The sequence below is a fragment of the Streptomyces sp. NPDC006332 genome, assembly GCF_040612855.1.
GTDB lineage: Bacteria > Actinomycetota > Actinomycetes > Streptomycetales > Streptomycetaceae > Streptomyces.
This window is the reverse complement of sequence record NZ_JBEXRA010000032.1, coordinates 1-57671: the sequence shown is the minus strand read 5'-3', so window position 1 is coordinate 57671 and position 57671 is coordinate 1. Positions and strand designations below refer to the sequence as shown.

The following is a 57671-nucleotide window of genomic DNA, read 5'->3' as shown; positions in this document are numbered from 1 at the left end:
GTCCGACCGCGCTGAACAGCAGGAACAGGGTGAGTTCCTTGGTGCGCCCGCTCTTGTCGCGGTCCCGGTAGGTGAAGTACCGGAAACCGACGTAGTTGAAGACGATGGCGACGACGGTCGCTATGACACTCGCCCGCACCACCTGGAGGTCGGTCGAGTGCCGCACCAGGTTGAAGACGAGCAGGTTGACCAGTACTCCGGCCCCGCCCACGGCGCCGAACTTGACGGCCTCACGCATCAGCCGGTCGACCCGCAGGCGCGCCGCGCTGCGAGGCGCCGGAGGAGCCGCAGGAAGCCCCGAGGAACCACGTTCCATGGCTGTCCAGGCCCCCATCCCGTTAGATTCGTCAACTCAGCCATGCTAACCATCCCCCCTTAGTGATCGCCTATGGGCGAGCTCACAGGACGGCAAAGACGGGCCCGGAGGGTGGGAAACCAGCCACCGCGGCTTGGCCGATACCCTAGGACCGTGACGTTCCCGGTAGTCGGCATGGTCGGCGGAGGTCAGCTCGCTCGTATGACACACGAGGCGGGCATCCCGCTCGGCATCAAATTCAAACTTCTCAGTGACACCCCGCAGGATTCCGCGGCGCAGGTCGTGAGCGATGTCGTCATCGGCGACTACCGCGATCTCGACACTCTGCGTGACTTCGCGCGCGGGTGCGATGTGATCACCTTCGATCATGAACACGTGCCCACCGAGCACCTCCGGGCGCTGGAGGCGGACGGCATTCCCGTCCGCCCCGGCCCGGACGCGCTGGTGCACGCCCAGGACAAGGGCGTGATGCGAGCGCGGCTGGACGCGATCGGGGTGCCCTGCCCGCGGCACCGGATCGTGAGCGATCCGGCCGACGTGGCCGCCTTCGCGGCGGAGGGCGACGGCTTCCCGGTGGTCCTCAAGACCGTCCGCGGCGGCTACGACGGCAAGGGCGTGTGGGTGGTGGACTCCGCCGAGGAGGCCGCGGACCCCTTCCGTGCCGGTGTCCCCGTGCTCGCCGAGGAGAAGGTCGACTTCCTCCGCGAGCTCGCCGCCAACGTCGTCCGCTCCCCGCACGGTCAGGCCGTGGCCTACCCGGTCGTCGAGTCGCGGCAGGTCAACGGCGTCTGCGACACGGTGATAGCGCCCGCACCCGACCTCGACGAGGGCCTCGCCCTGCGCGCCGAGGAGTTGGCGCTGCGGATCGCCCAGGACCTCGGCGTCGTCGGTCACCTCGCCGTCGAGCTGTTCCAGACCCGCGACGGACGCATCCTCGTCAACGAGCTCGCCATGCGCCCGCACAACTCCGGCCACTGGTCGATGGACGGCGCGATCACGTCCCAGTTCGCCAACCACGTCCGCGCGGTCCTCGACCTCCCGCTCGGCGACCCCCGCCCGCGCGCCCCGTGGACGGTCATGGTCAACGTGCTCGGCGGCGACTACCCCGACATGTACGCCGCGTACCTGCACTGCATGGCCCGCGACCCCCAGCTGAAGATCCACATGTACGGCAAGGACGTGAAGCCCGGCCGTAAGGTCGGCCACGTCAACACCTACGGCGACGACCTGGACGACGTCCTCGAGCGCGCACGTCACGCAGCCGGCTACCTGAGAGGCACGATCACCGAATGAGCCCTGTTGTTGGCATCGTGATGGGTTCGGACTCCGACTGGCCCGTCATGGAGGCCGCCGCCAAGGCCCTCGACGAGTTCGAGATCCCCTACGAGGTGGACGTCGTCTCCGCGCACCGGATGCCCCGCGAGATGGTCACGTACGGCGAGCAGGCCGCCGAGCGCGGGCTGAAGGTCATCATCGCCGGTGCGGGCGGCGCGGCCCATCTGCCCGGGATGCTCGCGTCCGTGACCCCGCTGCCGGTGATCGGCGTTCCCGTCCCGCTGAAGTACCTCGACGGCATGGACTCGTTGCTGTCCATCGTGCAGATGCCGGCCGGTGTCCCGGTCGCCACGGTCTCCGTCGCCGGAGCGCGCAACGCGGGCCTGCTCGCGGCCCGGATCCTGGCGACCCACGACGAGGAACTCCTCGGCCGCATGCGGGAGTTCCAGCAGGAGCTGAACGACCAGGCCACCGAGAAGGGCAAGCGGCTGCGCGCCAAGGTCGAGGGCCTCGGCGACGGCTTCGGATTCGGGAAGTGACCCGATGACCCCGACGACCTCGACGGCCTCGACGGCCTCGACGAGCTCGGTGGACCAGGCCCGGGAGCTGCTGCGGGAGTTCCCCGTGGTCGACGGGCACAACGACCTCCCCTGGGCGCTGCGCGAACAGGTCCGCTACGACCTCGACGCCCGCGACATCGCCACCCACCAGGGCCCCCACCTGCACACCGACATCCCCCGCCTGCGGGCGGGCGGCGTCGGCGCGCAGTACTGGTCGGTGTTCGTGCGCTCGGACCTGCCCGACCCGGTCCCGGCGACGCTGGAACAGATCGACTGCGTACGGCAGTTGCTGGCTCGCTACCCGCGGGACCTGCGCCCCGCGCTGACGGCAGCGGACATGACGGCGGCGCGGGAGGAGGGCCGTATCGCCTCGCTCATGGGCGCGGAGGGCGGCCACTCGATCGCCAACTCCCTCGCCACGCTGCGCGGGTTGTACGCCCTCGGCGTCCGCTACCTGACCCTCACCCACAACGACAACGTGGCCTGGGCGGACTCCGCGACCGACCGGCCCGGCGTCGGCGGGCTGTCGGCCTTCGGCCGTGAGGTCGTGCGGGAGATGAACCGCGAGGGCATGCTCGTCGACCTCTCGCACGTGGCGGCCACGACGATGCGGGACGCGCTGGACGCCTCGTCCGCGCCGGTGGTGTTCTCGCACTCCTCGTCCCGGGCGGTGTGCGACCATCCGCGCAACATCCCGGACGACGTGCTGGAACGACTGCCGGTCAACGGCGGCGTGGCGATGGTGACGTTCGTCCCCAAGTTCGTGCTCCAGGCGGCCGTGGACTGGACCGCGGCGGCCGACGAGAACATGCGCGCGCACGGCTTCCACCATCTCGCCACCACCCCGGAGGCGATGAAGGTGCACCGCGCCTTCGAGGAGAGCAACCCGCGTCCGGTCGCGACGGTGGCGACGGTCGCGGACCACCTCGACCACATGCGCGAGGTCGCCGGCATCGACCACCTCGGCATCGGCGGCGACTACGACGGCACCGCGTTCACCCCGGACGGCCTCAAAGATGTCTCCGGCTACCCCAACCTGATCGCCGAACTCCTGGACCGCGGCTGGTCGAAGCCCGACCTGGCCAAGCTGACCTGGCAGAACGCGGTACGGGTACTGGGTGCGGCGGAGGACGTGGCCCGCGATCTGCAGGCGACGCGGGGGCCGTCCAACGCGACGATCGAGTCACTGGACGGCTGATCCGGGGGGCAGTTGTCCGGGCGGTTGGTCCGGGCATCTGGTCCGGTCTGGGGCGTGGGACAGGGTGGCGGTTCGTCAGTCGCGCGTCATCGTGTAGCCGAGGCCCCGGACCGTCCTGATCAGCGACTGGTCGTCGTCGCCCAGCTTGCGGCGCAGGTAGTAGACGTACGTCTCGACGGTCCCGGAGCGGAAGGGTGTCCCCCAGACCCGCTCCAGGATCTGCTTCTTCGTGACGACCTGGCCGACGTTGTCCATCAGGCAGCTCAGCAGGTCGAACTCGCGGGCCGACAGCTCGACCCGGGTGCCGTCCCGCCAGACCGCGCGGCGATCCACGTCCACCGTGAGGCCGCCGTTGCGCAGCAGCCGGCTCTCGTCGGCCAGGTCGCGTGCCAGCAGCTCCTTTAGGCGTGCGACCGCCTCGGCCGGCACGAAGGGCTTGGTGAGGTGACCGTCGGTGTCCGTCATCACGCGGCGCACCGCGGCCCGGGCCTCCGGCTCCCCGCCGGAGAGGAACAGCACCGGCGCGTTCACGCCGGCGGCGCGCAGCTCCTCGTACGTCTCGATGCCGTCGTCGTCCGGCAGCGCCAGGTCCAGGACGACGAGGTCGGGCCGCGCGGAGCGGACGACCGGTATCGCGAACCGGCCGCGGCTGGCCGCGTACACCTCGAAGCCCAGCGTGCTGAGCTCCGTGATCAGGGGCCGGGTGCGAGGGTCGGCGTCGATCACGAGGGCACGGAGCGGGGTGGGTCTTTGAAGGTTCACGCACTGAAGACGAAGGTCCCCGCACAAAGGTGCCCGATCGGCCCCCGGACTCCCGCCCGAGGGGACGACGGGGGTTCGGGGGCGAGGGATCAGACGGGGTCGATCCGGCAGAGGCAGAAGGGATGCCCGGCCGGATCGGCGTAGACCCGGAAGTCCTTCTTCTCGTAGTCCTCACGGTCCAGGACGCTCGCGCCCAGCGCCAGCACCTTCTCCTCGGCCGCGTCGATCTCCTCCCAGGTGGACCCGGCGTCGAAGTCGAGGTGGAACTGCTGCGCGTTGCGGTCCGCGCGCGGCCACTCCGGCGGGGTGAGGCCGGGCGCCCGCTGGAAGGCCAGCCGCGGTCCGTCCGGAACGCGGAGCACGACCCAGTCGTCGTCCGTGCCCTCGGGGGTGCCGCCGCCGACCTGTGCGTAGAACTCGGCGAGCAGGCGCGGTTCGGGGCAGTCGACGACCACGGAACGGATGCGTGCCACGGGTGCCATGAAGCCCTCCCTGGTCAATGGAGACAGAGGCAGAACGGGTGCCCCGCCGGATCCGCGTAAACCCGGAAGGTCCGGGAGCGGTCCTCGACCTCCAGTGGCTTCGCGCCCAGCGCCAGCGCCTTCTTCTCGGCCTCGTCCAGGTCTGCCACGACGAGGTCCAGGTGGAACTGCTGCGACCCGTCGGACGAGGGCCACGTCGGCGGTACGTGCCCCGGGGCGGCCTGGAAGGACAGGGTCTGTCCGTCGGGCAGCCTGAGGTCCACCCACTCTCCCTCGTCGTCTTCCTCGTCCTTCGCGGTGCCGCCGAGCACATCGGCGTAGAACCCGGCGAGGGCTCGAGGGTCGGGGCAGTCCAGGACGACGCATCCCAGCTTGGCGAACGACATGACTTCCTCCTTGAAGCCGCGGTTACCTGTAGAGGAGAGTAACCAGTAACGGTTACCGCATGCATCCCTTTTGGCAGTAACGTCGCGAGCATGAGTGAGAGATCGCCCGCACCTGGCGGTCTGGCCCTGGTCCAGTCCCTGGTGAACACGCTGGACATCGAGTCGGACGTCGACTCGCTGGACTCGGTGGAGGGCCGCGCGCGGTTCGGCCTCGCCGAGGACGAGCTGGCGCGGGCCCGCGAACTGCGCGAGTCCCTGCGCGCCGCCCTGCTCGCCCACGCGGGCCACGCCCCGCACCGCACGGTGATCCCGCTGGGTGAGCTGCTCGCACGGGCGCCCCTGGTCGTGACGGTCGACGCGGCCGACGGCTCGGCGGCCCTCGCCCCGGCCGACGAGGGCCCGCTGCTGTCCCGGGTCGCGGCGGCCGTCGCCCAGGCCCTCGTCGAGGGCACCTGGACCCGCCTGAAGGCCTGCGAGGCGGCCGACTGTCTCTGGGCGTACTACGACCGCAGCCCGGCCGGCCGCGGCCGCTGGTGCTCCATGCAGGTGTGCGGGGCCCGCGCGAAGATGCGCCGCTACCGGGCGAAGGACTGAGCTGCGGCCGAGGGCTGAGCTGCGGCCAGGGGCAGCTGACGCCGAGGTCCGGCCTACGCCTCCTCCCTCCGGGGTGACGAGGCCCGGGAGCCGACCAGCAACAGGCACAGCACCGCGACTCCGGCGACGATGCCGGTCAGCACGAGCAGGGGATCCAGGGGACGGGCCGTCGAGGCGGCGGGCTGGGTGGCGGGCATCTGCGCGGCCGGCGGTACCTGCGGTGACGGGGACGTCTGCGGCGCGGCAGCACCGGACGCGGTGGCGGACGACGACGCGGACGGCATGCGCATCGGCGGCGCCTTGCTGCTCGCCGCGGTCCGGGGCGGCGTATGCGCCCGGTGTTCTGTCGAGCCGCTGGAGCCGCTGGAGCCGCTGGAGTGTTCGTGTGTCGGCGCCGCTGGTGTCGCCGGTGCCGCAGGTGCCGCCGGGCGGACCGTGATCCCGGCTGTCATGTTCGGGTGGACGGTGCAGTAGTACCCGTACGCCCCGGCCGCGGTGAACGTGAAGCTCCAGCTCTGCCCCTTGTTGAGCATGGGGGAGTGGATCGAGACCGGGCCCGAGGTGGTCTTCACGTCGTGCGGTGCCGTGTCCTGGTTGGTCCAGGTCACCGTGGACCCGACGGGGACGGTCAGGTTCGCGGGCGAGAAGGCGTACCCCTTCATCGTCACGCTGTACGAGGCCGCCGACGCCTGCCCGGCCGGCAGCAGCGGCAACGCGAGAAGCGCGAGGACGGCGGAGACGGCGGCGCCCCGGGCCGTCCGCCGGGCCGCCCGGGCCGCCCTCACGCGAGCTCCGCCGCGACCAGCAGCCGCAGCCGGGTGGCCGGCGTCCGCCACGGCAGCCGGAACCCGGTGGCGCGGCGCAACAGCCGGTACGGCAGCCGGGCGCGTCCCACGACGAGCAGCCCGTCGTCGGACCGCTTCACCACCCGCAGCCGAAGCAGCACCGGGAAGGCGACCCCGTTCACGTCGAGGTCGCCGGTGAGCCGGAGATGGCCGGGTGACTCGTCGACACGCTCGGAGGTGAGGGCGGCGGTGAGGTGACGGTCGCCGAACTCGAAGCGGAAGACGGGGTGTTCGTCGCCGGCGGCGTGTTCGGCGTGTTCGGTGGGCTCTGGGTCGGCCGGCACGGTCAGGTCCGCCCGGGCCAGCGCCACACGGCGGCGCAGAGTCGGCAACGGGCCGCACCAGGCGGTGAGTTCGACGAGCGAGCGGCCGGTGGCCACGGTGTACCGGCCGGGCAGGGGCAGTCGGCGGTCGTCGCCCGCGTGCGACTGGGGTGGGGGAGGGACGGTGGGCAGGGTGACGGTCGTCATCCCGGTCTCCTTGGAAAGCGGTTCCCGATGCGTGGCGGTGGCGTGGAGAATGGACACGGGCGCCGCTCCGGCCGGCTGAGCCCCGGCCGGAGCGGCGTCCACCCGTGTCGCGGACCGCGTCAGCAGTTGGCGGTGATGTAGTCCGTGGTGGGCGTGAGCATCTGCCCGGCCCAGACGGTGTGCATCTTCACGTAGCTGTCGACGTTCAGCAGGTCGGTGACCTGCTGGCCGACCGACTCACCCAGGTGTGCGCTGTTGACGTGGTTCAGCAGCGTGCTGAGCGTGCTGTCGAGCACCGTGCCGCCGCCTTCGACGGCCGGCTTGAGGATGCTCTCGACCCACACGGTGTGCATCTTGATGTACGAGTCCAGCGCGAGAGCGTCCTGCACCTGCTCGCCCGGCGACCGCTCCAGGTGCGCCACGTAGAGGTGCTGGAGTATCGGCATCAGCACGTCCTGGGCGCTGGCGCACTGCTCGTCGCCACCGGAACCGCCGCCCGTACCGCCGCCACCGGAACCACCCGTGCCGCCCGTGCCGGTCGGCATCGGCATGCCGGTCGGACCCGCGGTGGGCGTCCCGGTCGGTGTGCCGGTGGGGCCCGTCGTGGGCGTGCTCGTGGGAGCCGTCGTCGGGGTGGGCGCCGGCGTGGAACCGCCACCGCCGCCACCGGCCGCCACGACCTTCACGGACGAGACCATGTCCGGGTGCACCGCGCAGTAGTACTCGTACGTCCCCGCCTTGGTGAAGGTGTACGACCACGAGTCACCCTTGTTCAGGGTCCCCGAGTCGAACTTGACCGGGGCCTTGGTGGTGGTGACCGTGTGCGGCGCACTGTCGTGGTTGGTCCACCGGACGGTCTGGCCGACCTCGACGACGAGCTGCTTTCCGTCGCCGAACTTCATGTTCATGATGTCGACCTGGTAGTCCGCCTTGGCGGCAGCGGCGGGCCGCGCCTCGGCGGCAGCCGCGGGCGCCTGAGCCGCGCCCGCGTTCTGCACCGAGTCGGACCTGGAGCCCGAGACCGCGCTCAGCAGTCCGAGGCTGAGCACGGCGGCCAGCGCCGCACCGAGCCCGGCGACCAGCAGGCCCCGGTTCCCGGCGGGCGGCCTGCGCCGCCGGTCACCGGTGTCGTTGTTCTGCGTCACTACAACTCCTCTTGCGCTTGGGGAGAGTTCAGCGGCCGGGGTCGGCCGTGACCAGCAGACTCGTCACGGCGAGCACGACGAGGACGAGCCCCGTCTCGGCCGCGACCGAGTAGCCGAAGGACCGCACGGTGGCGGCGTCGCCGCGCAGCAGCACGGCGAGATCGAGGCGGGTGCGCACCCACTGGCGGCTCGCGTACGCGGCGAGCAGGACGCACCCGAGAACGCCCGTCTTGAGCAGCAGCAGCTGCCCGTACGAGGTGTGCAGCAGGGCGTCGTAGGACCCGACCACCTGCCAGGCGAGCACCAGCCCGGCGCCGACGATCCCGGCGACGCTCACGGCCGCGAGCCGCGAGTAGCCGGGCACCACCGCCGCCAGCTCCCCGGCCCGCCGGCGCGGCAGCACGGCCAGCGCGAGCATGGCCAGTCCGCCGATCCACAGGGAGACGAAGAGCAGATGGACGAAGTCGGCGACCGCGCCCCAGGTGGGCTCGCTGCCCTCGGAGTTGTGGCCGGTCATCCCGGTCGTCCGCAGTAGCCCGAAGGTCACCGCGAGGGCGCCCACCCGCCAGCCCGGGGAGCGGGAGGCGCGGGCCCCGCCCTGGAGCAGCGCGCCGAGCACGACGGCCGCCAGCACCCACAGCAGCGTGCGCGCGGCGAGCACGACGCCGGGTTCGGTGGTCAGTACGTCCGCGTACGTCGCCGGGCGCAGCGCGTCCCGGACGTCGCCGAGCGCGGTGTACGCGCCCTGGAGGCCGATGCCCGCGACCGTCGCCAGCAGCCCCGTCGTCCAGGCGAGACCGAGCAGGGCCCGGGCCCGCGGCTCGTCCGCGCCGCGCGGCCACAGCAGCACGAGGAACCCGAGACCGCCCACGAACAGGGCGAGGGCGAGATAACCGGCCCAGCGGGCGGCGACGAGGCCCTCGCGCACCGAGGGGGACGGTGCGGGAGCGGGGGACGCGGCGCCGGGGCCACCGGTCGTGGCAGGTGCGGCAGGTGCGCCGACGCTGAGGGCGATACGGCCCGAGGAGGCGTGTCCGTCCTCCTCGTCGACGACGGACCAGACGACGGCGAGGTCACCGTGTTCCGGCGCGGCGAGCGCGACCCGCACGACGCGGGTGCCGCCCTCCGCCGCCCGGGACACCGGCAGCCGGTCGCCGTCCACCGCCAGCACCCGGACGTCGGCGAGATCGACGGTCTCGTCGAAGGTGAGCGTGAGGTGATCCGGCGCCTTCTTGAGGTGCGCGCCGTCCTTGGGCGAGGAGGAGACCAGCGCGGTGTGGGCCGAGGCTGCCTGGGGCGCCCCGACCAGGGCGGAGAGGAGCGGGGTGAGCAGGAGCAGGAGCAGGGTGCGGCGGAGCGGCGTCGTCACGGCGTCGCCTCCGGCTGGGGGGAGGCGCCGGTGCCGAGGAGACCGGTCAGGGAGACGGGGGCGAGTCCGACGCAGGGGGACGGTTGCGGCTCGGGTGTCTCGTCGGAGCCGTCGAGCAGCCCGAACACGGGCTGGGTGAGCCCGCCGAGCAGCGGCTGTACGAGGGTGACCTCGCCGTCCTGGCAGCTGTCGCCGTCGGCGGGGGTGGAGCCCGAGGGGGACGGGGTGGGCGTGGGGGAGTTGGAGCCGGTGGGCGGTGCGGGCTGGTGGCCCGGGTGACCGGCCTCGCCGGTGCCGCCCGCCTGGCCGCCGGTGCCGTAGCCGGTGTCGACGCCGACCCCGCCGTAGCCGACGCCGACCCCGCCGTATCCGGGCAACTCGCCGTTCCCGACGGGGTACTGACCCGTTCCGGCGCCGGGGTCCTGCGCGCCGGAGCCGCCCGGGGCGGCGGGGAGAGGGCTCGCCGGTGCCGTGGCGGCAGGCGGTGGCGTCGGCGACGTGGCGGCCTCCCCGGAGGCGGCGGGGGCGCCGATGCCCGACGCGTAGCCCAGCACGATCACCACGGCGCCGACGAGAGCCCCCGCCACCAACTCGTCGCGGTGATCGCGCGGCCACTCCCCCCTGCGGAACAAGGGCATGTTCACTCCTGGCATGGTCAGATCAAGCCACACGTGGGTGCGGCGAATGACGACCAGTGGAGTGGAGAGCGGATTCCGCGCGAATACGCCTCGGTTAACCGATTGTTGCCTAGCTCTCCGTCATGGGGGTGCCCACTGTGAGAACGGCTCATTCCGCATGCCATTCGAATGGAACGCGCATGGAATTCGAACTCATGTTGATGATTTCGAGGACGACGGCACGTGTCGCCGAGCGGGAAGGCCCCCCGCTCTCGCGGGACTTGGCCCCATCACCCCTCGCCCGCCCGTGTGTGGCGACGAGCGGCGTACAGAAAACCTCCGCAGATCGGCCTCTTTCCTCACCGAACCCGCGAGAATTCCCCGATCTCCCGCGAACCCGTCAGGAATTCACGGAACTCGATGCCGATTTCGATGCCGCGTCACCGCTGCCTTGGAATTACCTCAGGCCGTCGGCCGCCCCATCGCCCGGTACGTCCAGCCGGCCTTCCGCCACAGCTGGGGATCCAGGGCGTTGCGCCCGTCCAGGATCAGCTTGGTCGCCGCCACCTCACCGAGGGCCGCCGGGTCCAGCTCACGGAACTCCCGCCACTCCGTCAGATGCAGCACCGCGTCCGCGCCCCGCACCGCCTCCACCGCGGAGTTCGCGTACCCGAGCGTCGGGAAGACACGGCGGGCGTTGTCCATGCCCTTCGGGTCGTACACCGTCACCTGGCCGCCCTGGAGGTGGATCTGCCCGGCGACATTGAGCGCGGGCGAGTCCCGGACGTCGTCCGAGTCCGGCTTGAAGCTGGCGCCGAGCACCGCGACCCGCTTGCCGAGGAAGGCCCCGCCGCCCAGCGCCTCCCGCGCCAGCTCCACCATCTGCCCGCGCTGACGCATGTTGATCGAGTCGATCTCGCGCAGGAAGGTAAGCGCCTGGTCGGCACCCAGCTCACCGGCGCGCGCCATGAACGCCCTGATGTCCTTCGGCAGACAGCCGCCGCCGAAGCCGATCCCGGCCCGCAGGAACTTGCTGCCGATCCGGTCGTCGTACCCGATGGCCTCGGCCAGCTTGGCCACGTCGCCACCGGAGGCCTCGCACATCTCCGCCATCGCGTTGATGAACGAGATCTTCGTCGCCAGGAAGGAGTTCGCGGACGTCTTCACCAGCTCGGCGGTCGGGAAGTCGGTGACCACGAAGGGCGAACCGGAGGAGATCGGACCGGTGTACACCTTCCGCAGCAGCTTCTCCGCCCGCTCGCTGCGCACGCCCACCACGATCCGGTCCGGGTGCAGCGTGTCCTGCACCGCGAAGCCCTCGCGCAGGAACTCCGGGTTCCAGGCCAGCTCGGCGGCCGCGCCGGCGGGGGAGTTCGCGGCGAGATACGCGGCGAGCCGGTCCGCGGACCCGACGGGCACCGTCGACTTGCCGACCACGAGGGCGGGTCCGGTCAGATGCGGAGCGAGGGAGGTGATGGCGGCGTCGACGTACGACATGTCACAGGCGTACTCACCGTGCCGCTGGGGGGTGTTCACGCACACGAAGTGGACGTCGCCGAAGGCCGCCACCTCCGCGAAGTCCATGGTGAACCGCAGCCGCCCGGTCGACCCCTTGAGCCCGGCGACATGCTTGCGCAGCAGCTCCTCGAGCCCCGGCTCGTACATGGGGACCTCGCCCCGCTGGAGCATCTCGATCTTCTCCGGCACGACGTCCAGCCCCAGCACCTCGAATCCGAGCTCGGCCATGGCCGCGGCGTGGGTGGCGCCGAGGTAGCCGGTTCCGATCACGGTGATCTTGAGGCTCATGGGGTGCTCCAGGGGTCTGGCTGTGGGGGGGTGCGGGGTGGCTTCGAGGTACGGCTGTGGGGGTTCACAGGTGCGCTGGAAGAGCATAGTCCGGGGAGGGGAACAGGCCGGGAAGGCCAGCTTTCCGGCTGTCGCCAAGGTCACGTATCACTCAGGTGGGCGGACCCTTAAAATTTGAGTTACTTAACGGTAATTAGCGCCAGCATCACAGCGTCTTTGGAGCGTGAGAGACCTTGGCCGGATCGGCTGATTTCGACCTGTACCGCCCGTCCGAGGAGCACGACATGCTCCGGGACGCGATCCGTTCACTGGCCGAGGCGAAGATCGCGCCGTACGCCGCGGCGGTGGACGAGGAGGCCCGCTTCCCGCAGGAGGCACTCGACGCGCTCGTGGCCAACGACCTGCACGCCGTGCACGTACCGGAGGAGTACGGCGGCGGCGGCGCCGACGCGCTGGCCACGGTCATCGTGATCGAGGAGGTCGCCCGCGTCTGCGCGTCCTCCTCCCTGATCCCGGCCGTGAACAAGCTGGGCTCGCTCCCGGTGATCCTCTCCGGCTCCGAGGACCTGAAGAAGAAGTACCTGGGCCCGCTCGCCAAGGGCGACGCGATGTTCTCGTACGCCCTGTCCGAGCCGGACGCGGGCTCCGACGCGGCCGGCATGAAGACGAAGGCCGTCCGCGACGGCGACCACTACGTCCTCAACGGCGTGAAGCGCTGGATCACCAACGCGGGCGAGTCCGAGTACTACACGGTGATGGCGGTCACGGACCCCGAGAAGCGCAGCAAGGGCATCTCCGCCTTCGTCGTCGAGAAGTCGGACGACGGCGTGTCCTTCGGCGCCCCCGAGAAGAAGCTCGGCATCAAGGGCTCCCCGACCCGCGAGGTCTACCTCGACAACGTCCGTATCCCCGCGGACCGCATGATCGGCGAGGAGGGCACCGGCTTCGCCACGGCGATGAAGACCCTGGACCACACCCGCATCACCATCGCCGCCCAGGCCCTCGGCATCGCCCAGGGCGCGCTGGACTACGCCAAGGGCTACGTCCAGGAGCGCAAGCAGTTCGGCAAGCCGATCGCCGACTTCCAGGGCATCCAGTTCATGCTCGCCGACATGGCCATGAAGATCGAGGCGGCCCGCCAGCTGACCTACGCGGCGGCGGCCAAGTCCGAGCGCGGCGACAGCGACCTCACCTTCCAGGGCGCGGCGGCCAAGTGCTTTGCCTCCGACGTGGCGATGGAGGTCACCGTCGATGCGGTGCAGCTCCTTGGCGGCTATGGCTACACGCGGGACTATCCCGTGGAGCGGATGATGCGCGACGCGAAGATCACGCAGCTGTATGAGGGGACCAACCAGATTCAGCGGATAGTGATGGCCCGCAACCTGCCGTAACTGCTGGCGAGCTGACCGTCGAAGGGTGCCCGGATGCTGGGCACCCTTCACTCTTTTGGGTCCGTCGAGACACGAAGCATGGAAAGACCCGTGTGCCGCGTCTTAGCGTTCTCGTGTGGCCGGGGACTTCCCGGCACACGGCGGTCACTGCGTGCCGCGCTACTTTCGACTTGTGACCGAAGCATCGTCAGGTGGGGACTTGCCCGCGGGATGGCGTCTGGACGGAGAACAGCTCGTCCATGAAGCCGAGTTGTACGGCTGGAAGCTGACTGTCGTCAGCCTGCTCGACGCGCCGTGGGACGGCCCGACGAGCCTCCGTATCGAGCCGCCTGACGATCCACGCGCCACCGTGGGGACGGACGGCATCACGACGGAGCTCATGCGATCGATCTCCCTGGCGGAGATCCGCAGGACAGCAAAGGAACTGCGTGCGCGCCTGGGCAGGTCGACTGACGAAGCCACCACGGCGGCCGTGCTTCATCGGGTCGAGACAGAGCGGGAGTACGCCTTGATGGCTCGTGAGTACGTGCGTCTGGTGCAGCAGGGCCACCGGAGTCCTGTCACGCGGTTGGCGACGGCGTGGGGGCTCAGCCGGAACACCATCAGCGGCCGCATCAGGCGGGCACGTGCCATGGGCTTCCTCGACGGGCCGCCGGGCCGACCGGCGGACCGTCTGACCGAAAAGGCCAGGCGGTATCTGAAGGGGGACGACGTACGTGACTCGGAACAGGACCGGTTCGACGGACGGTGAGCCGCTCGTGGCGGTTTTCGAACGATGGGCCACCACGAGAGGGGTGGAGAACAGCAGCGTCAAGCAGTACCGGACGATGCTCAACAGGGCTGTGATGCCGTTCTTCGGGGCTGACGGCATCAGGTGTATCACCCCGGCGCGCATTGAGAAGTGGGTGGAGTGGATGACGCACTCACGCGCCTATAAGCACTCCACCGTCCGGTTTCGATTCAGCATCCTCATGTCGGTGTTCAGTTGGGCCACGGAGCACGGGCTGGTCGACACCAACCCGTGCAGGCCGGTGATCCTCCCCGTAAGTGGCGCTCGGACACACCGAGATCAGCGCGCGGACGTTCACATCCCCAGCACGGAGGCAGTGCTCGACGTAGTTGCGGCCGCTCCGGAGCGGTACCGGGGAATGCTCTGGCTGATGGCTGGCTGCGGGTTACGACTCGGCGAAGCCATGGGCCTCGGCCGTGACCGAATCTCCTTCAGCGACCAGCTGATCACAGTCGACCGGCAAGTTGCGTGCGACCGGGACACCGGGTCGGGTCGATACGGCAGCATGAGGCTGCGCCACATATTTCTGAGGTCTCGGCCTGGCTTGGCCACACGTCTGTGAGCTTCACCGAGCGGTACTACGCCGATGTGATGCCGGATGCCCCCGACCGCGCGAGGCTGGCGATCGACGGCGCCCTGGGACCGAATCGACAGGAGGCGGCTGCAATGGGCAGGCCTGGGCTCCTACCGGCGGCGTCGGCATAGCGAGCTGACGGAGCTGCCGAGCCGGCAGATCACGCAGGGCCCAGCTCGGCAGCTCAGGTCGAGGGATCACGTGCTCATCTGTCTGACTGGACAAACAGGAACTGTGTGATTCGGCGGACAGGGCGGCCGCTGCCTGGTGAGCGCTCAGTGGGTGGCGAGCTTCGGTTCCTCCACCGCGACCCGATCGCGGCTGTGCGTGGTCGCTAGCGTCATGAGGAAAGCCAGCAGGGTGGCACCGGCTGCCGGGATCCCCAGCCACACCGGGGAGATCCAGTTCTGGAAGATCCCACCGAGGGCTCCGCCCAGGGCGACGCCGAGGTAGATCGCCGAGGAGTTCAGCCCGAGAAGTACGGGCGTCGCGGTCGGTGCGTGGGCGACGAGGCGATGCTGCTGGAGGACGGACGGGACGCCCACCAAAACACCCCACACAGCAGCCCAGACGAAGGTGGTTCCGAGGTTCTCGATGGCCGGTCGGCTGATCAACAGGACGATGATGAAGATGACCAACGCGCCCAGTAGGAGCCGTTCCGCCGGGTAGTGATCGGACAGGCGCCCGGCCAGGAGATTGCCGCCCAGCACGCCGAGCCCGTACACGAACAGCACCCAGGTGAGCGTGGTCTCACTGCCGTCGGTCGTGTCCTCCAGGGCTGCTCCGATGTAGGTGTACAGGAGATACGCGCCGGTCAGGGCCAGCGTCGTGACGGTCAGGGTGCCGAGCACCCAGCGTTCCTTGAGGGGCTGGAGCCTGGCCCGGAACGTCGTGGACGGGAGCATGATCTTCGGCAGGGCGAAGGCGACGCCCAGAGCCGCCACGACACCCAGCCCGGCGACCGCCCACAGGGTCAGGTGCCAATCACTGCGGCCGATGAGGGTGCCAACGGGAAGACCGATCGCGCTGGAGAGCGTCAGGCCGCCCAGGACGAAGGCCAGGGCGCTACCGCGGCGTTCGGGCGGGCTGACCACGGCAGCCGCGCTGGAGGCGGTGGAGGTGATGATGCCGGCGCCGACCGCGGTGATGACGCGGGCGGTCATGACGGCGGCGTATGAGGTGCCCAGCGCCGTAGCGACGTTACCGATCGCGAAGACAGCCAGAGCAATCATCAGCGCCTTGCGGCGGTCCATGGAGCTGGTGGCCCAGCCGAAGATGGGGGCGGCGATGGCGAGAGTCAGCGCGAAGGCAGTGACCAGCTGGCCCGCTGTGGGGACGGTGACGTCGAGATCTTCGGCGATGGAGGGGAGAAGGCCGGCGATGACGAACCCGTCTGTGCCGACGGCGAAGGTTGCAAGCGCCAGAGGGGATAACCGCTTGTACACGATGCACTCTTTCCGCAGCTGAGAGGGCGAGATGGCTTCGAGAGCGGCAACGTAGCAAATAGGTGGATGGTTGTCCACGTATCAACTCGTTGACTATGGTCGGTCCATGACTTCGCAGACAGGACGACGATGCGCGAACTGACACAACCGGCGGCCGAGGAGATCAAGCTCGCCGAGATCTTCCACGCCCTCGCAGACCCGGTGCGTCTGCAGATCGTCGCGCAGCTGGCGGACAAGGGCAGGGACAGCTGCTCCGCCGTGGGCGAGAGCATCGACGTGCACAGGACGACGATGTCCCACCACTACCGGGTGCTCCGCGAGTCGGGGGTGACCTGGACCGAGGTGGAGGGCCGGACCCGGTTCGTCAGTCTGCGGCGCGACGATCTCAACGCACGGTTCCCAGGTCTGCTCGACGCGGTGTTGGCTCAGCTGCACTGAGCTTGGCTGAACCAATCGCCCGCCGTTGCGAATGGGTTCTCGACCAGGACAACCGTCTCCACCGCAACCTGCCGTAAGACCCGCGATCTCTCCGGTTCGCCCTCCGTCCGCTTTGTCGGGTGGAGGGCGTCGTGTTTTGTGTCAGCTTCGCAACAGGGCTGCCCTTATTTTCCGACGAACCTTGTAAGGGACATACCTTCGCCCTGCACACTGGGGCCCATGAACGATTGGCCCGAGGCACCCGACAACCGCGGCAGCCGGTACGGACGCGGCAGCGCAGGCGCGCAGCCCGAGAGCGCCCGTGTGATGCGGCAGGTCCGCCGCGGCCCGGCGGCGCCGCCCGGCCAGGGGGGCTACGGGCCTGGCCAGGCGGGCCCGCAGTACGGCGGGGTCCCGCGGCAGCCGTCGTACGTCGACGGCGGTGACGGCAACGCCTACGGCAACGGGTACGACAGCGGGTACGACAGCGGCTACAACACGGGCCAGGTCTACGGCGGCGGTGGCCAAGGAGGCCCCGGCAGAGGGCCGCGCCCCGCACCCAACTGGCGCCGCCGCATCAAGTGGACGGCCATCACCGTGACGACCGTGCTGGTCGTCACGACCGTCGCCACGTACTTCTGGGCCGACTCCAAGCTCAACCGTGAGGTCGACCTCTCCAAGGTCATCGACCGGCCGGAGGCGGGCGCCGGCACCAACTACCTGATCGTCGGCTCCGACAGCCGCGCGGGCATGTCCGCGGAGGAGAAGAAGAAGCTGCACACCGGCTCCGCCGCGGGCAAGCGCACGGACTCGATGATGCTGCTGCACGTCGGCAGCAACGGCGACACACTGGTCTCCCTCCCCCGTGACTCGGACGTGGAGATACCCAGTTACAAGGGCTCCGAGTCCGGCAAGACGTACCCGGGCACGGGCCGGCACGTGAAGCTGAACGCGGCCTACGCCGAGGACGGCCCCGAGCTGCTGGTGCGCACCGTCGAGTTCAACACCGGCCTGCACATCGACCACTACGTGGAGATAGGCTTCGCCGGCTTCGCGAACATCGTGGACGCGGTCGGCGGCGTCGAGATCGACATCCCGCAGGACATCAAGGACAAGAAGTCCGGCGCGGACCTCAAGAAGGGCAAGCAGACCCTGAACGGGGATGAGGCCCTCGCCTTCGTCCGCACCCGGTACGCGCTGGCGGGCTCCGACCTGGACCGCACGAAGAACCAGCAGAAGTTCCTGAACGCGCTCGCCAGCCAGGTCGCCACCCCGAGCACCGTCCTCAACCCGTTCAAGCTCTACCCGACGATGGGTGCGGGCCTGGACTCGCTGATCGTCGACAAGGACATGGGCCTGTACGACCTGGGCAAGATGTTCTGGGCGATGAAGGGCGTCAACGGCGGTGACGGCAAGTCGATGAACATGCCGATCAACGGCTCCGCGAACGGCAACCTCCTCTGGGACAAGGCCAAGGTGAAGACCCTGGTCCAGGAGCTGAACGACGACGAGAAGGTCACGGTCGAGTGACCGACCGGATCGCCGGGGCACCCTTCGACGCGGTGCTCTGCGACGTCGACAACGTGATCCGCTTCTACGACCCCTCCCGGCTGCACGCGTTGGAACGCGCCGCCGGGCTGGCCGAGGGCACCACCATGAAGGTGGCCTTCGCGCCGGAGACCGATCTGCCGCTGCTGCTGGGGCGGATCGACGCGCAGGAGTGGGTGCGGTCCATCGCCGACGGCCTGGAAGGACTGGTGCCCGAGCCGACGGCCTGGGAGCTGGGCACCGCCCTGCTGGAGTCACCGTTCCGGGCGGACGCCGAGGTGGTGTCCCTGCTGCGCCGGGCCCGCAGCCATCTCCCCCTGGTCCTCGTCAGCAACGCCACCCTCCGCCTGGAGGACGACCTCGCCGCGCTGGGGCTGACCGACCTCGCGGACCACGTCGTCAACAGCGCCCGCGTCGGCATGGTCAAGCCGGACCCGCGCATCTACCGGCTCGCCGCGTCCCTGGCCGCCGTCCGCCCGGACCGCTGCCTGTTCGTCGACGACAGCGAGGAGAACGTCGAGGCGGCCGCCGCCGTGGGCATGCGCCCGCTCCACTTCCGCGGCCCGGCGGACCTGGCGGAAGCGTTGCAGCCGCTGTTCTCGTAGCCCGCCCGGGATGCCCCCTCCACTTCGTCCGGCTCTGGCGGACGCGAGACCGGGGGCACCCCGCGAGGTGTCCCCGGCCCGGTGGGCGGGTCCTCACATCGTGGCGCCCGCCATAGCGCGGCAGGTCTCCGCGCAGCGGCGGCAGGCCTGGGCGCAGGCCATCATCTGGGGGTCGTCGGGCATCGACATGCAGGCCTCGGCACACATGTCACAGGCCTTGGCGCACAGGGCGCACATCTCGGCCGACATCGGGGAGCGGCGCATCATCATGTCCGAGCACATGCGGGTCGTCTCGGAACAGTCGATCAGTGCGCGCATGATCTGCATCTGGGCCTGGCCGCCCATCTGCATACAGGAGCTCATCGTCTCCTCGCACGCGCTGTGACAGGCCATGCACGCCTCGACGCAGTCCTGCATCTCCTTGCTCAGGGCGGTGGTGGTGGGCTCTTGCATGGTTCCTCCTTCGGTGGCGGGAACCGCGGGATCGGCTCCCGCACCTCCGTCCTACGCCTGCTCGGCCCCCTCCGCCATGGGGTGGACGGAACCAAACGGACGTGATCCGCGCCAGGAGCCCCGCGCCGGACCTACGAGCACACCGCGTCGTCCCCCCGCAGCACCCCGAACTCGCCCTGATACGGGTCCTCGGCGCGCACCTCGCGCACCTGCCTGAAGTCCGTGCCCGCGATCACCTTCAGCGTCGCTCCCAGCCCGTTCACCGCCCGCAGCTCACTGCCGGGAAGGGCGGCCGCCAGTGACTTCGCCGAGCGGTCCCAGCGGGGGTCGTAGGCGACGACGGTCCGCTTCACGGAACGGTCGGCCGCGTCCACGGGCCGGTGCGTCGTACGGAATCCGGTCGCCGCCAGTGCCGTGTCCACCCGGGTGCCGAGGCCGACCGTGTGCGTCCCGTTCTCCACCTGGACGCGGATCTGCTGCGGGGCCACCGCCACCCGCACCGCCTCACGCTTCAGGCGGTGCGCGGACAGGGGCTGGTCCTCGCGCAAAGACCGGAAGAGCCGCTCGGCCTTCCGCTCATCCCATTTCAGGGTGGAACCGACACCCTTCGCGAGGTACGCCATCTGCCCGATCGGGACCGTCGTGAACTCCGAGGACGACGGGGAGAAGTTCCGCATCGCCCGGCCCAGATCCAGCAGTTCGCCCGTGCCGAAGCCCTTGTCGGCGCGTACGGAGCCCAGGACGGCCAGGGTGACGTCCCTGAACTTCATCGGGTTGAGAAGGATCCCGGAGGAGGTCGCCCGCTCGATCAGGGCGGCCATGAAACGCTGTTGGCGCTGCATCCGGCCCAGGTCGGAGGAGGCGTCGACGTGCCGGGCGCGGACGTACTGGAGGGCCTGGCCACCGCGCAGGGTGTGTGCGCCGGGCGGCAGGTCGAGGCCGGTGTAGGTGTCCCGCAGGTGGTCGACGGTGCAGATCTTCACGCCGCCGAGGACGTCCACCGTCTTCATGAAGCTGGTGAAGTCGATCTCCAGGTAGTGGTCGATCTTCACATGGGTCATGGCCTCGACCGTGCGCACGGTCAGGTTCGGGCCGCCCTCCGCGTAGGCCGCGTTGATCTTGATGGGATGACCGCCGTGCCGCTGCCCGCTGATCCGGTCGGTGTGCGCGGGCGCCACGGCGTACGAGTCGCGGGGCAGGCTCACCACGCTGGCCCGCTCACGGTCGTCCGAGATGTGCACGATCATGATCGTGTCGGTGCAGTGGCAGGGGGCGCCGCCGAGCCGGTACCTGCGCCGCTCGGCCTCCGTGATCTTGTCCCGTCCGTCCGTGCCGACCAGCAGCACGTTCATGCCGTGACCGGCCCGCGGCCGGTTCTTCATGTCCTTGAAGGGGTCGACCCGGGCGATGTCCGCGTCGATGCTGGTGACCACCGTGTGACCGATCCCGGCGGACGCGAGGACGACCACCGACAGCGTGGTCACCGCCCGCATGGCCCAACGCGGCCTTTTCCACCGTACGGCGGACCGCTGCCGTACGGCGGACCGCTGCGTGCGGCGGCGCGGCTGGGGGCTGCGCTGCGCCCGGGCGGGGGAGCGGCGGGGCGGCGTGGGCATGGCGGGACACCTCCGCTGGGGCCGAACGTGGGATCGTGAGCACCGTAGGTCCATACGATCTGCGACCACGGGCGCCGCCCCGGGAGGGTCGTACTGGTGTCCCCCATTCGCGGTAACGTGAGCCCCCTATGAACGCCAAGCCCGACGTGCAGCTCCCCGCCGTGTCTGTGATCATGCCCGTCCTCGACGAGGAACGGCATCTGCGCGGAGCCGTCCAAGCGATCCTCACGCAGGAGTACGCCGGCGAGATGGAAGTCGTGATCGCCCTCGGTCCGTCCACGGACCGCACGGACGAGATCGCGGCCGAGCTCGTCGCGGAAACCGCGTCCCACACGAACAAACGTGTGGTCACCGTCCCGAACCCGACCGGCCGCACGCCCGCCGCGCTGAACGCCGCGATCAAGGCCTCCCGCCATCCGATCGTGGTCCGCGTCGACGGGCACGGCATGCTCTCGCCGGACTACATCACCACCGCCGTACGGCTCCTGGAGGAGACCGGCGCGCAGAACGTCGGCGGCATCATGCACGCCGAGGGTGAGAACGACTGGGAGCACGCGGTCGCCGCCGCCATGACCTCGAAGATCGGGGTCGGCAACGCCGTCTTCCACACCGGGGGCGCGGCCTGCGAGGCGGAGACCGTGTACCTCGGGGTGTTCCGGCGTGAGGCGCTGGAGCAACAGGGCGGCTACAACGAGGAGTTCATCCGCGCCCAGGACTGGGAGCTCAACTTCCGGATCCGGGAGGCGGGCGGACTGATCTGGTTCTCGCCGGAGCTGAAGGTGTCGTACCGGCCCAGGCCGTCGGTGCGGGCGCTGGCCAAGCAGTACAAGGACTACGGCCGTTGGCGGCACGTCGTCGCCCGCTACCACCAGGGCTCCATCAACCTGCGTTACCTCGCCCCGCCGACCGCGGTGTGCGCGATCGCGGCGGGGATCGTGGTCGGCGCCGCGCTGACCCCGTGGGGCTTCGTGATCCCCGGCGGCTACCTCGCGGCGATCGCCCTCGGGTCCGTGCCGGCGGGCAAGGGGCTGCCGTTGAAGGCCCGGCTGCAGATCCCCGTGGCGCTCGCCACCATGCACATGTCGTGGGGCTGGGGCTTTCTGACCAGCCCGAAGTCGCTGGCGAAGCGGGTCATCGCGTCGCGCCGCCCGGCGGTCCGCGCGGAGGCCACCTCCGGCTGACGGACGGCCGGGGAGCGCTGACGCATACCGGAGGGGCGCTGACGCCTACCGGGGCGGGCGTGCGGGTCACGGCCCGCCGGGCCCGCTCACCCGCTCGACCGGCTGAGCGGCCGGCCCACGGACCGGCTCACCCGCTCAGCCGGCGCACTGCACCTTGTCCGCCGTGGACACGTTCGAGGGCTTGGCCGGTGCCGCGTCGAGCTTGATGCCCGCGCCCTTGAAGTCCTCGCCGAGGATCAGGGTCATCGTGGGCAGCCCCTGCGCGTTGAGCACACTCTTGCCCGGCTTCATCGCGGACCCGGACAGGCCCATGATGTCGGCGAGCCGACGTGCCTGGTCGGCCTGGTCGGGGCCGTACTCCAAGGTCGTCTTCGCCTGCGTGGTCTGCGAGTTGCCCGCGTTCTCCGACCTGCCGACGCCCTCGCTGTTCTGCAGGTAATCGAGTTCCTTCTGCGCGCTGCCGGCCGCCGCACCGCCGTTGAGGATGCGCACCCGCACCTGGGAGGCGTCCGCCTTGGTGCCCTTGAGCCGCGCGGCGACCGCCGCCTTCTCCTTCTTCTTCTGGGCCTTGACCTCGGTGAACGACACGTCTTCCTTGATCATCTGGAAGACCTGGGGCGCCGCGGCCTCGTCGATGATGACCGTCGCCCTGACCTTCTCGGCGGGGTTGTCCCGCACCGGGATCGTGGCGAAGGAGATGTTCTTCGTCGGTACCTTCTTCAGCTCCAGGGCCATGTCCTTGAGCGTGCCGACGTCACCGATCGCGCTGTCCACGGTCAGCGCCTCGGTGGCGGCCTCGGCCAGCTTCAGCAGCTTCCTCGGGCTGGTGAGGGTGTCACCGGAGGCCATCTTGCGCATCAGCGAGCCGAGGAACTGCTGCTGCACCTTGATCCGGTCCAGGTCGCCCTGGTTGCCGAAGCTGTGGCGGGTGCGCAGGAAGGCGAGGGCCTGCTCGCCCTCGACGGTGGACTCGCCCTTCGGCAGGACGAGCTTCGACTCCTTGTCGTCGACCGCCTTCGTCACGCACACCTTGACGCCGTCCACCGCCGAGGTCAGCGTCTTGACCGCGTTGAAGTCGGCCATCATGAAGTGGTCCACCCGGATGCCGGTGTTCTCCGTCACCGTGCGCATGGTGCAGCCGGGGTCCCGGCCCCCCTCGCCGAGGCTCCTGTTGAACCGGACGCCCCGCAGCCCGGGCACGGTCGTCTTGGTGCCGTCCTCCTGCGTGGTGGGGCAGTCGGGGATGTCGACGATGAGGTCACGCGGGATGCTGAGCGCGGTCGCGTTCGAGCGGTCCTTGGAGACGTGCAGCAGGATCGTCGTGTCGGCGTGGCCCACGCTGCCCTTGTCGCCGTAGCCCTCGTTGCCCTCGCCGGTGCGCTTGTCGGTGCCGATGACGAGGATGTTGAAGGCCTCGTCCTTCTTGAAGTCGCCGGCGCCCGCGTCACCGACGTCGGTGGTCTGGACGTTGCCCTCAAGGTGCCGGAGGTAGAGGTAGCCGGCGCCCGCGGCGGCGACCATGACGAACGCCATGGTGCCGCCGGTCCACAACAGGGCCTTCTTGGCCTTCGACGCCTTCTTGACCGGCCGGCGACCGCGCCGTCCCGGCAGCAGGTCCTCGGGCGCACCCGCACCTCTGCGCGGGGTCGGTACCGTGCGCCCGGGGGGCGAGGGCGGCGTCGTACGGGTACGGGCGGCACCCGCCCCCCGGGGCCGGGGAACAGCCGACTGCGGCGCGGCTGCCAACTGCTGTGTGGAATCGTCCAGTCGCAGTTCGTATTCGCCGGTCTGCGGGTTTAACACCCACTGGTCTGCGGGGTCGACGTTCTCCGCCCGCCCACGGCCTTGCGTGTCCACCGTTGTCGGAATCCTCCGTCTGGGCCAGATCTCGTGGCCGGGGATCACTGGACCGCTCACACTATCCGCACACTTCGGCGGCGAGTGAATTTTCTGGGGATTGAGTGGCGGGGGAGTTGGACTACCAGCGGTAGGGCTGATAGACGGGCATGCACTGACCGCTGTCCGAACCGTTGATGGCATCCGAGCTTCCGGGCAGGTCACCGGCCTTGGGAGCCGACTGCTTCGGATACGCCGTGCCGGTACGCCAGTCGGCGCCGACGACGACCGTGACCCCGGACACGTCGGTCGACTTCTTCACCGAACTCACAGGAATCCCGAGGGATTTCGCGACCGCCTGGGCGTCGCCCTCCAGTTCGGCGCTCGGGTAGCGCACCACCGTCCGGTCCTCGGAGAGCGCCACCGAGGAGTCCCGGGCCGCCTTCGTGAAGCCCTTCCCGACGAGCTCCTGGGCGATCGTGCCCGCGCGGCCGGACACCGGACCGAGCGTGGCGGTGCGGGTGGCGTTGGTCACCAGGACACCGATCTGGTCCTTGGCCGCGGCGGGGTCCGCGGAGGCCTTCTCGGCGCTCGCGGTCTGCTTCGCGCCCGACTTCCCGTCCGTCTTGGCACCCTTGTCGTCGAAGGGCACGTCGTCCCGGAGCATCGCCCACATCTTGTCGGCGTCGGCGCCCGCGGGCAGGAGGTGGTTGGCGTCCTTGGGGTCCTGCACGGTCGGCATCGTCGTCATGGTGATGCGGTCCGTGGGAACCGTCTTGAGCTGCATCCCGAGGTCGTACAGCTTCTTCACCGTGCCGATCTCCTCGGAGACCGTCAGGGATTTGGTGGCCGCCTCGGCCAGGTTCATCAGACGGCCGGTGTCGGTGAAGGCGTTCTGGCCCTTCAGCGTGCGGATCATCGAGTTCATGTACATGTGCTGGGCCCGCGCCCGCAGCGGGTCACTGCCCCAGGCGTGCCGGGTACGCAGCCACTGCAGCGCCTGCTTGCCCTGGACCTTGGTCTTCCCGGCCTTCAGCTTCAGCCCGGAGCCGCCGGGTACGCCGGGCAGCGGGCGGTCCCACACGTTCTGGTCGACGCACACCTCGACGCCGCCGATGGCGTCGGCCATGCTGACCACGCCGGCGAAGTCGATCGTCATCCAGTGGTCGATGTAGACCCCTGTGAGGTTCTCCCAGGTGGTCAGCGTGCAGCCGGCTCCACCGCGGGCCAGCGACTCGTTGATGATCTTGTTGGTCGCCGGGAACTTCTCGCCGGTGTCCGGGTCCTCGCACTTGGGGATGTCGACCCGGGTGTCACGCGGAATGCTGACCACCGCCGCGCTCTTGCGGTCCGCGGACAGGTGGATGAGCATCTGCACGTCGGCCAGCGGCGGAGCGCCCACGCTCTCCCGGTGTCCGCCGAGCTTCAGGTTCGCGTCGGAGTTACGGCTGTCCGAGCCGATCAGCAGGATGTTCATCGGCGTCTGGCCTGCCGCGTTGGGCTCCGCCTTGCGGGCCGTGGAGTCGCCGCCGCTGCGCTTGCCCTTCTGAATGTTGCCGTTGAGGTGCTCGTAGTAGAGGTACCCGGCGCCGGCGGTGCCGAGTATCAGCACCGCGAGGGTCGTCGCCGACCAGCGCAGCACCCGGTGCTTTCGCGCCGGCCGCTGCCGGCCGCGCCGCCCGCCGTGTCCGCCCCCCGTGGCGCGTCTGCCGGAGCCGTCCCCGCCTCCTGCCTCACCGCCGGAACGCTGGTTGCGTCGACGGGTCCCGCCGTCCCCACGGCGCCCGCCCTCCCGGCCCGCGGCGTCCTGCCGGACGTCCGGTCGGGTTCCCTCCCCATGCACGCTGCTGCGCGTCATCTCCCCTGTCTCCCCACCCTCGCACCATCGAACGGGCCTGTCGTACGTCCCTATAGACGTACGACAGGCCCGTCAGGTCACTTGGCGCACTCGACCTTGTCAGCCGTGGACTTCTGAACCCCCTCCGGCGCCTTCGTCGGAGCGGTGAGCGAGACACCGGCATCCTCGAAGTCCTTGCCCAGCGTCAGAGTCATCGTCGGCAGGCCCTGGGAGTTGGTGAAGCTCTTGCCCGGCTTCAGCGCCGACCCGGACAACCCCATGATGTCCGCGAGCCGACGCGCCTGGTCGGCCTGGTCGGGAGCGTACTCGAGGGTGGTCTTGGCCAGCTCCGCGGGCGCGTTGCCGGCGTTCTCGGACTTCACCACGCCCTCGTCGTTCTGCAGGTACTCGAGCTCCGCCTGCGCGCTGCCCGCCTCCGCGCCGCCGTTGAAGATGCGCACCCGCACCTCCGACGCGGCCGACTTGGCACCCTTCAGACGGGCGGCCACGGCGGCCGCCTCCTTCTTCTTCTGGTTCTTGACCTCGGTGAACGACACATCGTTCTTGATCATGTCAAAGACCTGCTGACCCGTCGACGGGTTGACGACGACGGTCGCCTTGACCTTCTCCGCCGGGTTGTCGATCACCGGCACGGTGGTGAACGTCAGGTTCTTCACGTTGAGCTTGCCCAGCTCCAGGCCGAGGTCCTTCAGCTTGTTGATGCTGTCCAGCTGGGAGTCGACGGTCAGCGCCTTGGTGCCCGCCTCGGCCAGCTTGATCATCTTCGACGGGCTGGTCAGGGTGTCGTTGGACTTCAGCTTCCGCATCAGTGCGCTGAGGAACTGCTGTTGCAGCCCGATCCTGCTGAGGTCACCGCCGAATCCGACGGCGTGCCGGGTGCGCACGAACGCGAGCGCCGTCTCACCCGAGATGTGCTGCGTCCCCTTCTTCAGGTCCAGGTGCGAGTCCGGGTCCTTGAGGTCCTTGGCGAGACACACGTCGACGCCGCCGACCGCCGTGGTCAGCGTCTTCACCGCGTTGAAGTCGGCGACCATGAAGTTGTCCGGCTTGACCCCGGTCAGCTCGGTGACGGTACGCGCGGTGCAACTGGGCGTCCGGTCGTCCTGGCCGAGGCTGGTGTTGAAGCGGACCCCGGGCGTGCCGGGGATGATCTTCTGGGTGCCGTCCTCCTGCGTGGTGGGGCAGTCGGGCACGTCGACGATGAGGTCACGCGGGATGCTGAGCGCGGTCGCGTTCGAACGGTCCTTGGAGACGTGCAGCAGGATCGTGGTGTCCGCGTGGCCGACGCTGCCGGCGTCGCCGTAGCCCTCGTTGCCCGAGCCCGTGCGCTTGTCCGTGCCGATCAACAGGATGTTGATCGCCTTGTCCTTCTGGAAGCCGCCGGTGCTCGCGCCGTCGTCGGAGACCGAGGTTATGTTCCCGTTGAGGTGCTCGATGTAGAGGTAGGCGCCGCCCGCCCCGGCCACCAGCACGAACGCCATCGTGCCGCCGGTCCACAGCAGGGCCTTCTTGGCCTTCGACGTCTTCTTGACCGGCCGACGTCCACGCCGTCCTGGCAGCGGTTCCTCGACCGGGGCCCCACGGCGTCTGCGCGGCGGCGGGACGTCACGGCCGGGAGCCGCGGGCGACGCGGTACGCCCGCGTGTCATGCCCCCCTCGACGGGGGCGGCGGCGCGCGGTCTGGGGACCGCCGCCGATTGCGGTACGGAAGGGGTCAGTCGCAGTTCGTATTCGCCGGTGTTCGGATTGAGCACCCACTGGTCTGCGGGATCGATGTCATCCGCCCGCCCACGGCCTGGCGCGTCCACGGTTGTCAGATTCCTCCGTCGGGGCACGCGGCACCTTCCCCCTCCAAAAGGCGCCCGGGTCTCGGTCACTCGATGCGGGACCAAAGGACGGACCTCGTGGCCGGAACGCACCGGATCGCTCACACTAACGGCCCGATAAGGCGTCGAGCGACGTCGGTGACACATTCCACTTCCCTACAACCGGGCAATTCGCTCATTTTCTCGGGCGAAGGTTCGTCACCAGGGTGAATCTTTACTTGCAGGGGTCCTCAGCGGCCGTGTTCCCGCGGAACGTGGGCGCGGGTGAGGCGTCGCCGACGGGTTGGCCCGAGCGCTTTTCGCCCGCCTTTGCACCCTTGGATGCCACCGCGTCGCGGGCGCCGGTGTCGTACTCGTTGTGGTCACCCTTGGACCCGGCAGCCGAATTGCGGCTTTTTGTCACTGAATTCCGTGGGGCTGCCGCGGCCACCACGACCGGTTTGTCCGCACGCAGTCGCTCGAACAGCTTCTCGGCCTCGGGCTCCACGAGTTGGTCGCGATTGGCGTTGTAGACATACGACTCCCGGGGCACCGTAAGGAATTGCACACGTTCGGTGGGGATGTCGCGCACCCCCCGCACGAGTTCGTACAAACCACGCAAGCTCGCCAGTCCCGGGTCCGTCGTGAGGGACGACGTGGCCGCGTCCAGCACGGGGTAGAGCCGCACCGGATTCAGCAGGACGTCGTTGCTGCGGACCTTGTTGACCAGGGCGCCGAGGAAACGCTGCTGGCGTTCCATCCGGTCGGTGTCGCTGCCGTCGCCCAGCGACTTGCGTGCCCGCACATAGCCGAGGGCCTGCTCGCCATTGAGCCTCACCCGCCCCGCCGGGAGCCGCAGTTTGGCCGCCTTGTCGTGGATCGGCGCGGCCAGGCACACCTCGACGCCGTCGACCGCGTCCACCATGTCCTTGAACCCGTGGAAGTCGAGGACCACGTAGTGGTCGACGCGGATGTTCGTGAGCCGCTCGACGGTGCGGACCGTGCAGGCCGAACCGCCCACCTGGAAGGCGTAGTTGAACATCGCGAACATGGGCTCGGTGCGGCTGCCGTCGGGCCGCCTGCACCCCGGCACGTCCACCATCAGGTCCCGGGGGAGCGACATGGCGGTGGCGCTGCGCCGCCCGGCGGACAGATGGAGCAGGATCGTCGTGTCGGACCGCTCGGTCCCGGAGTCCCGCCCGTAGCGCCGGTTGCCGTTTCCCGACCGCGAGTCCGACCCGATCACCAGGATGTTCTGCGCGCCCCGCACCAGCGAGGTGGGCCGCTCGCGTTCGTACCGCGCGAGTTCGGCCGCGGCCTCGTCGTCCGGCGTGATGTTGCCGTCGAGCTTCGCGTAGAGGGCCCACCCCGCCCCGCCCGCCGCGAGCACCACGACCACGAGAGCCAGCCCCACCCCCCGCAACCACCGCCGCCTGCGCCGCCGGGACAGCCCCCTCCCGCTGGCCGAGGCCCCCACTCCCGGACCGAGGCCGACGTCGGCGCCGTTCCGTCCGGGGGGAGCGCCTGCGGTGTCGGTCACGTGGGATCCACCCCTCATCGCGTACGAGCGCGTCGTGCGGGCTGCTCCTACGACGATGGCGCGGGCGGGGCGCCGAGGGCGGGTGGAGTTGAGCCGAACGGGTGACGCGGAGGCTGCGTGACGAGGGAGCGGAGACTGCTGGACGGGGTGCGCGGGGGCTGCGTGGCGGGGGTGTGGAGGCTGCGCTCCGAGGGGGCGGCGGTTGCGTCTACCGGGCGGTCGCGGTGACGCGCTCGCTCTCGATCCGCTTGGCCAGCGCGTCCTCACCCAGTTGATCCAGATTCCGGCACAACACCACGGACCCACCGGTGGCCAGCGGCGCGTACAACCCGGCGTTCAGCCCCTCCCAGGTGTCGTACGGCAGCCCCGACAGCAGCCGGGACCCGGGCCCCGTCAGCCCCAGCGCCGTCGCCTCCGCCCGCGCCCGCTCGACGACCTCCGCCCCGCTGAACTCCCGTCCGGCCGTGATCAGCGCCGGCTCCTCGGGGTCCACCGGCGCGAACGGAGCGAACCGGTCACCCTGACCCGGAACTTCGACGGCGTAGTCCGCGAACCCCGCCGGGGTCTGCGGGAAACGCCCGCCGAGCGGTCGTAGGGCGAGAGCGACCCGCTCCCCGGAACACGCCCGCGCGGCCTCCAGCGAGTCCGGCCCGCTCACCACCACGTCGGCCGCCCCCGGATCCCCGCCGACGTCCGCGATCACCCCCACCGACGAACAGGCCAGCAGCCACACGGCGGTCTGCCAGTGCGCGGGCAGCAACAGGCAGACCCGGTCGCCGGGAGCGGCGGCGAGATCGCCCTGGAGCAGGTTGGCGGTCTTGGCCACCCAATTGGCGAAGGTGGCCACGGACAATTCGACCCGTTCGCCGGTGGCGTCGTCGTAGAAGGTGACCAGCGGGCGTCCGGGGTCCGCGGCGAGCGCGGAACGCAGCAGGTCGGCAGGGGTGCGGTCGGTGGCGTTCACCCACCGAAGCGTACGCGGGCCCGTCGAGCGCATCGAGTTCCCGGGCCTGTGCCGCGCCACCGGTTCGGCGCAACGCGGCCCGATGGCCCGTCAATTCCGCGATGGACAGAAATGCATGACTATGTCCAAGATCGGGAACATGCGTGGATTCCTTGCTTCCTCGATCGGTGTCACCTGTGCGGCCGCCCTGGCTCTTCCGCTGACCCCGCCCGCGGCCGCGGTGAACACCCCGGCCCCGGCGAGTGCGGCGGCCACCGCGGCGCTGACGGACAACGCGGCCACGGCGACCGGGAGTCGGTCGACGGCGGAGGGGTCCGGCGGCACCCAGTCACTGCCGCTCGCACCCCTGGCCCGCGACCGCGCCCTGGGCCGCACCGACGAACAAGGCCTGCCTCGCAGGGACGTGCGGCACTTCTCGCTCGTCGGCGTGGTCTGGGACGACCCCACCACTGAACTCCACGGCCGGGTTCAGGTCCGTACCCGCGCCGTCGGCACGGGCGCCTGGTCCGACTGGCAGGACGTCGAGACCCACAACGCCGAACACGCGGCCGACCCGGACACCGCCGAAGGCGCCTCGGGGCGGGTGCGCGGCGCCACGGCCCCGCTGTGGGTGGGCAACTCCGACGGTGTGGAAGTACGTGTCCGGGCGGACGCCGCGACACCGGCACCCCACACCGACGAGACCACCGGCGGCCCCCGTGCGGCGACGGGGACCTCCCCCCTCCCCGCGGGCCTGCGCCTCGAACTGGTGGACCCCGGCGAGGACACGGCCCCGGCCACCGCCCACGCGACCGCTGACGGCACGCAGGCCCGCGGCACCACGCTCCGCGCGACCGCGGACGGCACCGACACCCGCGCCGCCACAGTCGCCGCCCCGGAGCCCCTGGCCGGCCGCATCACCGGCCGCATCACCGGCCGCGGCACCGTACCGGCCGCCGCACCGGACAACGCCCTCACCGCCGTGCAGGCCTCCGCCGCCAACGCCGAACTGTCGGTCCCCCTCGGCGCCACCGCGATCCCCGCACTCGACCGGAAGGCGACCGAACGGGAGTTGTCCGCCCTGCGGACCGGCGAGTCGGCGCGGTCGTCGCGGGCGAAGCCGTACATCGGACCGCGCCCGCGCATCGTCACGCGGCACGGCTGGGGCGCGAACGAGAAGCTGCGGGAACAGTGGTTCGGCTACACGAACACGGTCAAGGCGGCCTTCGTCCACCACACGGCGACCGGCAACGGGTACAAGTGTGCGCAGGCCCCCTCGGTCATCCGTGGTATCTACCGCTACCACGTCGTCAGCATGGGCTGGCGCGACATCGGCTACAACTTCCTCGTCGACAAGTGCGGAAACATCTACGAGGGACGCGCCGGGGGCGTGGCGAAGCCGGTCATGGGCGCACACACGCTCGGTTTCAACACCAACAGCATGGGGATCGCCGTCCTCGGCACCTACACCTCCACCAAGCCGTCCGCCGCCACCGTGACGGCCATCGCTCGGCTCACCGCGTGGAAACTCGGCCTCCACGGGGGCAATCCGCGCGGAAAGACATATCTGAAGTCCGGTGGTGGCAATCTCTACCGAAAGGGAAAAAATGTGCGACTGAATGTGATCTCCGGTCACCGGGACGGCTTCGCCACCGAGTGCCCCGGCCGAAAGCTCTACGGCAAGCTCGGCACCGCCCGCACGGCCGCGGCCCGCTACCAGGGACGCTAGGCCCTATGGGGCAGGGAACCTCCCGGGGTTGTGCGGAGTCTGTTCGACTGGCTGGAGGACACATTCGCCGCCGACGGGGGACAAAAGGCTGATTGCCGCCCGGCCGTCGAAGGCAGTGCACACGGTCTGCATACACTGTCCGGCCGAAAGACAGTTCGGCCGGTCCCGGCAGGAAGCGGAGACGACAGGTGACAGAAGCGATCCTCCTGGTCGGCGGCAAGGGAACCCGGCTGCGCCCCCTCACGGTGCACACGCCGAAGCCCATGGTCCGTGCGGCCGGGGTCCCCTTCCTCACACACCAGTTGGCGAGAGCGAGAGCGGCGGGCGTCGACCACATCGTGCTCGCCACCTCGTACCTGGCCGAGGTCTTCGAGCCGTACTTCGGCGACGGCTCATCGCTGGGTCTGCACATCGAGTACGTCACGGAGGAGGAGCCCCTCGGCACGGGCGGCGCCATCCGCAACGTGGCCTCCCGCCTCCACTCGGGCCCCGACGACCCGGTCCTGATCTTCAACGGCGACATCCTGACGGGCCTGGACATCGGGGCGCTGGTGCGTACCCACGAGACCACCGGCGCGGACGTGTCGTTGCACCTCACCAAGGTCGCCGACCCGCGTGCGTACGGCCTGGTCCCCACGGACGACACGGGCAAGGTCCTGGCGTTCCTGGAAAAGCCCCAGACCCCCGAGGAGATCGTCACCGACCAGATCAACGCGGGGGCGTACGTCTTCCGCCGCTCGGTCATCGACACGATCCCGGCGGGCCGCCCGGTCTCGGTGGAACGGGAGACGTTCCCGGACCTGTTGGCGGCCGGGGCCCACCTGCAGGGCATGGTCGACTCCACGTACTGGCTGGACCTCGGCACCCCGGCGGCCTTCGTCCGCGGCTCCGCCGACCTGGTCCTGGGCCGGGCCCCGTCCCCCGCGGTCCCCGGCCGCGGCGCCGACCGCCTGGTCCTTCCCACGGCGACCGTGGCTCCCGACGCCAAGCTGACCGGCGGCACGGTGGTGGGCGAGGGTGCGTTCGTGGCTGAGGGCGCGAGGGTCTTCGGGTCGACGATCCTCCCGGGCGCCGTCATCGAACCCGGCGCCGTCATCACCGACTCCCTCATCGGCACCCGCGCCCGCGTGGGGGAACGTTCCGTCCTCACCGGCACGGTCATCGGCGACGGCGCGGTCATCGGCGCGGACAACGAACTCCGCGACGGCATGCGGGTGTGGTGTGACGCGCGTATCCCGGCGGGGTCGGTGCGGTTCTCCTCGGACCAGTAGCAGCGGGAACGGCGACGCCGGGCCGGGCACTGCCTGCCTGTCCGGCGTCGGAGGGCTCACAACCGTCCGATGTCCCCCCGCGGCATCCGCGGCGCCCGCCGAGCCGGAACCCTCCCGCTCAGCAGGATCAACCGGGCCGCCCGATGCCGCTGCCCCGCATACGGCTCCAGCAACTCCAACATCACCGAGTCGTCCGCGTCCCGGTCCCCGGCCAACGCCCACCCCACGATCCCCGGCAGATGCAGATCCCCCACGGTCACCGCGTCCGCCGCGCCGTGACTGCGCTGCACCACTTCCGCCGACGTCCACGGCCCGATCCCCGGCAGCACCTCCAACCGGGCCTGCGCGGCCTCCGCCTCCATCCGGACGGCCTCCTCCATCCGCCCCGCCACCCGGACAGCCCGCAGGATCGTCGACGCCCGCTTGTTGTCGACACCGGCCCGATGCCACTCCCACGACGGAATCAACGCCCACGTCCGGGGCGCCGGCATCACCCACAGCCGCCCACCCGCGGCGGGCCCCGGTGCGGGCTCCCCGAACTCGCGCACCAGCAACCGCCACGCCCGGTACGCCTCGTCGGCCGTGACCTTCTGCTCCAGGACCGACGGAATCAACGACTCCAGCACCAGCCCGGTCCGCGTCAGCCGAAGCCCCGGCCGCCGATGCCAGGCGCCCGCCACCACCCGGTGCCGAGGCGTGAACGCGGCCGGGTCGTCATCGGCCCCGAGCATCCCCGGCAACCGGTCCAGCAGCCACTCCGCTCCCGGCCCCCACGCCTCCCCGCGCACCTCACCGCCCACCGCGGAGACCCGCAGCGTGCCCGGCCCGACCGGGGTCAGGCTGGCCCGCCACACGGACCCGTCCGGCATCGCCCGGAACGTCGGATCACCCGGCCCCCGCCGAAGCGGCCCGAGCACCAACCCGAGATCGACCGGCCAGCCAGGCACCCACCTCCGCACCCGCCCCGCGACCACCGCCCCTGCCCCACGCGCGGCGGGCACGACGACCTCCCCACCGCGCACAGTCACGCGCGTGGGCCGCGGAGCGAACCGTCCTGCCACGAATAAATTCCCGAAGGTAGACGCAATGCCCTACGAGACTAAACGGCCCCCACGCCCACCCCTCTAGGGGCGCGGGGAACTGCGCGATCAGCCCCCACCAACCCGCAGCCATCCACCCACCCCTCTAGGGGCGCGGGGAACTGCGCGATCAGCCTCCACCAACCCGCAGCCATCCACCCACCCCTCTAGGGGCGCGGGGAACTGCGCAAACACCCCCCACAAACCCGCACCAGTCCCGCCCCCCCCAGCGGAGCGTCACCGCACAGCGATAAAGCCCCCAACATCCCGCTCCCCCCGAGCCCGAGGCTCCTCCCCCGGATGCCCCACCGCCACCGCCCCCATCGGATCCCAGTCCCCCGGCAGCCCCAGCACCTCCCGCACCACCTCACGGCAGAACATCGTGGACGACACCCACGCCGACCCCAGCCGCTCCCCGGCCAGCGCGACGAGGAAGTTCTGCACGCCGGCCCCCGTGGCGACCACGAACATCTCCCGCTCCGCCGTGTCCCGGCGCGGATCGCCGTACGTGTGCGAGCCGTCCATGACGAGGCACGGCACCACGAGATACGGCGCGCCCCGCAGCACCTCCCCCCGCCGCACCCGCTTGGCGATGGACTCCTCGCTCTTCCCGTCCCGCCGCAGATCGGCGATCCAGGCCTCGCGCATGGCGTCCAGCAACCCGGTCCGCGCGGCCTCGGACTCCACCAGCACGAACCGCCAGGGCGTCGTGTGGTGCGGCGCCGGCGCCGTCACGGCCGCGGCCACGGCCCGTCGAACGGCCCCCGGATCGACCGGCTCGTCCGTGAAGGCCCGTACTGTACGCCGCTGGGTCACCGCGGCCCGTACCGCTTCCGAGGTGCCCAGCCGGAACATGTCGTCGCGCGCGCCGCGCACCATGGTCCGCGCGCCCTCACCGTGCTCCCCGGCCACCACGTGCGGCAGTCCGCGCACCACGGCGACGGGCAGCCCGGCGGCCTTGCCCTTCACCAGGTCGCCGGCGGCGGCCAGCTCGTCCGCCGTGGCGACGACCGTCGCGCTCAGCGGATTGCCGTGCGCGTCCGTGCCGCCGCGCAGATCGTCGAGCACCCGCACCCCGGCCGCGCCGATCGCCACGTCGGTGAGCCCCGCGCGCCAGGGCCGCCCGAAGGTGTCGGTGACGAGGACCCCGATATCGACACCGAGGGCGTCCCGCAGGCCGTCCCGGATCGCCCGCGCGGAGGCGTCCGGGTCCTCGGGCAGCAACAGGACCGTCCCCGAAGGGGTGTTGGAGGCGTCGACGCCGGCCGCGGCCATCACCAGCCCCTGCCGGTTCTCGACGATCCTGAGCGCACCGCGCCGCGCCACCACCCGTACGGTCTCGGCGTCGATCGCGGCTTCCCGGTCGGATGCCCGGACCACCCGCCCCTCCGCCTTCGACACGATCTTCGAGGTGACGAGGACGACGTCCCCGTCGGCCAGCGCGGGCTCGGCGGCGGCGATCAGTTTGGCGAGGTCGTCGCCCCGCTGCACCTCGGGGAGCCCGGGCACCGCCCAGACCCGGTAACCGTCGACAGGTACGCCGTTCATACCGCCCGTACCTCCTCGGCCAGCGTCAGCGCCTCCCGGGCCATCCGCGCGGTCGCGTCCACGTCGGTCATCATCAGCGGCACGGCCCGGCACCGGATCCCGGCGGCCTCCACCCGCTCCACCACGCCCGCGTCCACGGTGTCCACCAGCCAGCCGTCCAGCAGGCCCGAACCGTAGTGCTCGGCGACCGCGGAGGCCGTCGACTCCACGCCGATGGCCGCGAGCACCTTGTCGGCCATCCCGCGCACCGGCGCGTCCCCGACGATGGGGGAGAGGCCCACCACCGGCACCCCGGCGTCGGCGATCGCCTCGCGGATGCCGGGCACGGCGAGGATCGTGCCGATGGAGACCACCGGGTTGGAGGGCGGGAAGATGACGACGTCCGCCTCCGCGATGGCTTCCAGGACGCCCGGCGCCGGCTTGGACTGGTCCGCCCCGACCGGCACGATCGCCTCGGCCGGCACACCGGCCCGCAACCGCACCCAGTACTCCTGGAAGTGGACCGCCTTGCGCTCCCCGTCGACCTCGACGGCGACATGGGTCTCGACCCGGTCGTCCGTCATGGGGATCAGCCGTACGCCCGGCTGCCACCGGTCGCACAGCGCCTCGGTCACCGCGCTCAGCGGATAGCCCGCGCTGATCATCTGCGTCCGCACTATGTGCGTGGCGAAGTCCCGGTCGCCGAGCCCGAACCACTCGGGTCCGGCGCCGTACGCCGCGAGCTCCTGCTTGAGGTGGAACGTCTCGTCGTCCCGTCCCCAGCCCTGCTCCTCGTTGATGCCGCCGCCGAGTGTGTACATCACCGTGTCGAGGTCGGGGCAGACCTTCAGCCCGAAGAGGTGAATGTCGTCCCCGGTGTTGCCGATGACCGTGACGTCCGCGTCCGGCGCGGCCTGCTTGAGACCACGCAGGAACCGGGCACCACCGATGCCGCCTGCCAGAACCACAATGCGCATGGGCCAAGTCTTGCAGGCGGGTACGACACCGCGTCAGGCGGTCGCACCAAGCGCCGGCCGGTCCCGGCCTGCTTTCAGCCGGTCCCCGCCTTCGTCAGGCGGACACGACATCCACGTCGTCGTGGGCCTCGGGGGCCGTGCACGCCAGGGCGGTCCGCCCGGCCGAACCCAGCAGGGACTGGGGACGCATCGGCATCTCGGTGAGGCCCGGGTAGTAGACGTGCAGGCTCACGGCGGGCTCCAACGCGTCGTTGACCACCTCGTGCGCGTATCCCGGGGCGAAGACCCGCTGGGTGCCGGCTGCGAGCGCACGGGTGCCCCGATCGGTCCGCTCGGTGAGGGTGCCCTCCAGGACGGTCAGGACTCCGGAGGAGCGGCCGTGGTCGTGCAGCCCGCTGCCCTGCCCGGGCACCCAGGACAGCAGCCACACCTCGTAGCCAGGCCCGGTGCGCAGCCGGTGGTACCAGCGCGTGGTCGCGTCGTACTGGACGAGGTGCTCCCACTGGGAGCGGTCGGCGGCGAGGGAGCGGGCCAGGCCGACGAACTCGGCGACGGTGGCCGGGTGCTCACGCGGGGCCTGGAGCAGGTGCGGGACTTCGAGGAGGTCGCCGGCGATCTGGATGTCGCTGTCGCTGTTCATGGGGTGGGTGTTTCCTCGGCGGAAGAGTGGGGGGCTGGCTGGGTGTCGCGTACCGTCCGCCCGGGTCGCGAGCGGGGAGGATGCCCGGTGAGGGCTCGATCCTGGTGCGGATCAAAGGAAACGGCAGCCGAGTCGCGGTGGACTCACGTACAGCTGGAGCGCGTTGGGCTCAACAGCTGGGACAGCAACAACAGCTACAGCGAGCGTGGGCAGCACCGAGGGACCCGGCCGAGCGGGTCGAGGTGAGTGCCAAGTTCGCGAGCATGCCCATAAGGACATCGGTTCACACGTCCACTGTCAACTCGACACCCGACAAGTGGGACATGTTTCACCTCATCCGGTCCATCTCTCTGGTGAAAGGTTTGTGCAGGCGTCACCCGGGACACATGGCGCACAACCAGGCGCGCAAGCCCCGTTGTGATCCCGTGATGCGACTGTGATCCGGTTTGCTTCGATGCGCGCGTCGGAACGAGTTCGAACCCCTGGGCGTCCTCCTCCGTACAGGCCCGGAAAGGCCCTGTGTGACATGGGGTGTCCTCTCGGGCTTCGTCTGCTTGTCAAGGTTTAGGACGATTTGAACACTTTCCGCTAGGCCTTGGTTCCGCAGAGTGAATAAGGGGCTCAATAGCAGATCTCGGCTTGACTCGCCCGGATCAGCACACTTGTAATTTCACTCGTGTCGTTCAGCCGACTTCGGTAACGGCTGGATCACGGGGATGCGAAAGACAGACGAGGGGCGCACATGACCGAGACGGTGCAGCAACTGCTGGTCGACGACGCGGACGAGGAACTCGGCTGGCAGGAGCGCGCGCTGTGCGCCCAGACCGACCCCGAGTCCTTCTTTCCCGAGAAGGGCGGCTCCACCCGCGAGGCCAAGAAGGTCTGCCTCGCGTGTGAGGTCCGCTCCGAGTGCCTCGAATACGCCCTCGCCAACGACGAACGCTTCGGCATCTGGGGCGGCCTGTCCGAGCGTGAGCGCCGCAGACTGAAGAAGGCCGCCGTCTGACCGAGGAGCACCCGCCCCCCGACCGAGGCGCTACGCACCGCCCCTTTTGGTTCTGCCGATAGTGTGGGCGCTCGTCCGAGACGCCCCGCTGCCCCCTCGGGGTACAGGCGTCCACCGCAGTCCAGCGAACCGGGGCCCGTACCTCGATGTCCGTGCACAACCACCCGGCAGCCCAGCACGACACCGCTGCCACACCTGAGTTCCCGCGTCATGTGGTGACCGCGGTCCTCGTCTCCCACGACGGTGCCCGCTGGCTGCCCGACGCGCTCACCGGACTGCTGGGGCAGGAGCGCCCCGTGCAGTTCGCCATGGGCGCCGACACCGGCAGCGCGGACGACTCCGCCCAGCTGGTCACCGACGCCCTCGGCGCCGACCGGGTGCTGCACCTCGCCCGGCGCACGGGCTTCGGCCAGGCCGTCGAGGAGGCCGGCCGCAGCGCCCCCGTCCTGACGCCCGACGAGCTGCCGTACCTGAAGCGGCCGAGCGGCTGGGACCCCGTCAGCCGCACCTGGCGCGACGACGCCTACGACATGCCGGACCTCCCGCACGGCGAACCGGTCCAGTGGCTGTGGCTGCTGCACGACGACTGCGCCCCCGAACCGGACGCCCTGGCCCAGCTGCTGCGGGTCGTGGACAACGAGTACGAACTGGGCCGGGACGACGTCGCCGTCGTCGGCCCCAAGCTCCGCGGCTGGTACGACCGTCGGCAGCTGCTGGAGGTCGGCGTCACCATCGCCCACTCCGGCCGCCGCTGGACCGGCCTCGACCGCCGTGAACAGGACCAGGGCCAGCACGACCACGTCCGTCCGGTGCTGTCCGTGTCCACCGCGGGCATGCTGATCCGGCGCGACGTGTTCGAGCAACTCGGCGGCTTCGACCGCCGGCTGCCCCTGATGCGTGACGACGTCGACCTGTGCTGGCGCGCCAACGCGGCCGGATACCGCGTGCTGATCGCCCCCGAGGCCGTCGTACGACACGCCGAGGCAGCCTCCCGCGAGCGCCGCGCCGTCGACTGCGCGGGCCGCACCACCGCCTCCCCGCACAAGGTCGACAAGGCCGGCGCGGCCTACACCCTGCTCGTCAACACGCGCACGGCCATGTTGCCCTGGGTGCTGCTGCGGCTCGTCCTGGGCACCCTGCTGCGGACCGTCGCCTACCTCGTCGGCAAGGTCCCCGGACAGGCCGTCGACGAGATCCGCGGTCTGATGGGCACCCTGCTGCGGCCCGAGCGGATCCTCGCCGGCCGCCGCAGGCGCGGACGTCCGGCCGTCGGCAAGGAGGAGACGCGTCCGCTGTTCCCGCCGCCGGGTGCGACGATCCGCGCCACGGTCGAACAGGCCGCGGGTGACCTCTTCGGCAGCTCCGACCCGGAGGCCACCTCCGGCGCCGGCCGGCACGGCGGCGGGATCGAGTCCGGGCCCGGCGGCGACGACGCCGACTTCCTGCAGATCGAGCAGTTCGCCCGCCTCAAGCGCATCGCCCGCAAGCCCGGCCCGGTGCTCTTCCTGACGCTGCTGCTGGTCTCCCTGGTCGCCTGCCGCGCCCTCCTCGGCGGCGGCGCGCTGGCGGGCGGCGCCCTGCTGCCGGCCTCGGCCGACTCCGGTGACCTGTGGTCCCGCTACCTCGACGCCTGGCACACCGTGGGCGCCGGCGGCACCGCGTCCGCGCCGCCGTACCTCGCCCTCGTCGCGATGCTCGCGTCCGTGCTGTTCGGCTCGACCGGCCTCGCGATCACGATCCTGCTGGTCTGCTCGGTCCCGCTCGCGGGCCTCACCGCGTACTTCGCCTCCCGCCCACTCGTCGAGTCCCGCCTGCTGCGGGCGTGGGCCGCCGTCGTCTACGCCTTCCTGCCCGCCGCCACCGGCGCCCTCGCCGGCGGCCGCCTCGGCACCGCCGTCCTCGCCGTCCTGCTGCCGCTCATCGCGCGCGCCGGCATCGCGGCCAGTGGCCTCGCGAACACCTCCGGTACACGTGGCAGTTGGCGCGCCACCTGGGCGTACGCGCTGCTCCTGACCGTCACCACCGCGTTCACGCCGATCATCTGGCCCATCACGCTGGTCCTCGGCATCGGCGTGCTGGCCGTGCGCCGCGCCGAGATCACCGCCTACGGCCCGCGCTTCCTGGCCCAGTTCGGTGTCCCCCTGCTCGTCCTCGCGCCCTGGTCGCTGACCCTGCTCCCGTTCGGTTTCTTCCGGGAAGCCGGCCTGGAGTACGGCTCCTCGGCGGCCACCGCCCTCGATCTGCTCGGCATCAGTCCCGGCGGCCCCGGCACGGTCAGCGGACTGATGCTCATCGGCGTGGTCCTGGCCGCGCTCGCCTCCCTGCTGCGCTCCGAGCGGCAGTTCGGCATCTGGACCGCCTGGGCCGCCGCCCTCGTCGGTCTGCTCTTCGCCGTCCTGTCCAACGCCTCCACCTGGGCCGGCCCGGCCACCCTCGTCTACGGCCTCGCCCTCCTGGCCGCCGCCGTGCTCGGCGCCGACGGGGCACGCGCGCGCGTCGCCGAGCAGAGCTTCGGCTGGCGTCAGCCGGTCGCCGCGCTGATCGCCTTCGCCTCGGCCGCGGGCCCGCTGCTCGTCGCCGCCGGATGGATGATCGGCGGCGCCGACGGGCCGCTGGAGCGGCGCGACCCGGTGCAGGTGCCCGCGTTCGTCGCCGAGGAGAGCGGCACCAGCGACCAGGCCCGCACCCTGGTCCTCGACAGCGACTCCGCCGCCCACGTCGGCTACATGCTGGTCCGCGGCTCCGGCGCCCGCCTCGGCGACGCCGAACTCACCGCCGCCGACGGCGGGAACAGCGGACTCGACAAGGTCGTCGCCAACCTCGTGGCCGGATCCGGCGCCGACCAGACCGACCAGCTCGGCAAGTTCGCGGTGCGCTACGTCCTCGTCCACAAGGGCGCGCCCCGCGAGGTCACCCGCGTTCTGGACGCCACGCCGGGGCTGTCCCGGCTCAGCCAGCAGGACGGCAGCGGGCTGTGGCGGGTCGACCAGGAGGTCGCGCGCGCCACCATCGTCACCGAGTCCGGAGCCCCGCGGCCCGTCGCCGCCGGTCCCGTCGACATCCACACCACGATCCCGTCCGGCGCCGACGGCCGCGTCCTGCGCCTGGCCGACACCGCCGCCGAGGGCTGGACGGCCACCCTGGACGGACGGCCGCTCACCCGCACCACGGTCGACGGCTGGGCCCAGGGCTTCGAACTCCCCGCCACCGGCGGCGAGCTGGACGTCACCTACGACGACCCGATCGCCCACACCGCCTGGCTGTGGGCGCAGGGCGCGCTCGCGATCGTCCTCGTCGTGCTGGCGCTGCCCGGCCGCCGCCGCCACGTCGACGACGACCTCCCCGAGGAGCCCACCGTCCCCGCCCAGGCCGTCGCCGGCGAGGGCCGGCGCGCCCGCCGTCTGCGCGCCCAGGCCGAGGCCGAAGAGGGCGCCCGGCCCGACGAGTTCCCACCCCCTCCACCGGGAGAGGCCCCGGTCCCCGCCGCCGTCCCGCAGCAGTCCTACGGCCAGTGGGACACCCCCGGTCACACCGGCGCCGAGTACGGCAACGGCTACGGCGGCGAGCACTACCAGGACGCCCAGCAGCAGTACCCCGCGGGCGGCTACGACCAACAGCCCTACCAGGCGGACCCGTACCAGGGCGGCCAGTACGACCCGTACGCCTACGGCGGGCAGCCCCAGCAGACGCCGTACGACCAGGGCTACGGCCAGGACTACCCGCAGCAGGGTTACGACCAGGGCTACGACCCCCACTACGACCCGGCGCAGCAGCCGCACCCGCACGGCACCGGCCCTGAGCAGAGCCCCGACGGGAGCCAGCAGTGAACCGCACCACCCTGTCCCTGATCGCCGGTACCGCCGCGCTCGCCGCCATCACCGGATTCGCCGCCCTCGACACACCGGACGCCGCCGGAACCGACACCACGGGGGCGGCCGCCGAACTGCCGGTGGAGCGCACCAGCCTGGTGTGCCCGGCGCCCAGCCTCTCCGACCTCGCGGAGACGTCGTACACGTCCTTCACGCCCGTGACCAAGGGCGCCGGGAGCGACGGGAAGGGCGAACTGCTACCGGCCGCCGGGCAGTCGGATGACGGCAAGGCCGCGTCCAAGAAGAAGACCAAGCCGGTCCTGACGCCGAAGGGCCCCGGCACCCCGGTCACCGGGGACGTCTCCGGCGCCGACAGCCCCGCGCTCCTCGGCACCGCCGAGGGCGGTTACGCGCCCGGCTGGACCCTCCAGGAGACCACCGAGGTCGCCGCGGGCACCGGCCGCGGTCTCCAGGGCGTCAACTGCACCGCCCCCGACACGGAGTTCTGGTTCCCCGGCGCCAGCACCGCCGCCGACCGCACCGACTACGTCCACCTCACCAACCCCGACGACTCCGCCGCCGTCGTCGACGTGGAGCTCTACGGCAAGGACGGCGCCCTGCAGACCACGGTGGGGGAGGGCATCACGGTCCAGCCGCACTCCAGTGACCCGGTGCTGCTGTCCACGCTCACGGCCGCGAAGCAGGAGAACCTCACCGTCCATGTGAACGTCCGCAGCGGGCGGGTGGCGGCGTCCGTGCAGGCGCTGGACGACCGGCTCGGCGGCGACTGGCTGGCCGCGGCCACCGACCCGGCGGGCGGTCTCGTCCTGCCCGGCATCCCGAAGGACGCCACCGCCGTACGCCTGATCGCCTTCACGCCCGGCGACTCCGACGCCGACCTGAAGGTGCGCCTGGCCTCCCCGTCCGGGCCCATCACACCCGCCGGCAACGAGACGCTGCACGTGAAGGCGGGCATGACGACCGCGGTCGACCTCGGGGACGTCACCCGCGGCGAGGCCGGCTCCCTGATCCTGACCCCGACCGACCAGTCCGTTCCGGTGGTCGCCGCCCTCAGGGTCGTCCGAGGCAAGGGGGACAAGCAGGAGACGGCGTTCATCCCCGCCGCCGCTCCCGTCGGCACCCGGGCGACGTCCGCCGACAACAGCGCCAAGGGCAGCACGCTCACCCTGACCGCGCCGGGCCAGACCGCGAAGGTCAAGGTCACCGCGTCCGCGGGCAGCGGCGGCGGCACTCCGGCGTCGAAGACGTTCACCGTCAAGGGGGGCACCGCCCAGAACGTCGAGGCGCCGGTCCCAGGCGGCTTGAAGGGCACGTACGCCCTGACGGTGGAGCCGGTGTCGGGGGGCCAGGTCTACGCGGCCCGCACCCTCGAGGCCACCGAGGGCGGCGTCCCCGGCTTCACCATCCAGACCCTCCCGGACGACCGGGGGATGGTGGCGGTACCGGAAGCGGACGAGGACCTGTCGGTGCTGCAGAAGTAGCCGGACCGGGGTGGCCGCGGGGGAGGACCGGCTGAGGTCAGTCCTCCCCGTACCGGGGATCCACCGTCTCCGGAGTCAGCCCCAACAGCTCGGCGACCTGCTCCACGACGATCTCGTGCACCAGCGCGGCACGCTCGTCCCGTCCCTTGGTGCGGATCTCCACCGGCCGCCGGTACACGATCACCCGGGCCCGCTGTCCGTCCTCGGAGGCGATCGTGCCGCCCAGCGGAACCGCCTCGTCGTTCCACGCCTCACCCGGCCCGTCGAGCCGTGGCACTTCGAGCACCAGGAAATCGATGTCGGCGAGCTGCGGCCAGCGCCGCTCCAGTCGCTCCACGGAGTCCTGCACCAGATCCGCGAACGCCTCCGCACGGCTCGTGGAGAGCGGCACCTGCGGGGGCGCGATGGGGCCGCGCATGCCACGTCCGTGGCGGTCACGACGGCGGGGCCCGGGCGCGGCGGCACGGGGCGTTACGGGGTTGTCCATCACTGGTGAAGCGTAGTCCTCGCCGCGCGCGCGTGCCCGGCCCCCACGCTGCATCGCGGGGCAGCCGCCCGCCCCGCACCGCATGTCGGTAGTTGACCATTCCAGCCAAGGTTGGGCTCGATTCCGTATCTCTACGCGACCGTCGATCTCGGGGTGATTGACGTGATTTGCGTGGAGTGGTGACCTGGCCCGGGTCGGCCCGGCCTCCCGCGATGTGGTGTCCGCGCAGGTCAGAGAGGTGCGCCGAGAGGGGCGTGTGGGACGTTTCACAGCACGACACAGTGGGGCGACCTGGAGCAGAGTCGTCGCGGCCCGCTCAAGAGTGCGGTACCGTCCAACGTCGTGAGCCCTGTACGTCGCTGTTCGCGCACCGCTTGCGGCCGTCCCGCCGTCGCGACGCTGACGTACGTCTACGCCGACTCGACCGCGGTCCTCGGCCCGCTCGCCACCTACGCCGAGCCCCACTGCTACGACCTGTGCGCCGAGCACTCCGAGCGCCTCACCGCCCCGCGCGGCTGGGAGGTCGTCCGCCTCCTCGACGGCTCGGCTCCGGCCCGGCCCAGCGGCGACGACCTGGAAGCACTGGCCAACGCCGTGCGCGAGGCGGCCCGCCCCCAGGAGCGCGCGGCCGGGGCCGGCGGCGCCGGCGGACAGCGCGGGGCGGACCCGATGGAGGTCGCACGCCGCGGTCATCTGCGGGTGCTGCGCTCACCGGACAACTGAGTCAGCACTCGGTCGGCAGCGCAGGGGCCCGCGAGGTCGGTGCGGGTAGTTTGGGGCGACCTATCGGACTTTCAGAAGGGTTGGCCGTGGCTGATCTCTCCCAGCTCGTGAAGGCGTACGACGTGCGTGGGGTCGTCCCGGACCAGTGGGACGAGTCGCTCGCCGAGCTGTTCGGCGCCGCGTTCGTCCAGGTGACCGGCGCGAGCGCGATCGTGATCGGGCACGACATGCGGCCCTCGTCCCCCGGGCTGTCGCGAGCCTTCGCACGCGGAGCGGCGGCACGCGGCGTGGACGTCACCGAGATCGGCCTGTGCTCGACCGACCAGCTGTACTACGCGTCCGGCGCGTTGAACCTGCCGGGCGCGATGTTCACCGCCTCGCACAACCCCGCCCGGTACAACGGCATCAAGATGTGCCGCGCGGGAGCCTCCCCGGTCGGCCAGGACACCGGCCTCGCCGAGGTCCGCGAACTGGTCGAGGAATGGAGCGAGTCGGGCGCCCCCGAGCCGGCCGCGGCACCCGGAACGATCACGCGGCAGGACACGCTGCAGGACTACGCCGCCTACCTCCGTTCCCTCGTCGACCTGACGTCCATCTCCCACCTGAAGGTCGTCGTCGACGCGGGCAACGGCATGGGCGGCCACACCGTCCCCACGGTCTTCGCCGGCCTGCCCCTGGACGTCGTCCCGATGTACTTCGAACTGGACGGCACCTTCCCCAACCACGAGGCCAACCCCCTCGACCCGGCGAACATCGTCGACCTGCAGAAGCGGGTCCGCGAGGAGGGCGCCGACCTCGGCATCGCCTTCGACGGCGACGCCGACCGCTGCTTCGTCGTCGACGAGCACGGCGACCCGGTCTCCCCGTCCGCCGTCACCGCCCTGGTGGCCTCCCGCGAACTCGCCAAGCACGGCGGCAAGGGCACGATCATCCACAACCTGATCACCTCCTGGTCGGTGCCGGAGGTCGTGAAGGAGCAGGGCGGCACACCCGTACGCACCCGCGTGGGCCACTCCTTCATCAAGGCCGAGATGGCGAGGACCGGCGCGATCTTCGGCGGCGAGCACTCCGCGCACTACTACTTCAAGGACTTCTGGAACGCCGACACCGGCATGCTGGCCGCCCTGCACGTCCTCGCCGCCCTCGGCGGTCAGGAGGGCCCCCTCTCGGCGCTGGTGGCGCAGTACGACCGCTACGTCGGCTCCGGCGAGATCAACTCCACGGTCGACGACCAGGCGGCCCGCCTCACCGCGGTGCGCTCCGCGTACGAGGGCCAGGAGGGCATCGAGCTGGACGTGCTGGACGGCCTGACGGTGTCGTCGGCCGACTGGTGGTTCAACGTCCGCCCCTCCAACACGGAACCGCTGCTGCGGCTGAACGCGGAGGCCAGGGACGAGGCCACGATGACGAAGGTGCGGGACGAGGTTTTGGGGATCATCCGGGGCTGAGGCGGATCATCCGGGTTTCGTCGGCGGCCGGCGTGGGTGACCCCGGCCGCCCACGGACCCCGGCCCCCTCCGGCCAACACACCCCCCGCTCCCGGCGGTACCCTGACCAGGCACATCCGCACACGCAAGCGCACGCGAACCCGCCCCGAAGGGACAACCCCATGCCGCTCGAAGCCGGCCTTCTGGAGATCCTCGCCTGCCCGGCCTGCCACGCACCCCTCAAGGAGCAGGACACCGAGCTGATCTGCGCCGGCCAGGACTGCGGCCTGGCGTACCCCGTCCGTGACGGCATCCCCGTCCTCCTCGTCGACGAGGCCCGCCGCCCCGTGTGAGCCACCACTGGCGACCCGGAGACCCGCGCATCCGACGACCCCGGCCACCGGAGGCTGCCGCCCATGCTCGACGAATCGCTCCTCGACACCCCTGAGGCACTCGCGGAGGCCGACCAGCGCGGCCTGCTCCGAGGCGCCGCCGAGGCCGGTGCCCGCGTCCGCACCGCCGCCCGGCACGCCGCCGAGGCCGGAGTGCCCGACCTCAAACCGGACGGCCGCCCCCGCGCCGTCCTCATCGCGGGCCCCGGCGCCGCCGCCACCTCCGTCGCCGACCTCCTCGGCACCCTCGCGGGCCCCGGCAGTCCGGTCGTCCGCCTGGCACCCACCGGCGTCGCCCCCGCCGCGGGCGCCCTGCGCTGGGAACTGCCCGGCTGGGCCGGCTCCGTGGACCTGCTCCTGATCGCCACCCCCGACGGCACCGAACCGGGCCTGTCGCTGCTCGCCGACGCCGCGTACCGACGCGGCTGCACGGTCGTCGCGGTGGCCCCGGCCGGGACCCCGCTCACCGAGGCGGTGGAAGGCGCCCACGGTCTCTTCGTACCGCTGGCGATCGCCCCGTACGACGAGCGGCAGGACGTCCTGCCCGCCGCGTCCGCCCCCGGCGTCCTGTGGGCGCTGCTCACGCCCCTGCTCGCGATCCTCGACCGCGCCGGGCTGCTCACCGCCGGACCGGATGCGCTCGGCAAGGTCGCCGACCGCCTCGACAGCGTCGCCGAACGCTGCGGGCCCGCCATCGCGACCTACAGCAACCCGGCCAAGACCCTGGCCGCCGAACTCGCCGACTCCCTCCCGGTGATCTGGACCGAGGGCACCTCCGCGGGCCCCGCGGGACGCCGTTTCGCCGCCGCGCTCGCCGAGTTGTCCGGTACGCCCGCGATCGTCGCCGAACTGCCCGAGGCCCTCGCCGCACACAGCGCCCTCCTCGCGGGCACGCTGGCCGCCGGCGCCGACCCGGACGACTTCTTCCGCGACCGCGTGGAGGAAGCGCCCGCCCTGCACGCGCGCGTGGTGCTGCTCCGCGACCGCCCGATCGGCGGCCTCACCGCCGCCCCCGGCGCCCGCGACCTGGCCCTCAACCACGACACACCGATCAGCGAACTGGAGCCGGAACCCGGCGGGGAGCTGGAGACCCTCGCGGAGCTGATCGCCATGACGGATTTCGCCGCCGTTTACCTGGCGCTCGCTTCCAGGGCCTGATCTTGCCCAGGACGCCTCCGACCCCCGTACGCCCGGCGCCCTGACCTCGTACGGCCCGGCGCCCTGACCGTCGTACGAACGACGCTCCGACCGTGGTACGCACCAAGAACCGGCAGAAAGAACCCCATGGACCGCCTCGACAACACGATCCGCCCCTACGCCTGGGGTTCGGCCACCGCGATCCCGCGACTGCTCGGCGTCGAGCCGACCGGCGAGCCGCAGGCGGAGATGTGGATGGGTGCCCACCCGGGCGCACCCTCCCGCACCCGGCGCGGCACCCTCGTCGAGGTCGTCGAGGCCGACCCGGAGCGGGAGTTGGGCGCACCGGCCGTGGCCAAGTTCGGTCCGCGACTGCCCTTCCTGCTCAAGATCCTCGCCGCCGGCGCCCCGCTCTCCCTCCAGGTGCACCCCGACCTGGAGCAGGCGAAGGAGGGGTACGCGGAGGAGGAACGCCGCAACATCCCCATCGACGCCCCGCACCGCAACTACAAGGACGCCAACCACAAGCCCGAACTCATCTGCGCGCTCACCGAGTTCGACGGCCTGTGCGGCTTCCGTGACCCCGCCCAGGCCGCCGACCTCCTCGACGGACTCGGCGTCGACTCCCTCAAGCCGTACGTCGACCTGCTGCACGCCCGCCCCGGGGACGCGGCCCTGCGCGAGGTCCTCACGGCGATCCTCACCGCCGACCCGGACGAGATGGCCCGCACGGTCACCGCGGCCACGTCCGCCTGCACCCGACTCGGCGGCACCTACGCCCCCTACGCGGACATCGCCCACCACTACCCGGGCGACCCCGGCGTCATCGCCGCGATGCTCCTCAACCACGTCCGGCTCCAGCCCGGCGAGGCCCTGTTCCTCGGCGCCGGCATCCCGCACGCGTACCTGAACGGCCTCGGCGTCGAGATCATGGCGAACTCGGACAACGTCCTTCGCTGCGGCCTGACCCCCAAGCACGTCGACGTGCCCGAACTCCTGCGCATCGTCCGCTTCGAACCGAGCGACCCCGGTGTGCTGCGCCCCGGGCCCTCACCCGACGGCGAAGAGGTCTACGAGACCCCGATCGACGAGTTCCGGCTCTCCCGATACGTCCTGCCCGGGGGCTCCGCCGCCCATGACCTCACCAGCGAGACCCCCCAGATCCTGCTCTGCGCGGCCGGCTCGGTACACGCGGGCGAGTACGAACTGACGGCCGGGCAGTCGGTGTTCGTACCGGCGGGAGAGAAGGCCGAGGTGTCCGGTGCGGGCACCCTCTTCCGGGCCACTGTGATTGTCTGACCGGCTCTGTGGATACCTGAGGAGTCTGCGCCGCGCGGGGCTGCAAGAATGACCCACCGGCAAAGGACCGGCAAAGGCCCGGTCCTTGGACGACCCTCCTGGGGCGCCCGCGTACGTACCAAGGCGAAGGGACAACGCGACACATGAGCGCGTCAGGCGGTACCAAGGCGATCGTGGCGGCACTCGGCGCCAACCTCGCGATCGCGGCATCGAAGTTCGTGGCGTTCGCGTTCAGTGGTTCGTCGTCGATGCTCGCCGAGGGCGTGCACTCGCTCGCCGACTCCGGCAACCAGTTCCTGCTCCTGCTCGGCGGCAAGAAGGCCCAGCGCGAGGCCACCCCGCAGCACCCCTTCGGCTACGGCCGCGAGCGCTACATCTACGCCTTCCTGGTCTCCATCGTCCTCTTCTCGGTCGGCGGCATGTTCGCCATCTACGAGGGCTACGAGAAGATCAAGAGCCCGCACGAGATCGAGCACTGGTACTGGCCGGTGGGCGTCCTGGTCTTCGCGATCATCGCCGAGGGTTTCTCCTTCCGGACGGCCATCAAGGAGTCCAACCCGCTGCGCGGCGCCCTCTCCTGGAAGGAGTTCGTGCGCCGGGCCAAGGCCCCTGAACTCCCGGTCGTCCTCCTGGAGGACTTCGGCGCGCTCGTCGGCCTGGTCCTCGCCCTCGGCGGTGTCGGGCTGGCCCTGCTCACCGGTGACGGCGTCTGGGACGGGATCGGCACCCTCTGCATCGGCATCCTGCTCATCCTGATCGCCCTCGTCCTGGCCGCCGAGACCAAGTCCCTGCTGCTCGGCGAGTCCGCGGGCGCCGACGAGGTCCGAAAGATCGAGACGGCGATCGTCGACGGCGCCACGGTCACCGGCATCATCCACATGCGCACGCTCCACCTGGGCCCCGAGGAACTGTTGGTCGCCGCCAAGATCGCCGTACAGCACGACGACACCGCAGCCGAGGTCGCCTCCGCCATCAACGCCGCCGAGGCGCGTATCCGCGAGGCCGTCCCGATCGCCCGCGTGATCTACCTCGAGCCCGACATCTACAGCGAGGCCGAAGCCGCCAAGGGCGCCGACCGCGAGGCCACACCCGGGGGACCCGCACAGCACCCGACCGCACACTGATCTCCCGTACGACGACGGGGCCCACCGACAACTCGGCGGGCCCCGTCGGCCGTCCTCACACCTGCGCCTCGACCAACGGATCGTCCGGCTGACCGACCGGCTGACGATCGCGCTGCACATGGATCGCTCGGCACATGGATCGCTCGGCACATGGATCGCTCGGTTAACGGATCTCGCTCAGCACCTCGAGAACCGCCGCCTCGTCCCCGGCCTCCGACAGGCGCTCCCGGAACCCGGGATCCATCAACTTCCGTGACAACAGCGCCAGAATCCGCAGATGCTCATCGCCCGCGGACGCCTCCGGCACGGCGATCATGAACACCAACCTGGCCTTCGTGCCGTCCAGGGAGTCCCACTCGACACCCTCGGCGGACCGCGCGAAGCCGACCAGGGGCGCGCTCACCGCATCCGTCTTGGCGTGCGGAATCGCGATCTCCTCACCGAGCCCGGTGGTTCCCTGCGCCTCCCGCCGCAGCGCGGTCGCCACCAGCTCGTCCCCGTCCACGACCTTGCCGGTCCGCGCCAGGAGTTCCGCCATCTCCCGAATGGCGGACTCCTTGTCCCGCGCGTCGAGTTCGACCTTCACGGTCCGCTCGCTGAGGTAACCGGAGAGGACCTCGTCACCCGCGGCACCGCTCTCCCTGGACGCGACAGCAACCCCGGACGTGGAGACGCCCTGACGCGGTACGACGGCAGCCGCGCCCCGAGCACCGTCGCCCGACGCAGCATCCGGATCCGGGACGGCCGAGGCCGCGGACGTTCCCGCCCCGGGGACGCTCGGCGCACTCACGCCCGCCTCAGCCCCGATCAGCACGGGTCCGCCGGCGGGGACCGAGGCCAGGCCCCGCCGACGCTCACCGATGTCCACCAACGCGACCGTCGTCAGTGCGGTGACCACCGTGCCGATCACCACCGCCACGAAGAACATCGGTACGCCGCTCACCGCGCCCAGTACCGCCACGATCGGTCCACCGTGCGGCACCGCGTCCTCGACTCCGGCGACCCCGGCGACCGCACCGGCCACCGCGCCACCGAGCATGTTCGCGGGGATGACCTGCGCGGGCCGTGCCGCCGCGAACGGGATCGCCCCCTCGGAGATACCGAAACAACCCATGAACAGCGAGGCGAGACCGGTCTCCCGCTCCTGCTCGGTGTACAGCCGCTTGCGTATCAGCGTGGCCAGGCCCTGTCCCAGCGGCATGACCGGGATGGCCGCGGCGCACATGCCCATGACTGTCTGGTTGCCGGTCGCGATCAGCCCCGCACCGAAGAGGAACGCCGTCTTGTTGACCGGGCCGCCCATGTCGAACGCGATCATCAGCCCGAGAATCGCGCCCAGCAGGATCGCGCTGGTGCCCGTCATCCCGCTGAGCCAGTCGGTGAGATGCTCGAACACCCACGAGATCGGCTTCCCGATCACATAGACGAAGAACAGCCCGAGCGCCGTGGTCGCCACGATCGGGATCACGATGATCGGCATGATCGGCTGCACGAACTTCGGGACCTTGACCTTCTTGATCCACAGCACCAGGTACCCGGCGAGGAACCCGGTCACGATCGCCCCGATGAACCCGGCGCCCGCCTTCGAGTCGTACAGCGACCCCGTGTTGGCGATCCAGCCGCCGACCATGCCCGGCACCAGCGCGGGCCGGTCCCCGATGGCATAGGCGATGTATCCGGACAGGATGGGCACCATCAGCGTGAAGCCGATGACACCGATGTTGTTCACGTCCATCCAGAAGGAGTCCTTCGGGATGACCAGCCCGCCGGACGGGTCGGTGTGCCCGCCGAGCGACAGCGAGATGGCGATCAGCAGCCCGCCGACCACCACGAACGGGATCATGTAACTGACCCCGTTCATCAGCGCCTTGTAGGCGACGCTGCGCTCCTTGCCGCCACCGTGGGCAGCCGTGGGCGCGGTGGCCCCGCCCGGGGCGTGCACGGGCGCCGACCGCACCCGCTCGATGAGCTGCTCGGGGCGCCGGATGCCTTCCGCCACCCCGACCGTCAGGACCCGCTTGCCCACAAAGCGGCTCAGGTCCACATCCTTGTCCGCGGCCACGATGACCCCGTCAGCACTGCTGACATCGTTGTCGTCGAGTACGTTTTCGGCCCCGATGGACCCCTGTGTCTCCACCTTCATCTCGATACCGCGGCTCGCGGCGGCCTGCGCGAGCTTCTCGGCAGCCATGTACGTGTGAGCGATGCCGGTCGGACACGCGGTCACAGCGAGCAGCTTCAAGGGCTTCTGTTCGGTGTTGCCGCGGCCCGTGGGGGGAGGGCCGGCCGGACTGGTCACGTCGATCTCCTAACGCCTTCGTCGAACGGAACGCCGTCCCGGGCGCCCCGCAAGATCGATCACTTGTTCCGATCTCCCGGCATCCTGCCGCACACTCACCCGCAGCCCCAAAGAGCAAAATGCCCCGTCAGCCCCGGTCTGCCCGCACCCGCGCTCCTTCCCGCCCCTGCTCGCGGATGTCCTGTTCTCACCCGTGAGCAGCCCCACTCTCCGCCCCCGGCATGAGTCCGGCGCGAGCCGGGCACACGCCCCCACCCCAAGCCGTGATGGCGCGAAGTGTTCGGAGGCGGGCTGGGGTCAGCCGGGGCCACCGGTGTAGCTTGGGTGGAAGCCAGACGTCGCTGCTGATGGCGGTCGGGCGGTCCGCTCGCGGACCGACCGAGGGAGAGAGGGCCTCCGACGGACTGCGCTGCGCGTACTCGGGCATGCCTGTGTCCTCTTTCGGGCACCCCTGTGTCCGCCGCCGCGCAGAACAGCCGTACCCACCTCGCCCCAACCCCGAGGAGCAGCACGTAATGACGACTGTCGACAACCAGGACTTCAAGGTCGCCGACCTCTCCCTGGCCGAGTTCGGCCGCAAGGAGATCACCCTCGCCGAGCACGAGATGCCCGGCCTGATGTCGATCCGCAAGGAGTACGCCGACTCGCAGCCCCTGGCCGGCGCGCGCGTCACCGGCTCCCTGCACATGACCGTCCAGACCGCGGTCCTCATCGAGACCCTGACCGCTCTGGGCGCCGAGGTCCGCTGGGCCTCCTGCAACATCTTCTCCACCCAGGACCACGCGGCCGCCGCCATCGCCGTCGGCCCGAACGGTACGCCCGACAACCCGCAGGGTGTCCCGGTCTTCGCCTGGAAGGGCGAGACCCTGGAGGAGTACTGGTGGTGCACGGAGCAGGCCCTGACCTGGCCGAACACCCCCACCGGCGGCCCGAACATGATCCTCGACGACGGCGGTGACGCCACCCTCCTCGTCCACAAGGGCGTCGAGTACGAGAAGGACGGCAAGGTCCCGGACGTCGACACCGCCGAGTCCGACGAGCACCGCGTCACCCTCGAGCTCCTGCACCGCACCATCACGGACGGCTCGCAGAAGTGGACCCAACTCGCCTCCGAGATCCGCGGCGTGACCGAGGAGACCACGACCGGCGTCCACCGCCTGTACGAGATGCAGCGCGACGGCGTCCTCCTGTTCCCGGCGATCAACGTCAACGACGCCGTCACCAAGTCGAAGTTCGACAACAAGTACGGCTGCCGTCACTCCCTGATCGACGGCATCAACCGCGCCACCGACGTCCTCATCGGCGGCAAGACCGCGGTCGTCTGCGGCTACGGCGACGTGGGCAAGGGCTGCGCGGAGTCCCTGCGCGGACAGGGCGCCCGCGTGATCGTCACCGAGATCGACCCGATCTGCGCCCTCCAGGCGGCGATGGACGGCTACCAGGTCACGACCCTCGACGAGGTCATCGACAAGGCCGACATCTTTGTCACCACAACCGGCAACAAGGACATCATCATGGCCTCGGACATGGCCAAGATGAAGCACCAGGCGATCATCGGCAACATCGGCCACTTCGACAACGAGATCGACATGGCCGGCCTCGCCAAGATCCCCGGCATCGTCAAGGACGAGGTCAAGCCGCAGGTCCACACCTGGAAGTTCCCCGACGGCAAGGTGCTCATCGTGCTGTCCGAGGGCCGCCTGCTGAACCTGGGCAACGCCACCGGTCACCCGTCGTTCGTGATGTCCAACTCCTTCGCGGACCAGACCCTGGCCCAGATCGAGCTGTTCACCAAGCCCGACGAGTACCCGACCGACGTCTACGTGCTGCCCAAGCACCTCGACGAGAAGGTCGCCCGTCTCCACCTGGACGCGCTCGGCGTCAAGCTCACCAAGCTCCGCCCCGAGCAGGCCTCGTACATCGGTGTCGAGGTCGACGGCCCGTACAAGTCGGACCACTACCGCTACTGACCGGACCACCACCACCGCCGCCGAGTGGCTCAGCGCTGTACCCCGCTGAGCGACTCAGCCGCCGAGTCCGAGCCGCAGCCGTGACGAGCGCGTCGGTGCGCTGACTCGCTCGTCACCCGCAGTGCCTCCGAGGCAGGCCCCCGCACCCCCGTGCCGGGGGCCTGCCCCTTTGGCCGCTGCTACCCGGACCAGCCCGTCAAGCCCCAGGACCCCGATGCCCCGCGGCCGTTATTCGCTCCACGATCCGCACGATCACACCCCTCTCGCAGAAGAACACTTCCACTGCGCCCCCGGCCCGTCCGGCTGGCGATACGTCTCCCAACTGACCACCCCCTCGGGCGACCACAGCGGCTCAGTCGACCTCACCCTCGACGAACTGGGCCGCCCCATCCGCCTCGAACTTCACGCCGGGAGCTGGCAGGTCCGCGGCGCCGCCCTCGACGGTGTCACCTGGGTCCGCACGGACCCCACCGGAACCCATGCCACGGAAGGCAGCGTGCGCGCCCACGCCTTCACCGGCACGTCCCCGGCATTCCTCGTCGCCACCACTCGTCTCCTTCGCCTCACCCCCTCCACTTCAGCCACCCGCGTACGCCTCGTCGCCCTCACCGACCCGGTCCTCGCCCCGCGCACCGTGGACCAGTCCTGGGCCTTGCAGAAGATCGAAGCACACGCCACTGACAACGGCCCCCTGACCGTGGAGGAATACCAGGTCACAGCGCTGGACACCGGCGAACAGCACACCGTGCACATCGCCGGCGACGTGGTCCTCGCGGCTCCCGGCATCGAACTGGAGGACCTCGACTCACCACCTTCCGTCTTCACCTGAGCAGGCGGAGTGGTGAGAGGGGACGGAGCGGGATGAGGTGCGGAACGAGCTGGGTTCCCGCCCATCTACGCGGGCGGCGCGAACCCCGTACCGGGGCGACGGTCGGACCGCACCGCATCCTCGTGAGGGGCCGCAGACGGGGCCTCGGTGACATCGTCGGAGGGCCGTGGAGCGACCGAGATCGGGCCCGGCGTGGGCCCGTGGGCTCCCGGCGCACGAAAGGGGTCCCCGGCACCGATCGACGGCGTGCCCTGCCCCGTACCGCCGCCAGCCCCCGCCACCGCTCCCGTTGCCGCACCGGCGCCGTAGTTCCGGCGAACTTCCCGGGCCTGCCGCTCCTGCACCACCGCTGCCAGATACGCGGCCGGCGGAACTCCCTGCGGAGCCGGAGCACCCGTATGAGCCGCGAGGTCTGAGGCGAACCGTTCCGCCATGGCCCGACCGACCTGCGGATCCAACTGCTGCATCCGCGTCAGGTACTGGCGGATGGCGAGCCACAGACCGTCAGGGACCGCGGACAGATCCAGCGCCGAGAAACGGCCGGACAGCCACGGCGGTGGCGGCGGCACGAAGCCCACCCGCGAGATGGGCACCCGTTCCCGCACGACCAGAGTCCCGGCGAACACGTCACCGAGTCGCCGCCCCCGTGCCGACACCAGCGAAGCGATGCAGGCGACGACCCCGAAGGTCATCAGGATCTCCACCGTGCCGATCGCCCCCCGCACCAGCGCGTGCCGGAACCGGATCGGCCCGCCGTCGTCCCGCACCACGCGAAGCCCGCAGGCCAGCTTCCCGAGCGAACGCCCATGACTGAGCGTCTCGACCGCGATCGGCCCGCCCACCAGCACCAGCAGAAACGCGGCGATCGACAGCGCGATCTGCGCCGCCTCATCCAGGGAGGCGGTGGAAGCCACCAGAACGATCGTCACGACGACGTACAAGGTGACGGCCACGACCAGGTCGATCAGGACGGCCAACCCCCTGCTGGGGAGCCTCGCAGGACGCAACTCGAGCGCCACCGCCTCACCCGTCACCAGCTCACTCACAACCGCCGCCCTTCCCCTGACCTGCCCTGTGAACTGCCAGTCTGCCAAGCTGAGGACGCATCGCGCCGCAGTACGACAAGCTGACATCCATGACGAACCGCCGACGACCAACGGAGGAGCAGACAAACCGATGGACCTCGACGTCTTCGTCACCGCCCACCGAGCGGAGTGGGACCGGCTCGACGCCCTGCTGCGACGCCAGCGCCGTCTCACCGGAGCCGAGGCCGACGAACTCGTCGCTCTCTACCAGCGCACCGCCACCCACCTCTCGCTGATCCGGTCCAGCGCCCCGGACCCACAGCTGACCGGCCGGCTCAGTCAACTGGTCGCACGTGCGCGTAGTGCCGTGACCGGCACTCGTCGTGCCTCCTGGCGCGACGTCACGCGCTTCCTCACCCACGGTTTCCCTGCGGCCGTCTACCGGTCCCGCCACTGGTGGGTACCCACCGCGCTCCTGTCGACGGTCATCGCTGCGCTTCTGGGCTGGTGGATCGGCACCCACCCCGACGTGCAGGCCACCATCGCGGCCCCTAGCGAACTGCGCGAGCTCACCCGCCCCGGCGGCGAGTACGAGACGTACTACTCCAGCCACCCCGCGGCCTCCTTCGCCGCCCAGGTCTGGACGAACAACGCCCAGGCTGCCGCCATGTGCCTGGTCCTGGGCGTCTTCCTCGGCCTGCCGGTGCTCTGGATCCTCTTCCAGAACATGCTCAACCTCGGCGTCGGCTTCGGCCTGATGTCGTCGGCCGGCCGCCTCGACACCTTCCTGGGCCTCATCCTCCCGCACGGCCTCCTTGAACTGACCGCGGTCTTCGTGGCCGCCGGCACAGGACTGCGCCTGGGCTGGACCCTGATCGACCCAGGCCCGCGCTCCCGACGCGCGGCCCTGGCGGAGGAAGGCCGAGCCGCCGTGGGCATGGCGATAGGACTCGCCCTGGTCCTCTTCGTCTCCGGCGCCATCGAAGGCTTTGTCACTCCGTCCGGCCTGCCCACCTGGGCCCGCATCGGCATCGGCATCGCCGCGGAGCTGGCCTTCCTTGCCTACGTCTATGTCCTGGGCGGTCGTGCGGCCCGGGCCGGTGACACGGGGGACGTCGAGGCAGCCGAACGCAGCGCCGCTGTGCCGACGGCTGCCTGATGTGCGGATGCCTCCGCTGAACTGCTACTGTCTCCTTCGCCCCACAAAAGCCGTTGACACGGAGTGCGTGGGGAGGTAGATTCGAACAGTTGCCTGGAGCTCGGTTGCACCGGCTCGGCGACAGTGAGTGTCTGTCGGCTTCGGGAACTTTGATTCCACAGAAGCCACCCTCCCGAAGAATCGGAAATGGAGCCCGGTCATCCGGCCCAAAACTTCTGATAATGTTGGGACCGCCGGAAAGGGAAACGCGAAAGCGGGAACCTGGAAAGCACCGAGGAAATCGGGTCGAGAAAAGATCTGATAGAGTCGGAAACGCAAGACCGAAGGGAAGCGCCCGAAGGAAAGCCACGAGAGAGTCTCTCGGGTGAGTACAAAGGAAGCGTCCGTTCCTTGAGAACTCAACAGCGTGCCAAAAGTCAACGCCAGATATGTT

General features: G+C 70.7%; 50 protein-coding genes (1 of these 50 running past the window's edge). 25 read left to right on the top strand and 25 right to left on the bottom strand.

What is annotated here, in order from left to right; translation table 11 throughout:
* Window positions 1–316, bottom strand: the 5' portion of a protein-coding gene (locus ABZ027_RS26510) for a GtrA family protein (protein ID WP_356772638.1). 230 nt of this gene lie to the left of the window's left edge; only the first 316 of its 546 coding nucleotides appear in the window; it begins with the start codon at window positions 314–316; its stop codon lies off the left edge, out of view.
* Window positions 317–469: 153 nt separating this feature from the next.
* On the opposite strand from ABZ027_RS26510, the gene ABZ027_RS26505 reads away from it, so the two are divergent.
* The 3 genes from ABZ027_RS26505 to ABZ027_RS26495 are packed head-to-tail and all read left to right on the top strand — an operon-like array spanning window position 470 to window position 3349.
* Window positions 470–1609 (top strand): 5-(carboxyamino)imidazole ribonucleotide synthase, encoded by a 1140-nt coding sequence (locus ABZ027_RS26505; protein ID WP_356772537.1) that lies wholly within the window; start codon window positions 470–472, stop codon window positions 1607–1609.
* On the top strand, window positions 1606–2130 hold the full coding sequence (gene purE / locus ABZ027_RS26500; RefSeq protein ID WP_356772535.1) for a 5-(carboxyamino)imidazole ribonucleotide mutase: 525 nt from the start codon (window positions 1606–1608) through the stop codon (window positions 2128–2130). The genes ABZ027_RS26505 and purE overlap by 4 nt, the downstream gene beginning before the upstream one ends.
* Before the next feature lie 4 nt (window positions 2131–2134).
* Window positions 2135–3349 (top strand): dipeptidase, encoded by a 1215-nt coding sequence (locus ABZ027_RS26495; RefSeq protein WP_356772533.1) that lies wholly within the window; start codon window positions 2135–2137, stop codon window positions 3347–3349.
* A gap of 75 nt (window positions 3350–3424) precedes the next feature.
* Here ABZ027_RS26495 and ABZ027_RS26490 read toward each other — a convergent pair whose 3' ends face one another.
* From ABZ027_RS26490 to ABZ027_RS26480, 3 genes are all read right to left on the bottom strand, one after another.
* Entirely contained in the window at window positions 3425–4111 is a 687-nt protein-coding gene (locus ABZ027_RS26490) for a response regulator transcription factor (protein WP_356772531.1), read from the bottom strand.
* 89 nt (window positions 4112–4200) lie between these two features.
* The gene (locus ABZ027_RS26485) at window positions 4201–4593 is read right to left on the bottom strand and encodes a VOC family protein (protein WP_356772529.1); all 393 of its coding nucleotides are present in this window, start codon (window positions 4591–4593) and stop codon (window positions 4201–4203) included.
* A 14-nt stretch (window positions 4594–4607) separates the two neighbouring features.
* Window positions 4608–4979 (bottom strand): VOC family protein, encoded by a 372-nt coding sequence (locus ABZ027_RS26480; protein WP_356772527.1) that lies wholly within the window; start codon window positions 4977–4979, stop codon window positions 4608–4610.
* A 90-nt stretch (window positions 4980–5069) separates the two neighbouring features.
* Here ABZ027_RS26480 and ABZ027_RS26475 point away from each other — a divergent pair, with 90 nt between their 5' ends.
* The gene (locus ABZ027_RS26475) at window positions 5070–5573 is read left to right on the top strand and encodes a CGNR zinc finger domain-containing protein (protein ID WP_356772525.1); all 504 of its coding nucleotides are present in this window, start codon (window positions 5070–5072) and stop codon (window positions 5571–5573) included.
* A 53-nt stretch (window positions 5574–5626) separates the two neighbouring features.
* Here ABZ027_RS26475 and ABZ027_RS26470 read toward each other — a convergent pair whose 3' ends face one another.
* The 6 genes from ABZ027_RS26470 to ABZ027_RS26445 form a co-directional block, all read right to left on the bottom strand.
* Window positions 5627–6358, bottom strand: coding sequence for a plastocyanin/azurin family copper-binding protein (locus ABZ027_RS26470; protein ID WP_356772523.1), 732 nt, complete (start codon window positions 6356–6358; stop codon window positions 5627–5629).
* A complete protein-coding gene (locus ABZ027_RS26465) occupies window positions 6355–6888 on the bottom strand; it encodes a hypothetical protein (protein WP_356772521.1) in 534 nt (177 codons plus the stop codon). Before ABZ027_RS26465 ends, ABZ027_RS26470 begins: the two co-directional genes overlap by 4 nt.
* A gap of 119 nt (window positions 6889–7007) precedes the next feature.
* Entirely contained in the window at window positions 7008–8033 is a 1026-nt protein-coding gene (locus ABZ027_RS26460) for a cupredoxin family copper-binding protein (protein WP_356772519.1), read from the bottom strand.
* A gap of 28 nt (window positions 8034–8061) precedes the next feature.
* Window positions 8062–9402 (bottom strand): copper resistance protein CopC, encoded by a 1341-nt coding sequence (locus ABZ027_RS26455; protein ID WP_356772517.1) that lies wholly within the window; start codon window positions 9400–9402, stop codon window positions 8062–8064.
* On the bottom strand, window positions 9399–10040 hold the full coding sequence (locus ABZ027_RS26450) for a hypothetical protein (RefSeq protein ID WP_356772515.1): 642 nt from the start codon (window positions 10038–10040) through the stop codon (window positions 9399–9401). Before ABZ027_RS26450 ends, ABZ027_RS26455 begins: the two co-directional genes overlap by 4 nt.
* Window positions 10041–10481: 441 nt before the next feature.
* Window positions 10482–11825: a UDP-glucose/GDP-mannose dehydrogenase family protein gene (locus tag ABZ027_RS26445; RefSeq protein WP_356772513.1), complete on the bottom strand. Its 1344-nt coding sequence runs from the start codon at window positions 11823–11825 to the stop codon at window positions 10482–10484.
* A gap of 233 nt (window positions 11826–12058) precedes the next feature.
* Here ABZ027_RS26445 and ABZ027_RS26440 point away from each other — a divergent pair, with 233 nt between their 5' ends.
* From ABZ027_RS26440 to ABZ027_RS26430, 3 genes are all read left to right on the top strand, one after another.
* The gene (locus tag ABZ027_RS26440) at window positions 12059–13216 is read left to right on the top strand and encodes an acyl-CoA dehydrogenase (RefSeq protein ID WP_356772511.1); all 1158 of its coding nucleotides are present in this window, start codon (window positions 12059–12061) and stop codon (window positions 13214–13216) included.
* A gap of 199 nt (window positions 13217–13415) precedes the next feature.
* Entirely contained in the window at window positions 13416–13967 is a 552-nt protein-coding gene (locus ABZ027_RS26435; protein WP_356772509.1) for a hypothetical protein, read from the top strand.
* A gap of 7 nt (window positions 13968–13974) precedes the next feature.
* Complete coding sequence (locus ABZ027_RS26430) at window positions 13975–14568, top strand: hypothetical protein (protein ID WP_356772507.1); 594 nt, start codon at window positions 13975–13977, stop codon at window positions 14566–14568.
* A 287-nt stretch (window positions 14569–14855) separates the two neighbouring features.
* Here ABZ027_RS26430 and ABZ027_RS26425 read toward each other — a convergent pair whose 3' ends face one another.
* Window positions 14856–16025: an MFS transporter gene (locus ABZ027_RS26425; RefSeq protein WP_356772505.1), complete on the bottom strand. Its 1170-nt coding sequence runs from the start codon at window positions 16023–16025 to the stop codon at window positions 14856–14858.
* Window positions 16026–16154: 129 nt separating this feature from the next.
* On the opposite strand from ABZ027_RS26425, the gene ABZ027_RS26420 reads away from it, so the two are divergent.
* The 3 genes from ABZ027_RS26420 (at window position 16155) to ABZ027_RS26410 (ending at window position 18595) form a co-directional block, all read left to right on the top strand.
* Window positions 16155–16463 (top strand): helix-turn-helix transcriptional regulator, encoded by a 309-nt coding sequence (locus ABZ027_RS26420; RefSeq protein WP_356772503.1) that lies wholly within the window; start codon window positions 16155–16157, stop codon window positions 16461–16463.
* A gap of 219 nt (window positions 16464–16682) precedes the next feature.
* On the top strand, window positions 16683–17972 hold the full coding sequence (locus ABZ027_RS26415) for an LCP family protein (RefSeq protein WP_356772498.1): 1290 nt from the start codon (window positions 16683–16685) through the stop codon (window positions 17970–17972).
* Window positions 17969–18595 carry an HAD-IA family hydrolase gene (locus ABZ027_RS26410; RefSeq protein ID WP_356772496.1) on the top strand — a complete coding sequence of 209 codons (627 nt, stop codon included), beginning with the start codon at window positions 17969–17971 and terminating at the stop codon, window positions 18593–18595. The genes ABZ027_RS26415 and ABZ027_RS26410 overlap by 4 nt, the downstream gene beginning before the upstream one ends.
* Before the next feature lie 93 nt (window positions 18596–18688).
* Here the strand turns inward: ABZ027_RS26410 and ABZ027_RS26405 are convergent, their stop codons facing one another.
* Both ABZ027_RS26405 and ABZ027_RS26400 read right to left on the bottom strand, forming a co-directional pair.
* Window positions 18689–19048, bottom strand: a complete 360-nt coding sequence (locus ABZ027_RS26405; protein ID WP_356772494.1) for a four-helix bundle copper-binding protein — start codon at window positions 19046–19048, stop codon at window positions 18689–18691.
* Between the two features lie 131 nt (window positions 19049–19179).
* Window positions 19180–20664 carry an LCP family protein gene (locus ABZ027_RS26400; protein WP_356772492.1) on the bottom strand — a complete coding sequence of 495 codons (1485 nt, stop codon included), beginning with the start codon at window positions 20662–20664 and terminating at the stop codon, window positions 19180–19182.
* A gap of 128 nt (window positions 20665–20792) precedes the next feature.
* Between ABZ027_RS26400 and ABZ027_RS26395 the strand changes: the two genes are divergently transcribed.
* Window positions 20793–21845, top strand: a complete 1053-nt coding sequence (locus ABZ027_RS26395; RefSeq protein WP_356772490.1) for a glycosyltransferase family 2 protein — start codon at window positions 20793–20795, stop codon at window positions 21843–21845.
* Between the two features lie 135 nt (window positions 21846–21980).
* On the opposite strand, the gene ABZ027_RS26390 is transcribed toward ABZ027_RS26395, so the two are convergent.
* The 5 genes from ABZ027_RS26390 to ABZ027_RS26370 all read right to left on the bottom strand — a co-directional run bounded on the left by ABZ027_RS26390 (window position 21981) and on the right by ABZ027_RS26370 (window position 29848).
* Entirely contained in the window at window positions 21981–23702 is a 1722-nt protein-coding gene (locus tag ABZ027_RS26390; RefSeq protein ID WP_356772488.1) for an LCP family protein, read from the bottom strand.
* A gap of 121 nt (window positions 23703–23823) precedes the next feature.
* Entirely contained in the window at window positions 23824–25539 is a 1716-nt protein-coding gene (locus tag ABZ027_RS26385; protein WP_356772486.1) for an LCP family protein, read from the bottom strand.
* A gap of 77 nt (window positions 25540–25616) precedes the next feature.
* Window positions 25617–27347 carry an LCP family protein gene (locus tag ABZ027_RS26380; RefSeq protein ID WP_356772484.1) on the bottom strand — a complete coding sequence of 577 codons (1731 nt, stop codon included), beginning with the start codon at window positions 27345–27347 and terminating at the stop codon, window positions 25617–25619.
* 232 nt (window positions 27348–27579) lie between these two features.
* The gene (locus ABZ027_RS26375; protein ID WP_356772482.1) at window positions 27580–28884 is read right to left on the bottom strand and encodes an LCP family protein; all 1305 of its coding nucleotides are present in this window, start codon (window positions 28882–28884) and stop codon (window positions 27580–27582) included.
* A gap of 208 nt (window positions 28885–29092) precedes the next feature.
* Window positions 29093–29848, bottom strand: a complete 756-nt coding sequence (locus tag ABZ027_RS26370) for a TIGR03089 family protein (protein WP_356772480.1) — start codon at window positions 29846–29848, stop codon at window positions 29093–29095.
* Window positions 29849–29969: 121 nt separating this feature from the next.
* On the opposite strand from ABZ027_RS26370, the gene ABZ027_RS26365 reads away from it, so the two are divergent.
* Together ABZ027_RS26365 and ABZ027_RS26360 are read left to right on the top strand one after the other, a co-directional pair.
* Window positions 29970–31556 carry a peptidoglycan recognition protein gene (locus ABZ027_RS26365; RefSeq protein WP_356772636.1) on the top strand — a complete coding sequence of 529 codons (1587 nt, stop codon included), beginning with the start codon at window positions 29970–29972 and terminating at the stop codon, window positions 31554–31556.
* A gap of 188 nt (window positions 31557–31744) precedes the next feature.
* Window positions 31745–32827, top strand: a complete 1083-nt coding sequence (locus ABZ027_RS26360; protein ID WP_356772478.1) for an NDP-sugar synthase — start codon at window positions 31745–31747, stop codon at window positions 32825–32827.
* Between the two features lie 56 nt (window positions 32828–32883).
* On the opposite strand, the gene ABZ027_RS26355 is transcribed toward ABZ027_RS26360, so the two are convergent.
* From ABZ027_RS26355 to ABZ027_RS26340, 4 genes are all read right to left on the bottom strand, one after another.
* Entirely contained in the window at window positions 32884–33888 is a 1005-nt protein-coding gene (locus ABZ027_RS26355; RefSeq protein ID WP_356772476.1) for a DNA-3-methyladenine glycosylase 2 family protein, read from the bottom strand.
* 255 nt (window positions 33889–34143) lie between these two features.
* The gene (locus ABZ027_RS26350; RefSeq protein ID WP_356772475.1) at window positions 34144–35454 is read right to left on the bottom strand and encodes a coenzyme F420-0:L-glutamate ligase; all 1311 of its coding nucleotides are present in this window, start codon (window positions 35452–35454) and stop codon (window positions 34144–34146) included.
* The gene (gene cofD / locus ABZ027_RS26345) at window positions 35451–36410 is read right to left on the bottom strand and encodes a 2-phospho-L-lactate transferase (RefSeq protein ID WP_356772473.1); all 960 of its coding nucleotides are present in this window, start codon (window positions 36408–36410) and stop codon (window positions 35451–35453) included. The genes ABZ027_RS26350 and cofD overlap by 4 nt, the downstream gene beginning before the upstream one ends.
* Window positions 36411–36504: 94 nt before the next feature.
* Window positions 36505–37050, bottom strand: coding sequence for a cysteine dioxygenase family protein (locus ABZ027_RS26340; protein WP_356772471.1), 546 nt, complete (start codon window positions 37048–37050; stop codon window positions 36505–36507).
* A 742-nt stretch (window positions 37051–37792) separates the two neighbouring features.
* Between ABZ027_RS26340 and ABZ027_RS26335 the strand changes: the two genes are divergently transcribed.
* The 3 genes from ABZ027_RS26335 to ABZ027_RS26325 all read left to right on the top strand — a co-directional run bounded on the left by ABZ027_RS26335 (window position 37793) and on the right by ABZ027_RS26325 (window position 43367).
* Window positions 37793–38056 (top strand): WhiB family transcriptional regulator, encoded by a 264-nt coding sequence (locus tag ABZ027_RS26335; protein ID WP_010034659.1) that lies wholly within the window; start codon window positions 37793–37795, stop codon window positions 38054–38056.
* 146 nt (window positions 38057–38202) lie between these two features.
* The gene (locus ABZ027_RS26330; RefSeq protein WP_356772469.1) at window positions 38203–41883 is read left to right on the top strand and encodes a glycosyltransferase; all 3681 of its coding nucleotides are present in this window, start codon (window positions 38203–38205) and stop codon (window positions 41881–41883) included.
* Complete coding sequence (locus tag ABZ027_RS26325) at window positions 41880–43367, top strand: DUF5719 family protein (RefSeq protein ID WP_356772467.1); 1488 nt, start codon at window positions 41880–41882, stop codon at window positions 43365–43367. The genes ABZ027_RS26330 and ABZ027_RS26325 overlap by 4 nt, the downstream gene beginning before the upstream one ends.
* A gap of 37 nt (window positions 43368–43404) precedes the next feature.
* Here the strand turns inward: ABZ027_RS26325 and ABZ027_RS26320 are convergent, their stop codons facing one another.
* Window positions 43405–43854 (bottom strand): metallopeptidase family protein, encoded by a 450-nt coding sequence (locus ABZ027_RS26320; protein WP_356772465.1) that lies wholly within the window; start codon window positions 43852–43854, stop codon window positions 43405–43407.
* Between the two features lie 291 nt (window positions 43855–44145).
* Here ABZ027_RS26320 and ABZ027_RS26315 point away from each other — a divergent pair, with 291 nt between their 5' ends.
* From ABZ027_RS26315 to ABZ027_RS26290, 6 genes are all read left to right on the top strand, one after another.
* Window positions 44146–44577, top strand: coding sequence for a DUF3499 domain-containing protein (locus ABZ027_RS26315; RefSeq protein ID WP_356772634.1), 432 nt, complete (start codon window positions 44146–44148; stop codon window positions 44575–44577).
* A gap of 80 nt (window positions 44578–44657) precedes the next feature.
* Complete coding sequence (locus tag ABZ027_RS26310; protein ID WP_356772463.1) at window positions 44658–46025, top strand: phosphomannomutase/phosphoglucomutase; 1368 nt, start codon at window positions 44658–44660, stop codon at window positions 46023–46025.
* A gap of 161 nt (window positions 46026–46186) precedes the next feature.
* Window positions 46187–46357: a Trm112 family protein gene (locus ABZ027_RS26305; protein ID WP_356772461.1), complete on the top strand. Its 171-nt coding sequence runs from the start codon at window positions 46187–46189 to the stop codon at window positions 46355–46357.
* A gap of 63 nt (window positions 46358–46420) precedes the next feature.
* Window positions 46421–47554: an SIS domain-containing protein gene (locus tag ABZ027_RS26300; protein ID WP_356772459.1), complete on the top strand. Its 1134-nt coding sequence runs from the start codon at window positions 46421–46423 to the stop codon at window positions 47552–47554.
* 126 nt (window positions 47555–47680) lie between these two features.
* Entirely contained in the window at window positions 47681–48832 is a 1152-nt protein-coding gene (gene manA / locus ABZ027_RS26295; protein WP_356772457.1) for a mannose-6-phosphate isomerase, class I, read from the top strand.
* A 143-nt stretch (window positions 48833–48975) separates the two neighbouring features.
* Complete coding sequence (locus ABZ027_RS26290; RefSeq protein WP_356772455.1) at window positions 48976–49956, top strand: cation diffusion facilitator family transporter; 981 nt, start codon at window positions 48976–48978, stop codon at window positions 49954–49956.
* Window positions 49957–50119: 163 nt separating this feature from the next.
* Here the strand turns inward: ABZ027_RS26290 and ABZ027_RS26285 are convergent, their stop codons facing one another.
* Window positions 50120–52255, bottom strand: a complete 2136-nt coding sequence (locus tag ABZ027_RS26285; protein WP_356772453.1) for a fructose-specific PTS transporter subunit EIIC — start codon at window positions 52253–52255, stop codon at window positions 50120–50122.
* A 515-nt stretch (window positions 52256–52770) separates the two neighbouring features.
* Here ABZ027_RS26285 and ahcY point away from each other — a divergent pair.
* Together ahcY and ABZ027_RS26275 are read left to right on the top strand one after the other, a co-directional pair.
* Window positions 52771–54225: an adenosylhomocysteinase gene (gene ahcY, locus ABZ027_RS26280; RefSeq protein ID WP_356772451.1), complete on the top strand. Its 1455-nt coding sequence runs from the start codon at window positions 52771–52773 to the stop codon at window positions 54223–54225.
* 214 nt (window positions 54226–54439) lie between these two features.
* Window positions 54440–55054, top strand: a complete 615-nt coding sequence (locus ABZ027_RS26275; RefSeq protein WP_356772449.1) for a hypothetical protein — start codon at window positions 54440–54442, stop codon at window positions 55052–55054.
* A gap of 65 nt (window positions 55055–55119) precedes the next feature.
* On the opposite strand, the gene ABZ027_RS26270 is transcribed toward ABZ027_RS26275, so the two are convergent.
* Window positions 55120–56100, bottom strand: coding sequence for an RDD family protein (locus ABZ027_RS26270; protein WP_356772447.1), 981 nt, complete (start codon window positions 56098–56100; stop codon window positions 55120–55122).
* 130 nt (window positions 56101–56230) lie between these two features.
* On the opposite strand from ABZ027_RS26270, the gene ABZ027_RS26265 reads away from it, so the two are divergent.
* Window positions 56231–57238 carry a stage II sporulation protein M gene (locus tag ABZ027_RS26265; RefSeq protein WP_356772445.1) on the top strand — a complete coding sequence of 336 codons (1008 nt, stop codon included), beginning with the start codon at window positions 56231–56233 and terminating at the stop codon, window positions 57236–57238.
* Window positions 57239–57671: the final 433 nt, after the last annotated feature.

Coding starts and splice junctions, on each gene's coding strand:
- purE (WP_356772535.1), top strand. CDS start 1,606: ATGAGCCCTGTTGTTGGCATCGTGATGGGTTCGGACTCCGACTGGCCC.
- ABZ027_RS26495 (WP_356772533.1), top strand. CDS start 2,135: ATGACCCCGACGACCTCGACGGCCTCGACGGCCTCGACGAGCTCGGTG.
- ABZ027_RS26485 (WP_356772529.1), bottom strand. CDS start 4,593: ATGGCACCCGTGGCACGCATCCGTTCCGTGGTCGTCGACTGCCCCGAA.
- ABZ027_RS26480 (WP_356772527.1), bottom strand. CDS start 4,979: ATGTCGTTCGCCAAGCTGGGATGCGTCGTCCTGGACTGCCCCGACCCT.
- ABZ027_RS26475 (WP_356772525.1), top strand. CDS start 5,070: ATGAGTGAGAGATCGCCCGCACCTGGCGGTCTGGCCCTGGTCCAGTCC.
- ABZ027_RS26465 (WP_356772521.1), bottom strand. CDS start 6,888: ATGACGACCGTCACCCTGCCCACCGTCCCTCCCCCACCCCAGTCGCAC.
- ABZ027_RS26450 (WP_356772515.1), bottom strand. CDS start 10,040: ATGCCCTTGTTCCGCAGGGGGGAGTGGCCGCGCGATCACCGCGACGAG.
- ABZ027_RS26445 (WP_356772513.1), bottom strand. CDS start 11,825: ATGAGCCTCAAGATCACCGTGATCGGAACCGGCTACCTCGGCGCCACC.
- ABZ027_RS26420 (WP_356772503.1), top strand. CDS start 16,155: ATGCGCGAACTGACACAACCGGCGGCCGAGGAGATCAAGCTCGCCGAG.
- ABZ027_RS26415 (WP_356772498.1), top strand. CDS start 16,683: ATGAACGATTGGCCCGAGGCACCCGACAACCGCGGCAGCCGGTACGGA.
- ABZ027_RS26405 (WP_356772494.1), bottom strand. CDS start 19,048: ATGCAAGAGCCCACCACCACCGCCCTGAGCAAGGAGATGCAGGACTGC.
- ABZ027_RS26400 (WP_356772492.1), bottom strand. CDS start 20,664: ATGCCCACGCCGCCCCGCCGCTCCCCCGCCCGGGCGCAGCGCAGCCCC.
- ABZ027_RS26395 (WP_356772490.1), top strand. CDS start 20,793: ATGAACGCCAAGCCCGACGTGCAGCTCCCCGCCGTGTCTGTGATCATG.
- ABZ027_RS26385 (WP_356772486.1), bottom strand. CDS start 25,539: ATGACGCGCAGCAGCGTGCATGGGGAGGGAACCCGACCGGACGTCCGG.
- ABZ027_RS26365 (WP_356772636.1), top strand. CDS start 29,970: ATGTCCAAGATCGGGAACATGCGTGGATTCCTTGCTTCCTCGATCGGT.
- ABZ027_RS26350 (WP_356772475.1), bottom strand. CDS start 35,454: ATGAACGGCGTACCTGTCGACGGTTACCGGGTCTGGGCGGTGCCCGGG.
- cofD (WP_356772473.1), bottom strand. CDS start 36,410: ATGCGCATTGTGGTTCTGGCAGGCGGCATCGGTGGTGCCCGGTTCCTG.
- ABZ027_RS26340 (WP_356772471.1), bottom strand. CDS start 37,050: ATGAACAGCGACAGCGACATCCAGATCGCCGGCGACCTCCTCGAAGTC.
- ABZ027_RS26335 (WP_010034659.1), top strand. CDS start 37,793: ATGACCGAGACGGTGCAGCAACTGCTGGTCGACGACGCGGACGAGGAA.
- ABZ027_RS26330 (WP_356772469.1), top strand. CDS start 38,203: ATGTCCGTGCACAACCACCCGGCAGCCCAGCACGACACCGCTGCCACA.
- ABZ027_RS26320 (WP_356772465.1), bottom strand. CDS start 43,854: ATGGACAACCCCGTAACGCCCCGTGCCGCCGCGCCCGGGCCCCGCCGT.
- ABZ027_RS26305 (WP_356772461.1), top strand. CDS start 46,187: ATGCCGCTCGAAGCCGGCCTTCTGGAGATCCTCGCCTGCCCGGCCTGC.
- ABZ027_RS26300 (WP_356772459.1), top strand. CDS start 46,421: ATGCTCGACGAATCGCTCCTCGACACCCCTGAGGCACTCGCGGAGGCC.
- manA (WP_356772457.1), top strand. CDS start 47,681: ATGGACCGCCTCGACAACACGATCCGCCCCTACGCCTGGGGTTCGGCC.
- ABZ027_RS26290 (WP_356772455.1), top strand. CDS start 48,976: ATGAGCGCGTCAGGCGGTACCAAGGCGATCGTGGCGGCACTCGGCGCC.
- ahcY (WP_356772451.1), top strand. CDS start 52,771: ATGACGACTGTCGACAACCAGGACTTCAAGGTCGCCGACCTCTCCCTG.
- ABZ027_RS26275 (WP_356772449.1), top strand. CDS start 54,440: ATGCCCCGCGGCCGTTATTCGCTCCACGATCCGCACGATCACACCCCT.
- ABZ027_RS26265 (WP_356772445.1), top strand. CDS start 56,231: ATGGACCTCGACGTCTTCGTCACCGCCCACCGAGCGGAGTGGGACCGG.